Here is a 54,066-nt window from a genome sequence, read left to right on the forward strand (position 1 = left end):
ATGTCTGGTCCCCCCGCTGCTCCGTTTAGTTTTGGCTGTTTTTTGAGTTGGTTTGTCAGTGCTTCTATTGGTGATAGGTAGAGTTTTCTCTTTATCAATATGGGTCCCAGAGTTTAATTGTCTCTGATCGTGGCTTTATTGTCTATCGCCTGTTGAATAGTTTCGGTGAGGCGTGTAAGATAGTTTTGTTCCATAACTACTTGATCTTTCAACCATAGAAGTCAACAGTTAGCCAGTTATCCTAAATGTTAGGCAGAGGGTTATATTTTTAACCCTCTACTGCAATATAAAACATAGGGTAATACCCAAGGTAATACTTCCACACTCCCCTGGGGGGCTGTAGAATTGGACCTGCAGAGAATAAGGGTGACAATAACAAAGATAACCAGCGGCACACCGAGAATCAAACTAATCAAACAAGCAAGAATAGACTACTACATAATAGACGATCAGCCGCAAGGACCAACAAAGCTAATAGAACACAACCACCCTATACAGCCAGTAAACCCCCCAGGGGAAACAAAAGACAAACACCTCATAATAGGACTGGACAGTAGTAGCTCAATAATCCGTACACCATTCTTCAACTTAATAACAATAACAGCCTCAGCCAGCAGCACACTAATACCGGAAGTATACGACCACCCAGAAATATACACATACCAAATCAAGCCAAGAATCAGGCAACCATACATCATAGTAGGCACAGACACAGAGCTTCCCGAGGAAGGAGAAGGCGTAACGACGAGGAACCCGCTAGGATCACCATACGGGTTCAAATACACACCGGAAAGAATAGCAGACGAGTACAGGTCGTGGATAGAGAACTGGATGCTCTCAGACCCAATCCACCAAGCAACCCGGAAACTAGAAAAACAAAACTACAAGCCGATAATCCTCCTAGACGGCCCCTTATACCAGACACCCCAACTCATAGCAAAAATGCACCTAACAGGTGAAGCGTCAAGCATATGGAGGAGAATAGTAGAAGATAGAATAAACCTAATCCAGGCATACGAAGATATAGGCATACCGGTCATAGGAGTCGTGAAAAGACTAGAGCAAAGCACAATCCTATCACACTCACAACACTACTCTAAACTAGTCAAAGGCCACTGCGGTGTAGACCTCTCCTACTATAGTCCTCCAGGAGACCAAGCACTAATACATCTACTCTTAAACCTTGGAAAATGCAGATACCATATCGGGGAAATGATGCGTACATCCATACTAGAATATACTCCAGGGGGATACGGTTTACCTAAGCTGTTCACATACATAGTAATCCCCCCGTCAATATGGAGCAAACGTGTAAGCAGCTACCGTAGCTACCGTATAGAGTTCACACGAAAAACAATGAGCATACTGAACGGGATGAATCTAACACCGTGTCAAGTCATATACCTCGAGACAGTAAGGCACGCACTACCAATACCCTTCTCAATAAAACTCAGCGACAGAAGAGCAGGAATGCTGGCACAAGCCCTACGGAGCAAGTTCAGGCGAATGCTCTCAGGGATGAATGTACCCTTCACCTATGATGAACTAACCTACCAGAGGTGACCCGTATGGTTGAGAAAGAACAATACATAGATACGGGACAAGGAAAAGACTTGATAGACCTGCAGAGAGTCCTTGAAGAGAAAACTAGGCGGGCAGTAGATGCCGCTTTAAAGTACGGGGCAATAGTAGGCTATGTATCTCGGTACAGTCCTGTAGAGGTGGACATGAGCAATGCTACAGTAGCATTCGACATAGACCCCTCAATATACTTCTCCCGGCTAAACGATCCCTCAAACCCCCTCTACCGGATGGGCAGTATACTAGCTGTAATAGACCCCAAAACGCAACACCTAGTATCAGTCCGCATCAAAGAAATCCGTAGACTAGACGAGCTAGCCAGCCTTGGAGTAGAAGAACCTCTCTCAACCCCACTAAACCCCGACACGTCCACACTCATGACGAGGACAAAGATAATTGGAGAAATACTCTTGGAATATGATCCCAAAACGGAAGCAGCCTTCCCATCTAACCTCAGCATAGAACCGCAGAGCCCAGTAATAGATCCGCAGCCAGATGTACTAGTCAAACTACTAGGACTACCCAGCCTCGGGGAAGGCGTCATAATAGGATCACTATCATTCAATTCAATACTAGTCAAAAATGGTAGCATACCGGTAGTCCTACCATACAAAGTAATGCTTCAACACACCCTAATACTAGGAACGACAGGGAGTGGGAAAACTACACTAGTCAAGAACATGATAGCGAACACTGTCAGCAACCAGACGGGCATAATCGTAGTCGTATTCGACCTAAACCAAGACTACATACAACTACTACTCCCACCCATAAAACATCCGGAACAAGGATCGGAGAGCCGAGTATACCATGGAGTCTACAAGGACACACGTGAGCCAGATAACATAATAATCATAGCACCAATCTCAAGGGAGATAGTTGGCAGAAACTTATACCCTGATGGGGATAATTTATTCCGCGGAATATTCAGGGAGTACTTTGAAGACAGCTATACACCACTCCTCACACTCCTAGGCCAAGAACATGTTCAAGGCAGGATAGAAGAGGGAAAGCACAGCCTCACCTATACATTCAAACTCAACGGGGGTACCAAAAGAATAATATTCATACCATACAGCCTATACACGCATAGAATCCCCGGAGACACCCTAGTAAACCTGATGCCAGGCCTCACAGGCCAAGCGAGAAACATACTTAGAAGGCTGAAGAGGAAGGTAGAATCAGAACTACCAATAGGATCACCTCCCCCATTCCTCGACCTATACGTAGAATCCATAAGAGTATACCTGGAGGACACGCGTAAGAAAGACAACCCCTGCGCGTCAAGAAGCCAGGAAACCTGGTTCACGAAAAGAGTCCTAGAAAACATAGCCGCAAGACTATCAGGCGACTACATACGCTTAGAAGAGAACATGGACCTCCTACTAAGTAACTACTATCACATACCAATAATAATCTGCCACGCACTACAGGAAATAACACCCCACCGCAGCTCCCTAGAAAACCTACTAAGAGAACTGGGCACACTACTAGACACAGGCATAGTAGACGTAATCACAGGAGTCCACAAGGAAAAACTAGCATTCCAAATGGAACCAGACTGGATGCAACTCCTAGAGACATCAATAGCGCTAAACTCGCCAATAATAGTGGACCTAGCATGGAGCTACCGGGCAAGCAGCCTAGGAGAAAACACACACCGTGTCACGGCAATAAGGCTATTATCAACACTCCTCACCTGGAAACACGGGATGTGGAAGGAAAGAAAGCCAACACCGGAGATACACGTATACATAGACGAAGCACACCAATTCTTCCCCAATGAAACTAAAGACGAAAACACCCGTCAACTGTCAAGCATACTCAGCAGAATAGCCAGACTTGGAAGAGCGAGAGGAATAGGGCTAGTATTCGCAACCCACACACCAAGCGACCTAAACGACATAATTATACAGCTAACAAACACTAAAATAATACTGAGAATGGATCCAGCACACCTGGAAAGACTGGACATACCCTCAGACACGAGGAGACACCTAGCACTCGCACCCCCAAGACACTACGCAGTAAAAAGCTACTACATACCAAACGGCCTCATAACAGGAGTAACAACCACACCAATAACATTACACTACGACACATCAGCATAGCTCAGTTGGTAGGGTATAGTATTATTGCCTTGATAAAAGCTAAGGCTCTTGGCAAGCCTTGGGATCACGTTAAATTGATTGGCTATGCCAGTGCTGAAGGTATATTATATGTTGTAATAAAAAGTTAATAGATCCAGTGTTTTTTCTCTGCATATCATATGAGTTTTTCATAGATTGTTTTCTTATGTTGAGATAATTCATATATCACTTCCTATAATATATAATTAGACTTAGAGAGGATGGTGTTTTGACTGGTAGGGTTTTGAAGCCTCTTAGGCCTGGGGAGCTTGATAAGGTTCCTCGTGGTAATTGGGTTGCTTTGGTTGATGGGCGGATGGTTGCTTGCGCTAGATCTCTCGAGGAGCTTATGGATATTATGGAGAAGAAAGGGTATAGTTATGATGAATATATTGCTGTTAAGCTTCATCGTCACGACTTAATGGCTGCTTAACTATCTATAGCGGTTTAGACTGTTCTGTGTGGATTAGTGCTTAGTGTTATGGTGTTTATTTTATGTTCCTACGTTTTATTACTGTTTTCAACTCCTCTCCGGTGGGGTAAGATTCTGGTTTATATATTATTACGCTTTATGGTATGGTAGGTGTAATTATCGCCTTCTAAGTTTTTATGGCTGTAAAATTGAGGTGGGTTTCAGTTTTATTTTATTGGTACCTTCACTGTTAGATTAAGAGGGTTGATTATTACCTTCATTATTGTTCCCTTTGGGAAGTGGTGGATTCTTACTTGTTCGCTTAAGTGTATCGGGAAGGCTGCTTCTATGTAGAGTTGGCCCCAGAAGTAGGTGGCGTTAGCGGGTTTTGTTATTATGGTGGTGTTTGGGAAGATTAGTTGGATGGTTGCTTTGTAGTTGTAGTATGGTAGTTTATATATTACGATTGATATTGCTGTGGATATTGTTGAAACGCTTCCGTCTATTTCGATGGTAATGTTATTTGCTTCGATTGCTTTGTGGAAGGGGTAGATTATTGTTGAAATGCTGTTGTTTGCTGTTTGTATGGTGAAGTTCTGGGGTGTACTATAGTTTTCTATTGGGATTGTCATGCTGAGTTTTGGAGGTAGGGTTTGCCTCATTTTATAGTAAGTGGTTAAACCCTTGTTCCACCAGTAGTTCGAGTGTGATATTATGTTTTTGGCTATTGTGTAGTTGAAATATTTACGGTAAATTATACTGGTGTCCGAGGGCTTTGACTCGTATATGAGGGGTATGCTCCTTATCGTCTTGTTGAGTGCGGTTATGCTGCTTGGAGGCTGGAAGTCTTCGCTACTCATTTTCTTGTCGAGTATTTCTCGGAAGATTTTTACCCAGAACTCAGGGGACTGTATATCTGGTTTTCTGTAGTGATCTGGTTTATTTGTAAAGAGAGCTTCCACATATTCGCTTGGGTTACTTGTCCATGCTATATAGTTCCCGTTGCTCCATATTATAGTGAAATTGTTTAATGCAATAGTCATTCTCTGCTTTATTAATGGTTTAAAGAGTGGTAGCCATGGTGCCTGCAGGATTCTCGGTAGGCTTGTGAGGCTTTGAGGTATTCCCATGTAGAAATATAGCATCCATCCGTTAAGAGGGTCTGAGTAGGGGTCAGTGTACTGTAGCGGTGGCTCGATATCTGTTTCGGTCGTGTTATCCCAGTCTATTCCAGCTGCTTGAAGGTCTATTACATCGTCTATTACTACTGCCGAGTCATTTACTCCGTCCTGGTCTACGTCAACCTTAGCGTTTACTAGGTTTAGATGGTTGTTTGATTTTATTTTTGAGGATGGGAATATGAGCAGGGATATTGAGTGGTCGAGATCATTTATCACCATGTATGCCGAATATGATGCTAGGGCGTTGGTAGCGAATAGGCTTGATGCTCTTGAGAAGTGGTTGCATACGCCTTCTCCAGCATAGTTTATTGTGAATGGTGTGTATTGGGGGGCGGATGCTGGGCCACCGTATGTGGTGTTTGCTCTCACTATTTCATTTGGGAGGAACTGTGGGTGTACAGTGTTCAGCACCGTGTTGTCTACCCTGTAATTCCTGCTATAGTATTCCTGCGGCGTTATAGTTTCAGGTATAATGAAGTGGTATGCGAGTGCGAATATGGGCTCCATAAGATCCCAGTATACCTCTTCTATATGGTAGAAATAGTTGCTAGTAGTGTAATTAGTGTTCTTGAAATAGGCAGGCATCTCTAGGAACACGTAAATATTGTGTATCTGTAAACGGTCTCCTTTAGTTTCAATGCTAGTATTATAGGAGGTGAAAGCCATTCTCCACATTACCCATTTTGAGGTTGGCCTGTAGTTTAACGCCAAATCCCTTGCTATCTCATTTGCTCCTTCGAGCTGGCTATACCAGTATGTAAGAATCATTGCTATAGTGTTTTCCCAGGCTGTTGAGTTTACTATAGTGCCGTGTAGAACTATGTTGATATGATCTCCATACCGGTATGCAGTTACAATAACTCCGATGCCGTATGGGAGTCTTATCACCCCGAGTCTAACTGTTTGGTTCAGAGTTGGAGGCTCAGGGCTTTTTTTATACGTTGGGTTATGCCAGTACCCTGAGGTATAATAGAGGCATTGTTGTATGTGGTATGGCTTGGTTGCTAGTGCCGTTCCAGGAGTAAGCATCACCCACCTTATCCATTTTATATATGACTTGATTGAAGGGTCGGATGAGTTGAAGTCTTTCATCTTGGCCCATAGATTATTTGTCATCTGGTCTCCATCCAAACTGTTTATCCTACCGTTTAGAGGGGAAAGGATTATTGCTGGGCTTCTAGCGATGGGAGTGGATGTTGGAATGTGGTGATATTCACTGCTGATATTAAGAAATGCCCCTATTATATATAGTGAGCTGATAAGTACTATCCCAATAATAATTAGAGCATATATCGCGGTAAACCTGTTATTCACCTCACCCGCCACCTTGAAGTAGAAAACATTACACTTTGACTGCAGCAGTGAAACCCTCTCCAGTTAGTTCCTCCATGAATGCATTCTCTTAGTTTCTTCTGGCCGAAACCTATTATTTTTTCATAGTCCATGGGTTAGTAAAGCGTTTAGAACTATCTTTGGAAGCAATCCTATAGTGATGATAACTGTTCTAGTTTACTCTGTTGCAGAATGAAACATAGAATCCTGGTAGACGTTTTTACAATATATGTTCTCATTGTTTTATTTCTTTAAAATTATACGCTATATATGTATCGGATTGAAATGGTGTTCGAACTGGATGGGCCTTGTAGGGTTGAGGGATGGATTAAGAATAAAGGGTTAAACTGGAGGCTCCACAAGCTTAATTCTAGGGTTAAAACTGTTGCAGAAGCCGCGTATGCTCTTAGTGTAGATGAGGGAAGTATAGTTAAAACCGTTGTAATAAAATGCGGCGACTTGTTCTATGCATGCATCTTACGAGGAGATACTAGGCTTGATCTTAATAAAATCTCTATTATACTCCATTGCAAGCCTCGACTCGCCAAGCCAAGGGAAGTCGAGGAAGTCACGGGCTATAGTATTGGGGGCGTTCCACCTGCACCTTTGCCATCAAGTGTGGGAATATTAGTTGACATTAGAGCTGCAGAATTAAAGCAGGCTTATGGAGGCGGGGGTGATGATTACACGCTTCTTGAATTTAGGCCGAAAGAACTTCTGGACGAAACTAATGCTGTAATAGTAGATATGGCGGCAAATTATGTTGAATGAATGGTTTTACATGGCTTTTTTCTAAAGTTTTGCCTCCGGATCACTAGGATTGTACTCGCTCTCCCCCGGATAGTCAGGTGTTCTCCATCCTCGCGGGCATCCTTTGCCGTGTCTTATAGGTTTCTCTAGTTTTGATAGTAGGACTACTCTGCTTGGCTTTGATTGACTGCGGATCGGGTATCCCGTTAGCTCTGAGAATTTCCCAGCTATTTCTCTGACTTCCTTGTGACTTAGCATGTTCTCTCTCCCTAGCCTATACCTGCTGGCTCCTACGTACATATATGATTTGAGTTCTACATAAGTCGGTTCCCCGCGATTGACCAGTTTCGCTAGTGCTTGCAGCTGTTTTTCACTAGTATTCCATCCCTTCACTAATGTTATCCTATAGACAATGGGGTTTGTCATCGTCTGGAATAGATCTATAGTCTCTAATGTAAGTTCCCATGCTCGTGGTACCAGGGGCTTGTTGAAATATTGATAGCTATCCTTATCCCATGCTTCTAGGCTCAAATACGTTTGGCTTGGTTCCTCGTCTAGCTTGGATAAAATATCCGGCCTTACGCCTCTAGTGACTAGGAAGCTAGTCATCCCCCGTTTATGTATTTCCTTTAGAAAGTCATTGAAGTACGGGTATAATGTTGGTTCCCCAGTCAAGCTTATTGCCACGTGTTTAGGATTCATCGCTTCATTTACCCTTTCAGGGTCTGCTCTTGGATGACCTTTGTAACCGCTAATTATTCTTTTGTACTCGTGGATCATTCCCTCAACTATCTCCTTCGGCGGGTCCGCATAGGGCATTTTGGTTTCATCCCATTCAAACCCCATGTCTTGTGGTCGGAGCCTCCAGCAGTGTAGGCATGCGTTCCAGCACCAGAATGCTGTTGGACTCATTTGTATGCAACGGTGGCTTTCTATGCCATAGAACTTGCATTTATAACAGAATCTACCCTCTACTAATGCAGCGTGGTTCCAGTAACATTTCTTAACAACACTGTGCCTGCCTACGAAATGGTATTTCTGCTTCTCCATCCTCTGCCTTAACAGTTTGTAGCGCTCCTCGTCGAACACCTTTGTGCACCTGTTATTCACAGTATTAATAATTGGGAGCCTATAAATCAACCTTTAACTAGTAATTTTGTTTGGGGAGTAGCTTTTGTCTTCATCAATGCGAGCCACAGTGAAGTGTAGGAAGGACGCTGTCGGACTGGTGAAGAAACTCTATCGCGCAAGGAAAGCTGTAATTGTGAATGCTAGGCCACCAGGGGGTAATGTTGATTTATCGCCTAGCTGGAGAACTTTAACCATTTATATAAGCCCGGTCTTTGCAGGGGGGGATATTACTGATCAGTTAATCCTAAGCCTAATATTAGCGTATAGGAAGAGGAGGCTTGCTCGGGGTGTTGCAGAGGCTCTTGCGATACTGTCTCTAGCGTTTATAGGTAGCCTATCTAAAACTATTGCAGGCCCATGGTACAGTCTATTATACCTGGTAGCCGTGATAGCGTCTGCATTCGTCGCGGCATATATCATTGCACTCTCCAGGAGAATGACAGGTAAACCTACGCTTCAGCTTTCATTGGCATCTATCTTACTGTCGGATCCACTGTGCAAGGCTACTGTGGAGTCTGTTAAACAGTTGCTTTATTGGGGGATAATTGAGAAGGATAAGGATGTGAAATCAGATCAGGTTGTTGAAGGTAGATTAAGATGGCCTAGGAGAATTGTTTCGTATAATCACTACAGGGATATAGTAAAGAAGTATCCCGCACTAATCTCAATAGTTGGGGTGAGTAGTGAACGGTGCAACTTGTATCCTAGTGGTAATATTGAAAAATAACCGGGTTGCTATATGTAACCATAGTAAAATTTGTTGGATGATGTAGCAATGAATGATAAAGCCATCAGTCGACGTGGACTGACTAGTCTAATTGTACTACTTATAGTATTCGTCTTTTTACTAGGATTAGAGGTTGGAGGGTATTTCAACGAAATAAACCAGGAGGTCAATACTGGCATTCCACATTCGAGTTCTGTTACTGTTCAGTTGCTTACAAACAGTGTGGATATAATTGTCATTCTGTATGTTCTACTGGTTCCCATATACTTTCTCTATAAGACGCGGAGGCTTCCAGCAGATTACGTGTTGGCTATAATTTCCATCATTACGGCGATGATTATTGTTGCCCTCCTAAAGATTCTCGTCGGAGAACCTAGGCCTGGGGCATCAGTTATACATTACTCTATTAGTACGGTTATATGGAATCTTGATTATCTGTCATTCCCATCTGGGCATACTGCAAGGGCAACCGTGATAGCATGGTATTTGGGTAAGAGGAGAAGTCTTGCTCTGAAGGTATTGTTGAGTGTTTGGGTTATAGGGATAGCTGCTAGCAGGCTTGTTGTAAACGCTCACTGGTTCGGTGATGTTATCACATCGCTAGATCTAGGGCTTTTAGTGTGCTTCATTGTTGATAAAACTAGTTGGAAATGGATATATCTCTATAATAAATTAATGAAACCTCTTCCTGTTCTCCGAGTAGACGAACAGGCTTAGCTTTTCGATTCAATCCATATAGCCGTATATTGTCTCGATTTGCGCAAGAACCATTCAGAGATTAATACTATGGTTTTAGCATATGATTAGTGAGCATGGTAATTTATTTTAAAAAGGATCGAAGGCTGACTTAACGAGCTTTTTTAATCATAAAGGAAAAAGATCATGTTTTGAGGAATTTGCTAACGTAGGGGCTTTCTCCCGGTGTTCTCCTCCTGAAGTGTCCTGACGGTTTTCCTGTTAGTAGTTCCTCGAACCATGCTTCATGTTCTATTTCTTCGTGGAGTATTGCTAGTGCTAGATCATATGTTCTCGGGTCTTTTCCATGTGTGTAGCTTGTTATTTCGGTGTATATCTGTACAGCGCATCTCTCTGCGTCTAGGAGCACTTTTAGAATGTTTTCTATTGTAGGGTTCTCAGGTAATTTGGCATCCATGCATCCCGCTATTGACGCGAATTCTTTTATGTCGTTCGGTAGCTGTCCTCCGAGTTCGTATATCCTGGGTACTAGTGCTTCAAAGTGGTTTCTATCTTCGATTCTCGCGTCCTCGACTATTTCTTTGATAGTTTCTCCTTCAAGTCCGGCTGCATGGTTTCTTAGGATTGTGTAATAATAGTATGTTGCGAATTCCGCTGCGGCGGCTCTTACCAGCATGTCTAGGAGTTTATTGATGTCGATCCCCGCTTTCTCTATTAATTCAATGTTTTTTCTAGGCATATATAACACCTTAAAATGATTTCTAATTAGAAATTGTTTCTGGTTATACTATATAAATATATGCCTCCCAATCTAACAGACAGACCAGGATCATTAAAAATGGAAAACCTGGATAAGATAATGAAGGAACTGAAGAAAACCGGCATGAAACAGACACCACAGCGCATAGAAGTAGTTAGGGCTCTTCTAAAGCTGAAAGAAAAGCATCCCACGCTTAATCAAGTATACAATGAGGCAAAAAAGAAAGTTCCCACACTCAGCTTTTCCACGCTATATACGATTGTTAAGAAACTAGAGGAACTAGGCGTCATAAAGCTCTTCGACCTGCTAGGAGAAACAAGAATAGAGGTAAACAATAAACCCCACATTAACATAATAGACCTTAGTAATGGAGAAATAGATGACTATAATGACGATTCTCTGGTGAAGGAAATAGTTGAAGAGACAGGATTAGACCGCAGTGACTTCGTATTAATCAATATTCTCGTCTACAAGGAGAAGACTAGTAAGTAACTATTGTACACTTAGAATATACATTTGTTCCTATGACCGCAGCTAGGATCGTATAACTCGTTTATAACTATCCTGGTTGGCTTGGGGTATTGGTATAATTTCCCAGTACTATATAGCCATGGTATTGGCTTGCCGTGAATAAAGTTGTCAACTAGCATGCTCGCAACTCCGGGAGCTCTCATAATGCCATAGCCATCTAATCCGCCTGCAATAAAAATCCTTCTTTGTCCGATAATTGGTCCTGCGTATGGTATTCCGTCCATAGCTACCTCGCAGGGACTGCTCCATACTGAGGCTAGTTCTCCACGCTCCATGTGTGGAAACCTTATCGTCAACGCTTCTATTACTCCCAGTGTTATATTCTGGTTGGGGTTCAATCCCTCCTCTGGTTGGTTGAGGGGTCTGCATCCGTCACCAGTTATTATACTGTTTTTAGATTCAGGAACGATGTATATTTCATCTGTGTAATCGTAGATAGATGTGTCAGGGTCTGGAGGGGTTGTCTTGACTTTGTGTGCTTGACAACTGTATAGGAAGACTTTGCCTTCGAGCCCGGCGAGCCGAACTCCCCACGGCCCTGAAGCTATAATTGCATAGTCGTATTTTTCTACTCCATTGTTTTCGGATTCTACCTCTACTAGGTGACTGTTTTCCTTAATGCTCAGGACGGGATTATATTCCAGCAGTCTTACTCCTATCTCCTGGTATTCTTCTCTTAGTGCTTGTGTCAAGATGCCAGTGTCAAGTATATAGTCTCTCCATGTTTCAAGACCTATTAATGTCTCAGGATCATGTATTCCAGGTAGTCTTTCTTCTAGATTCCCCCCTTCGTAAAGCTTGTAAGGTATACCCCACTTCTCTAGCTTGCCAGTTATCACTTGTATACATTGTTTACTATCTTTGTCGAATAAGCTTACTCCGTTAACCTTTCTATAGAGTCCGTAGCCTTTTTCTCTGAGTCTTCTATAGTATGATAGGCTTCCGCTTGTGAGTGTGTAGTCGTGATCCAAGTATAGTTGGAATGTAACTATTCCAGCAGCTTTGCTGGAGGCTTCCTGGAATAACTGCCCCCTCTCGTAGAGGGTTACATCTAAATTATTCATTGATAGTTGGTGGGCTAGTGATGATCCTAGAATTCCACCTCCTATGACGGCGATTTTAACCAAGCACTGTACACCTCTGATAGTTGGGTTAGTGAGGTATTGTTAGCAGTGAGAGGAATACTATTAGTGTGCCGAGTTGTATAGTGTGGTTCACTATCTTACCCCACTTGTAGCGTTCTAGGAAGTCGGAAACTAGTCTGCCTCCATCAGTAATGTATAGCGGGGCCATGTTTATGAATGCGAGGCTGAGGTTGATCCATGCCATAGAGTATGCGAGTAGGCTGGCGCTACTGCAAAATACCCCGCTCATGACGCTGATACCTATGAGGGATCTATTCTCCTTGATTTTTTTCCAGACTGTAATATTTAGAGGCTGCCCGCTTCTTTTTATAGTTAACGTGAAGTTAACGTCAGGGGGAATTTTAGGGTAGACATTTGTGAATCCGCCTTTCTCAACGGGAGTGCCGTTGACAGCTACTATCATATCCCCCGGTTTCAACCCCGCCTTTACAGCCGGCATGTTAGGTTCTACTCCCACAATGCATACTCCTGTAGGTGGAGCTGCTATGGTGTAGAGGAATAATAGGGCTACAAGTGCTATTGCGAGATTAGCAGCTGTACCCGCATTATATACGAAGGCTCTTGCTTTTAGGGAGGCTTTACGGAGTTCCTCCTCGTCAGGCTCTACGAATGCTGCTGGTATAAATGTTAGTAGAAGTATTCCGGCGTTCTTCACTTTTATACCGTTTACTCTTGCAGCGAAAGCATGGCTGAGCTCGTGGAATAAGGCGCCTACACCTATAGCTAGTGCTATATAATACAGTAAAGGCCCCTTGATGGTTACTCCTGGTATAACAGGTACGAAGCCTGCTACTGCGCCACCGGCCTCGGATGGGTGAATATACTTGGTGTAGAGTCCCTGTCCGAACAGGAAGTAAATTCCTGCTATGCTGATGGCTGCACTTACATGTGTAAATACCATATAGGCCTTGCTCAGTATGGTTCCACGGTACTTCTCCCAAGACTTGAAGCCGTATGGTATTCTCAGCATAAAGAACAATGGATAAATTATTAGTTTCTTCTCTTCATCAGGCTTGTCTCTAGTGATATACCAGTATATTATTCCTATTGCTGTCCATCCAGCGGTAATCGCTATGAGTGCACCGATGATATTCAATACCGTTGCCCCACTTCATTTAACAAGGGATAGCCTGCATTATAAATTAGGAGCCTTGACTCCACACTACTCGGGGAGAAGGGAATGTTGAGTGATAGTGGTGGCCTTGAAAGGTATAGAGGGGTAAAGGGGTTATATCTTCTTGTCATTGGATTGGAAGAGGGAGATTACCGGGTAGGGAGGCTTTACGAGGGAAAGCTACCTGATGGATTCTATGTTTATATAGGAAGCGCTTGGGGTTCTGGAGGTCTTGGAGCACGTCTATCCCGGCATTTGGTTAGAAGTAAGAAGGTTCACTGGCATATTGACTGGATAACAAGTGATCCGCGAAGCAGGGTATCCAGTGTTTACATTTTACCAGGAGTTAAGGGGGAATCAGATCTGTATAATATTGTCTCAAGCATAGGTGGATGTATTATACCAGGATTTGGTAGCAGTGATGATCCTGGTTCCCGCTGTCATTTGCTTTACTTGAAAACCGACCTCGACGTCTTGGAGGGTATCTTGAGCGAGTTTTACCCGAATTATATTAAAATTCTTCTATAGAAATAAAAGCACCCTAAACCTAAAATGGTACCTGGGTGTAGGATTATTTTGAGCGAGCACAAGAAAGTAACCGCACGTAAAATCAGTAAAATGAAAGGTAAAGATAAAATAGTCATGGTAACCGCTTATGATTATCCTAGTGCCAAGGCTGCTGACGAAGCAGGCGTAGACAGTATCCTCGTAGGTGATAGCCTTGCAATGGTTGTTCACGGTATGAAGAACACTCACAATGTCCCAATAGAACTCATGGAGTATCATGTGAAAGCTGTTGCTCGGGCCGAGCCGTCTGCTCATGTTGTTGGGGATATGCCGTTTATGAGCTATGAAACAGGTACGCGTGATGCGGTTATCAATGCTGGCAGACTAGTAGCTGCAGGTGCTGACAGTGTCAAACTCGAGGGTGGAGGCGAGTATAGTGATGTTGTTAGAGCAATAGTTAGGTCAGGTATACCTGTTATGGGCCATATAGGTCTCACACCGCAGAAATACCTGGCACTAGGTGGGTATAGGAAAATGGGTAGGAAGCCTGGTGAGGCAAACGAGATACTCATGGACGCTAAAGCACTTGTCGATGCAGGTGTTTTCAGTATTGTTATAGAGTATACTAGTGCTGAGGTTGCTAGGAAAGTTACTCAGACTGTTCCTGTACCAACGATATGCATAGGATCGGGGCCCTACTGCGATGGGCAAGTCCTAGTATTCCATGACCTCCTGGGTTTCTCACCCTATGAGCCGCCTCCATTCGCAAAGAATTACGCGAATTTATATGATATTGTGAGAAAAGGTATTATCCAGTATGCAAAGGATGTAAGAGAATTAAAGTTCCCGGGTCCTGAACACTATTTCGACTAGAATTGAGAGTGTATAAATTGGATCCAAGGCTAAGACTACTAGGCCTCTTCATATTTTTCCTATTAATCCCACCTATTGGCTACGGAATCGTGTCCTCCAAGACAGCGGCTTTAGACTCCGTCAGCTTTAGCCAAATTTACTGGAAGAATGGTCATTACTATTTTAATCTTACCTTAAAAATTGACAATCCTTCCCTACTACCATTAGACCTCGGAGTTAATGTTATGCATTTGACTGTCAACAACGTGTCAATAGATATTACTAACCTTACTTTATCAAAGAACGCTATTCCTAGTAGGAATAAGACCCTTGTAACCCTCCTGATAAACGGTGTCCCGATGGGGCAGGCTTCTGAGAATGGTTACACTCCGGTTAAAGTTGGTGCTGATGTTTGCATAGAACTTTCAACGGAACCGAGCTTTCTCGGGTTCCCAAAAGGGATTTACTGCAGTCATGCTGAGAGCAGTAGTGTAATTGAAATAGGGAGTTAGAATTTAAAAGCCCCGTCAACACTCCTACACTAAGGATGAGTGAACAGGTGGACATGTATTGATGAAGAAAGAGGAAAGGATAAGTTATCCGAGAGTAATTGACGAGATAACCATAGGCCCTCCCTATCTAACCAAGTACGAGAAAGCGAGGATTATTGCAGCCAGATTATTCCAGTTATTCCTAAACGCGCCCCCCCTTATTAACCCTGAGAAGATAGGCTCACGTAACATGTATGAAATAGCTAAAGAAGAAGTGGAGAGAGGAATACTACCGGTGGCTATATACAGGAAAGCACCGGAAGAAGCCCAGTCTATATCGTTGAGACTCTTACTGGAGACTGGTGAAAAATTAATTGGAAGAAAAACCATATAACGAAACAATCCTCCTCGAGGAGAGAAAGGAGGATTTTCCCTGTAGGAACATAGTTGAGAGCAAGCTCAGCCGGGACTACCATGTAGAAAGGCAGGGTGCTTTACAGTATACTATTCAGTTCCCTTATACTATTGAACTAGGAGAGCCTGGCTGGAGAGAGTTTTACCAGCAAATGATTAGATCCGGTTGTAAACCACTTGTCAGAAAGTGGAAAGGTTATACGCTTCTTATAATAGTTAGGGAAGAAGAGAAAAAGAAGAGGGTCAATACTCTAGCAGGGCTGATGTTAGCGCTAATTACTCTAGTAACGTTGTACATTAGCGGTGATTATCTAGAACAGAGCATGCTCGCATATGGTTATACTGGAAGTATTTCCGCTTCGTTGATACCGTCACTCTATGTCATAGGGTTACTCGGTCCTCTGTTGATACACGAGACAGGGCACTGGAGCATGATGAGAGTATACAAGACTCCGAGTAGTATGCCTTATCTCCTACCGGCTCCACCACTCCAATGGGGGTTCCTCGGAACATTTGGCGCCGTGATTAATATGAGGTGGCTTCCGCCTACAGTAGACGCTTTAGCTGTAGTTGGTGTTATGGGGCCTCTCGCAGGGTTTATAGCTGCGATACCTGTGACTATTTACGGGTTGAAAATGAGTTTAGTTGTTCCTGCATCAATGGCACCTTCAGGCGGATACTTAATGGCTTACCCGATTATATTCCTACTTCTCAGTGATAAATTCCTACCGACACCGACTGGGAGTGAAGTAGTCTTGCTCCACCCGTTGGCTTTTGCAGGGTACATTGTTTTCCTCGTGACTTTCCTCAATCTTATACCGATAGCCCAGCTCGATGGAGGACATATAGTTAGAGCATCTCTGGGTGATAGAGGACATAGAATAGTTAGTAATGCTTTTCTAGTACTTCTACTAGGCTTTAGCTTAATTGAACCATTTCTATTGTTATTTGCATTGATAGCTTTCACAATACACATGCTATCAAGGGGAAGGCATCCTGGCCCCGCCATGCCTGTTGAGAGGCTCAGCGTAAAGGGGCAGCTGGCTGTTATTACATTCTTTATACTCTTATTCCTCACATTCCCATTACCGACTACATGAATATCTCCTAATAGTTCTGTTTATAAAACTAGTTTGAGAATTTGTTTTTGTTAAAAACTACAAATAGAAAATAGTTAGAGGATTATGGGGATCCTACTTCTCCGCTGTTGGCAGGTGTTCCTGGTAGCCCTCCAGTAGGTAAGGCTGGGAACTGATCCTTCATCTGCTGCTGTGCTACTAGCTGCGCTTCCTCTAGTATCTTCCTCGCTTCCTCGTTTACAGCCTCATCCATAGGCATCTCTATGAATCCAGCGGAACTCATTGCTAGAGCGTTATGTAATTCTTCTACTGTCTGCATTATATCAATATATGCGTCGGGCATTACGTTCGCCATCTGGGAGGCTATCATCTTTATAGCGCCTAGGGCTGGTCCTAGATCTTTGTATGCCTCACCTATAATTAGGACAGTCTCTAGCCTGGTCTTCGCTCTCTCTAGAGCGAATCTTATTGTGAGCACGCCCTTAGCGACTTTCCTTATCTCAGCCACCTCGCTAGCATACATTTTCGCTTTAACCATATCGCCATGTTTATATGAATCCACGACTTTCTCGAATAATTGTTGATCCCTTGCCCTTAGCTTGCTTGTTATATAATCCATCCTGGAGATATGTGTCCCTAGCTTATAGATAGCGTTGCTTATTTGATATCTGAGGCCGGGGCTAGGATTAACTATTTCCTTGAAAGTGTCCTTAATAGCGTTCCTGACAGTCTTCTTCGGCCCTGTCCAGTTTTTACCGAAGTCACCTAGGCTGGACATTTGATTTTTCACCGTTGGACTATTGAATCAGTAATTTATTTAAAGGGACTCCCGGTCTTACCATCTGACCCCTTTTATACACTGGTAATACTAAGGATAACACCGAGACGATGCCTCGTAGATTAAGGGGTGTATTATATATGGGTATAAAGGTAGAAGAAATCTCCGGCTACCTGGGACTTGAAATACATGATCCTTATGGGAGGATTTTTGGGGCACTTGTGACATTCTACAGTAATGTTCACGGAGAAGTCGAGGGGTTCGAGGTCAAGGTTTCCGATGATAAAATAGTCCATATAGAGCCGGAGAAGATACGTGTTGAGGATGGTAAACTTGTTGTTCTCCCTGAATGGAAGTTCCGCGCCGTCACAGTGTTAGATGCTCTTGATAGAGCTCTAAAGAGGAAGAAGGCTATAGAGAAAACCCTCAGCCAAACAGACCTTCCTGGAAGCGTTATAGAGACTTACCTAAAGAAGCTGAATGAGGATATTAAGAATTTAAAGAGTGAGGCTGTCAAAGCCAAGACTGAGATAAAGGTAAGAATGAACAGGATAGAAGACGAAGTCTTACATGTGGATAAAGCCCTCGTTAACCTTCAGATAACTTATCTAAGCGGTGAAGTCAGTGACACTGCCTTCAGGAAGAGCAGTGAACAGTTGAAGAGGATAAAGGGTTGGCTTCTAGAGGAGATGAGTGATGCCAGATCTACTATAGAGAAAATAGAGAAGATAGAATCTAGTCCGGTTCTCCTGGCTGAAATCCCTAAACCTAAAGAGAAACAAGGTTCTACAAATGTTCCTGTGAAGGCTCCGAATGAAGATGTTGTCGTAATGCTTAGCGGTGAGTAAACGAACCGAACCTCCCTTCTATTAGTTTTTGATATATTAAATAATTTGTCATGCTTTAGTTTTTGAGTGTATTAATTGCAATGAAAAACAGTAATCCGTGTATAGTTTATTTGTTTATAGGAGGTTATTTCTCGGGTACGTACACAGGGCTCCTTTTATTTGGTGTATATAGTGCCACTACACCCTTTTCCTCCATGATTCTCAGCAGTTTCTTTGCACTTGAGAGCGTTAAATTGTATTTCTGTGCTACCTTGAATGGAGTCCAATAACTTTCTTTGGGGAATTCTTTTTCAGCCCTTTTTATTAGCTCCTCAGGGACTGCTACATTATACATTGCTTGTTCCGTCATACTCCTAGCTTTCTGCGGTTGACTTGACTGTTTCTTTTTCTTTGCCATGAACTACACCTCTAACTATATTGAAACCAATATTGCACGGACAATATAAATTATTGTTAATGAACTACTGTCATTATATGTATGTAGCGTATATAATATAATGCGTTAATAAACAACAACTAGCTATAGAAGGTGAGCCAGGGAATTGCCGGATAATTGTGCAGTAGAGGTAATGGGGTTAACCAAGGAATACGGTGATTTAGTTGCCGTAGACAAGGTGAGCTTTTGCATACCTGAAGGTATAGTATTTAGCCTCCTAGGCCCCAACGGTGCAGGCAAAACAACCACAATCCATATGCTATCAACACTTCTACAGCCGACAGGCGGGGATGCATATATTCACGGTTTCAGTATAATACGAGATAAAGGGGAAGTCCGGAAGATAATTGGGCTTGTACCTCAGGACCTCACAGCCGACGATGAGTTAACTGGATGGGAGAATGTTTACATACAAGCCAAACTTTATGGCCTTCAGAGCGGTAAAGCAGAGGAGAAAACCGAAGAAGCCCTCAGGTTCATGGAGCTATGGGATCATAGGAAAAGGAGAGTCTCGACTTATAGTGGAGGTATGAGGAGGAGAATAGAGATAGCTATGAGCCTTGTAAACGAGCCTAAGGTAATGTTCCTAGATGAGCCGACGTTAGGCTTGGACGTTCATTCGAGGAGGCATCTCTGGGGTCTAATTGAAAGGTTGAAGGAGCAGGGTACTACTATCCTATTAACAACCCACTACATGGATGAAGCAGAACATCTAGCAGATCGAGTCGCAATTATAGATCATGGTAAGATAATTGCTGAGGATACGCCAGATGGACTTAAGGCCAGGATAAAAGGTGACAGGATATATCTAAGGTTCAAAGGTGAAGAAGAGACGCAGGCCTTGTTAAAGGAGTTAGCTGTAAAAGGATTCGATTCGTCACTACATAATGGATCAATAATAGTTAAAGTAGAGAAGAGCGAGGCAGTTCTGCCTAAGCTTATCACACTCCTCCAAGGAAAAGAGCTTCTTGAAATCCGTGTAGTAAAACCTAACCTCGAGGAGGTTTTCATAGAGTTAACTGGACGAGGGTTAAGGGGAGAGGAAGAAGCGTTTGATTCCTTCAAGTATAGAGTTATGAGGAGGAGGATGAAGAAATGAGCGGTTTAATTGTACTCTTCAAACGAGAGCTCAAGAAGTGGTTTGGCAGGCGTGCAGTCCTGTTCATGAGTCTTGTGACACCATTAATATGGATTGCACTATTCGGTAAAAGCTTCAACTTGAACGCGCTAGTTAGTGTCAGTGCACAGGCACTCATTCCACCGCAGCTACAAGGGTTCATCGATCCAAAGACCATTGAAGGAATAGTTAAGAAGGCCATGGAGAACCAGTTGAAAAGCATATTTGGTACAACAGACTACTTCACATTCTTCGCTAGCGGAATGCTAGTAGCCTTCTCAATATTCCAAGGAGCGTTCGGTGGTGTAGGAGTTGTATTCGATAAGAGACTAGGGTATATGAGGAGAATACTGGTCACTCCGGTGAGGAGGTCATATATCTACCTCGCTAAACTCTTCGGGACACTAACTAGGATAAGCATTCTGAGCCTCATACTGCTGGCTGCAAGCATTCCACTGGGATTCAAGTTCAAGCCCAATCTCACTGTAGTGGATGTAATTGTACCTTGGATAGCGATAATGCTCCTGTCAATATCCATACTCTCAATATATATGGTGATAGCATTCTACACAGATAACCAGGAAGTAATCTTCGCTGCTTCAAATCTCATCAATCTCCCATTAATGTTCGCTTCGAACGCTATATTCCCATTAAAACAGATGCCTGAGTGGCTCCAGGTAATAGCTAAATACAATCCTGTTACGCATGCAGCATACATCGTGAGATACCACCTTATAGGAAGTAGCATACCGAACTACTGGGAAAGCATGATTTATCTAGTGATCAGTGCAGTGGTGCTTTTAGCTGTTAGCATGTATTATAGCACGCGGAAGATGGAGAAGGGTATATAATAACCTATAGATTTATAGCTAAGTCTATAATTTTCTGATCCAGGCTTCTAGTTAACTTACGGTGAGATAGCTATGAGTATACTTACCGAACAAACAAAAATTAAGGTAAGAGAATTCTGTATAGATGAATACAGGGATCACATAGTCTATAAAACACTAGCCAGACGGGAGAAGGACATCGATAGGCGGAAAATTCTGGAGAAACTTTCCGAGGAAGAATACAAGCACTATCTGTTCTGGAAAAAAGTGATAGGAGGAGAATGCAGGGCAAGAATCGGTACCTCCTATCTATGGATAGTCACACTGAGTAGAATCATCCTAGGACTAACGTTCACCCTCAAAATGCTCGAGAGAGGTGAAGAGAAAACTATAGCAGAATATAGGGGGTATCTCAGCAACCTAGGAGGTGAGGAGAGGCAGAAGCTCGAGGAGATAATTAAAGATGAGGAAACACATGAGTCAAGCCTGATGAGCCAGATTAACGAAGCGGTCGTAAGATATATGAGTTTCATAGTGCTAGGTCTGGCTGACGCTATTGTTGAAATAACAGGTGTACACGCAGGGTTCCTGGGAGTCACCAGTAGCACTACTGTAGCAGGTATAGCTGGTTTAGTAGTAGGGTTCTCCGCTGCAATAAGTATGGCTAGTGCTGCTTACCTACAGGCTAAACATGACTTCGAAAAGAACCCTATATCATCGGCCTTAGTAACTGGATTCTCTTATATAAGTGCAGTTGTGGTTCTAGCGTCACCATACTTCACCACACACAATATGCTTATAGCCTTCCTAGTAAGCGTATCATTCGCTATAACGCTGATAGCCACATTTACATTTTATGGAAGTGTAGTGTTTGACAAAAAGTTCTTAAGAGAATTCATAGAGTCAACAGGGCTTATGTTAGGTACGGCTTTCTCAGCATACTTCTTCGGAGAGATACTCGGTGTATACTTCGGTGTGAGAGGAGTATTCGGATAAGGATAAGAAATTAGGGGGAGTGACTCTCTTACCTATAGAGTTTAGCCATAAGGTAAATGGCAATTACCAGTAGAATAGCCACTGCGACACTGCCTATTATCATTCCATCTTTATCCTTGTAAGCTGCTGGATTTGGTGCGCTGGATGTACTTGACAAACTGGTATTACCTGTTGTTCGAGCGTTTGTAACGGTCTCTTCCGTTACTACTAGAGTAGAGCTTGTCGACTTCTCGCTTTCAATCACGTAGCTAGGATTGTTTTGATCGAGTAGTACTGCCTTATTTCCGGGTAAGGTAATATAGGCATACCAGCTTGTTGATGCTGTTTTCACGCTAACAGACGTCAAACTTTGCTCATATGTGAAGGATGTCGTCGAATTAGGGTTGGCCATCAGGACTATGTAACTGTTCTCGTTATTGATGAGGTTAAACCTAACTGGAACACTAATCGGTTTTCCTTCAATATTCACTAACGTATTACTGACAGTCCCAGTGATTACAGTCTTCCCGTTCTCTAATGTTACTTTGGTATGCTTCTCTATCCCAATATTGCTCTCATTGTTTACCAGTACTGTAGTGTATTTGAACGTTCCATTGGGGTATAATATTAGCAGGAGATAATGATTCTTCCCTGTAATGATCAAAGTGTTGTTTCCAGGTGGTGGCCCCCTATTCTCATAAAGAGGTGCACCGGCACCCCCAGTTATTATCCATGTAACATTATAACTACGTGTCACAGCGTATCCATGCCAGTGTCCTTGTAATACTAGTTTGACTAAACCTGGATGCTGTTGCAGAAAGCTTAGGAGGATGCTTGCTCTTGTAGCATCCATATTGTGTCCAACATTTGGTATAACAGGCCTGTGATAAACGAGTATTAGGCTCCTATCATCCAGGTTTTTAGTAGTATTATCTAGCTGGCTCTTCCAGTACGTTGCATCACCAGTTTCACCGTCTAGAACTGCAATTCTCCATCCTGGGAAAGTATCCATATTGTAGTGCTTCGGTGCTATAAGGGATGTCCAATATCCTATTGCCCCACCGTATTGAATATCATGGTTGCCGATACAAAGCCATATATTCCAGATGCTAGTGTTCGAGAGTAGGCTATATAATGCCTTGAACTGCCACGGTGTCCCTCTACCTATCTGGTCTCCAGTTCCTATCATTGCGAAGGGATCCATGACTTCTGTTTGATTGAGTATTTTTAGGAATACAGGTGTGAAGCCGTTTGATACCTCTACTTCAGGCCTGTTGTCTCCAAATATTACAATCGGGTACCAAGGTAAGTCTCCTGGAACATTACGGCTTGTCTCGTTTAACACAGTTTCTGTAGTTGCCGGGGTGTTTGATGATGTTATTGTATAGAACTGTATGCCCAGTAGTAGCAGTATCGCCAGCACTAATGCCGTCTTACCTTCCATTTAAACAGCACCTAACCAGATCCAATCATGGCTAGTTTATTAAAACTCTATCGAACCTAATAACTGGGCAATAATCTTTAAACCCGTAACTGTTTAGTGACACTAATGTTTTTATCATTCCATTACGTATTAAATCCTAACAAGTGGAGGACCCGCATAAACCATCCTAGACTACTAGTCAGAATAAGGGTCCTCCATAAAGGTCTAAGAGGTGTACGCAGGTTTGACGACTAGACCTAGAGTGGCGATAATAGGGATGGGCTACTCTGGCTTCCAGCCGGTAACTCCTCATGCGAGTTTTAGGGAGATGATGTTTGAAGCAGCTCTCAAAGCGTACAGCATGGCAGGTCTTGAGGATCCTCGAAGCCAGGTAGACGCATTCATATCATGCCAAGAAGACTATTGGGAGGGGATCTCCATAGCAGACGAGTTCTCTCCAGAGCCTATTGGCGGTGTTTTGAGACCCATTTTCACAGTATCTGGAGATGGTTTACAAGGTATAGCTCAGGCTGTCATGTTGTTGAAGACGGGATACTTTGATGTTATAACAGTCGAGTCTCACGCTAAGCCTAGTGACATAGTGGATCTGGGTAAGATCTACGAAATAACGCTGGATCCCGTGTATGTCCGGCCTACAGCGCCGAAAAAAGCTATCCCCCACTACATTGCAGCTCTAGACGCTGTAGCATACATGGAATCGAGGGAGGCAGGGGAGGAGGATTTTGCTGAGGTTGCCGCTAAGAATAGGAACAACGGTCTGTCAAACCCACTTGCTTCATACGCGTCTAACGTTACTGTGGAAGAGATACTAGAATCAGAGCATGTTGCTTACCCGCTTACAATGTACGATATCTCACAACCGGTAGACGCTGCACTAGTAACAGTATTGGCAACAGATATGGCAGTAGATCGTTTGGGGGCATGGGACAGAGCTGTCTGGATCGATGGGGTAGGATATAATACTGAAACCTATATCCCAGAAAGACATGTATACGGCACGATGCCTAGTATCAGGCGGTCAGCTTTAATAGCTTATAGTGAGGCTGGGATAACGAACCCCTTGTCACAACTTAACTTCGCAGAAGTCGATGACCGGTATAGTTTCATGGAGCTTCTCTCGTTAGAAGAAGCCTTACTAGGAGAGGATTCGTTGAAGCTGTTGAGAAGAGGTGATACCTATCCAGATGGGAAATTCCCGGTTAACGCTAGCGGTGGAAGCCTTGCCACTGGCGCACCATTCGAGGCTACAGGTCTAATGAGACTGTACTTCACCTACATGAGACTGCTCTCGATGCAGGAGGGTAAAAGCCTCGTCGTCTCCTGGAGAGGGCCTCCAACATATACAGCTGCAACAGCTGTATTATCATATTATGGGGGTGGTGAAGGGTGAAAACGAATATACATATAAAGGATAGAGTAGCTGTAGTTGGCGCTGGATTAACATTATTCCGGAGGAGAATGCTGGAGACGCCCCAGGAACTATCTGCAGCAGCAGCGAAAATGGCTCTAGACGAGGCTGGGCTTACACTCGATGATATCGACTGTATTGTGACTGGTACGGCTCCAGATGCCTTCGACGGTGTCCACTTCAATGGGGAATACATGGGGGATGGCAGTGGAGCTGTGAATAAGCCTATGGTAAGAGTCTATGTTGGTGGAGGAACCGGAGTAATGATACCTATAGCTGCATGGTGGCACATAGCAAGCGGGAAATGCAAGACTGTATTGGCTGTAGGAGAGGAGAAAATGAGTCCTGCACTACCACATCCTCAGTATGTATTCGCATATATATGGGATCCTATACTGGAGAGACCCTTGGAGCCTAATCTAATCTGGATATTCGCGATGGAGATGAGGAGGTATATGAGTAAATGCGGAGCTAAGAAAGAAGACATTGCACTCGTATCGGTGAAGAATAAACGAAACGCACTCGATCATCCGGCAGCACAGGTAGCTGAAAACATAACTGTTGAAGACGTTTTGAACAGTGAGACTCTCGTCTGGCCAGTCAATAGACTAGATATCAGCCCTGTTAGTGATGGAGCAGCTGCGATGGTATTAGCTTCAGAGCGTGAAGCAAGGAGAATAACTGATAATCCTGTATATGTCGAGGGCGTAGGGTGGACTCTGGATAATACACACTGGTATAATAGAGACTTATACTACCCGCGGTATGTTGAGTACGCCGCGAGAATGGCTTACAAGATGGCCGGCGTAGATAAACCTATAAAGGAAATAGACGTTGCTGAGCCTTATGATCCATTTGACTATAAAGAACTGCACCACCTGGAAGGTCTCCAGTTAGCACCTAGATGTGGTGCATGGAAGCTGGTGAAGGAGGGCTTCTATGATAGAGATGGTGATCTACCGTCTAGCCCCAGCGGTGGATTACTAGGTGTAGGTAACCCAATAGCCGCAGCTGGTGTTATGAAGACCATAGAGATCTACTGGCAGCTAGCAGGTAAGGCAGGTGGAAGACGAGTTAAGAAAGACGTCTACCGTGGAGTAGCTCAAGCTTGGGGTGATTTAATGCAGGTTGGAACTGTAATCGTTCTTGGGAGGTGACTCGTATTGGTTAAATTGGAAGGTACAAAATTATCGGAAAAGGACTTTAAGGCTCTCCCCGGCGTAATATACTATAAGCCGTTCACTAGGTACAAGTTTACTGCAGGGTACGCTGTTTCAGTATTCCTAGATGGACTGAAGCAAGGGAAGATTATTGGAAGCATATGCCGGAGATGTGGAAGAGTATACGTTCCACCGAGGAGTTATTGTGAGTATTGTCTAAAGCCAACTGACGAGTTTATCGAGCTCCCCGATAGGGGTGAGATATCTACCGCAGTAATCAGCTATATATCTGCTAAGAGAGGAAGATTAGAGAAGCCGGAATTCGTAGGTGTTATAAGGCTGGAGACTCCTGGTTATCGTGAGGGTAGCTACGAGTTCGCAGGACTATTCCATAAGATATGCGGTGTAACAGAGGAGGATGTCAAGTCCGGCAGAGCTATCGGTATGAAAGTTAAGGCAAGATGGAAGCCTCCGGAGAAGAGAACAGGGAGCATTCTAGATATAGAGTGCTTTGAGCCTATAGGAGGTGGAGAAGAGTGATCTGGAGAAGGGAGGCTAGACTAGACGTATATAAACATATCCCCGGGTCAATGGAAGTAGACACATTCAGATACACCCCTGGCAAAGGAGGGTTGAAGCTAGCGGAAGCATTGAAAAAAGGCTGTTTAGTCGGAGAGGACTGTGGGGGATACATACAAATACCTCCGAGAGGATTCTGCCGCGATCTAAGTAAACCAAGGGAATATGTTGAGTTACCTGAGGATACATTATGGTATGTCGACTCATTCACAATAGTCTACGAAGACGGTGAACCTAAAGTAATTATATTCGCCAGACCAGAAGGTGAAAGACTAACAGGCGGACTCATTCACAGGCTCAAACCAGGACTTCCAGTATACATAGGAATGCCAGTAAAACCGGTATTCAAACCAGAAGAAGAGAGGAAGGGAACAGTCGAGGACATAGTATATTTCGACGAATACGCATAACAACTTCCTTTTTCATAGTAAACCCTTTTCCTATAGAAAACTCGCTCTTTGCATTCAAGTATAAAAAGCCTCAATGACTCCTAGGCTACCTTAGGGTAGTAGTAGGGGTGTATTATGATTGTCCAGCGATCCTATAGGTGAGGTCTTCCAGAAGCTTATTGAGGAGATTTACTGGGTTGAGACTTTAGAGGAGGCTGAGCATATTCTAGCTGAGAAGTTGAGGTTGCTTGATGAGGACCTTAGGGAGGTTTTACTAGAGAAGCGCCGTGTATATTGTAGTGATATCCAGAGCATTAGCGAGCCTATTCAATTGCAGTTTGTGGCGGAGCAGGAGAACGATGATCAAATGAAGGTTTTACTTAATATTAGGAGCCTCATTAGCACTGGATATCTTTTACAGTGTACTCCTTCTTGGCAGTCAATGGATCCTGAGACCAAAGCTAGATTCTTAGCCCCGCTTTACAGAGCTAGTTATGCTTTCGAGTTATTCGTCAAGACAGGCGATAAGAAGTATTTGTCTGATGCTGAGAAGATGTTGAACGTATTGTTTGATAGGTGCAAAGAGTACGGATTATTAAAAGAGTTGAATTCACATATAGAAGGCGTGTTGAACGACTACTACGAAGAAATGGAGGAATAACCATTGGATAATCCGAGAATCCTCCTCCTGGGCTTCGGAAATGTGGGTAGAACATTTGCAAGAATACTTATAGAAAACCCGTTGGCACAGAACTATGTTTTCCTAGGTGCATGCGATTCCAAAGGGTGCTCGTACAATCCGAGAGGGTTCAAAAGGGAAGAGATACAGGAACTCCTGGGGGTTCCTCGTGGAAGGATAGGTGAGACTGTTTACGGTACAAGAGAAAGCCCTCTATCGTTGATAGAAGAGTCTCCACCTGATATCGTGGTAGATGCAAGACCCAGTAATTATGATAAGCCGCACATAGATATCTACAGGCTTTTGGAAAGCGTTAGATACCACATAGCCACGGCAAATAAGGCTCCACTAGCACGAAACCCTAGTCTAATAGTAGATAATCCCCTCCGTAGCCTTATCCACTATAGAGCTACTTTTATGGCTGGAACGCCATTATTTGATCTAATCACTTATGGGTTAAAGGGAAGAAATATAACACTTATCCGCGGAGTGTTCAATACCACCACAACATATATGCTCACACTTGCATCGCAAGGATACGGTTTTGATGAAGCACTCCAGGAGGCTATTAGTGAGGGTATAGCTGAGTCTGATCCTAGTCTGGATGTAGATTGCATAGACCCTGCTGCTAAGGCCTCCATAATAGCGGCAACCTTAGGATACAAAGTCTCTCTCGGCTTTGTTGAAAGGAAGAGCCTAAGGGATTCATGGGGAGAGGATGGATTCCTAAGGTGTGTTTCAATTGTTGAAGTAAATAAAGGGGTTAAAGCTATTCCAATGAATATTAATCTTGATGACCCTTTAAGGCTTGCTGTAGGTAAGAGGAATGTGGCAGTTATTGAGGTTAAAGATGGTAACTCGGTTATACTTTCTGGGAGTGGCGGTGGCCCCTATCAGACAGCTATGACATTATTCTCAGACTTGGAGAAGGCGAGAAATAAGCTATGGTAGTTGGAGAAGATAGTTTGCCAGCGGTTTATGGTACTGTTGTAATCTTAGACTTGGATAGGTTCAAAGAGTATACTATTCAACAAGGATTCAACGCGTATAAACCTAATATTGTCACTGGTACATTATCGCATCTAGTTTTAGATGTTGCCTCTAAGCGTACTGGAAGTATACTATATGGGTTAGATTGGGATCGTGGCACTGAAGAAGCAATAATTGTTTTCCCAGGAATGGAATCCTTACAGGTTAAAGAAGACTTATTGAGCATAGCTAAAGAGATATGCGAACTAGGAGCATCAATTACAATTGTAGCCTTGCATGAAGCTATAATCACCCCAGGTAGGGTTAGCCAAAGGAAGCTTAGGAGAATTTTCAAAAGAGAATTTAGTATTCTAGAGAGGCTAAAGCATAGAGGTGGAGGGCTCGTTTATATTGACGGGGAAATATTCCATATTTGCAAACGGCCTTGCTTAGGTATTGAGTAAATAAAAAACAAATGTAAACATGATTTTCCTACTGCTCTATGATTTATCTAGCCAGGTTCTTTCTTACTGGAAGCTCCATGCCATTTATAGTGCTACTTATCATCTGAGGGCTCACTAGCAGTAGTAGGGAAAGCGTCCAGCTAGCTATTTTCCTTGTCACCAGTTATTTTCGCCGCGATAGCCGGCTTTTACTCGTAGAGTTTAAAAATTTTTCTATTCAATGAAATTGTTATACAATGCGGATCCTGTGGAGGGCATATTATTATGGCTGATCTAGGTCGTTTCTCCAATAATGAGCATTGCTTTACTGTTAGGTAATACCTCCACGCCAGCTGCAGCTAACCCTCTAGGTTTAATGTTTTTATCCCCAGCCTTGCTTAGTAATGTATTCTTTATAATCCTGTTAGATGTAAAAACTGTATCTTAGGTGTATATTTCTTGCCTGAAACACCTCCTATTCGCAAAGAAAAAGTAATCGACTCTCTAAAGGTAATGCTCTCAAAGGATATCGATCCGCATAGCGGTAGATTATGGTCATATGTCTACGAGACAGGAGTAAGTGAATTGAGAGAATTGGCTGAAGAAGCGTACATTCTTAGTCTCTGGAGGAATATGCTTGACCCTACTGTTTTCCCCAGCGTCCTCGAGTTAGAGAAAAGTGTTACCAGCTTCGTAGCCCGCATCTTCGAAGCGCCAGATACTACGACAGGCAACTTCACTAGTGGTGGAACTGAAAGTAACTTTATGGCAGTTCTAGCCGCAAGGGAATGGTACTACAAGAAAACTGGTAAATCAAGTACTCCGAAGTTAGTTGCCCCTGCAACTGTTCATCCGAGTGTCATCAAAGCTGCATGGCTCCTTGGTGTGAAGCCTGTTCTAATACCAGTTGACGAGGCTTATAGAGTTAAGGTTGATGAGCTTATAAGTAAAGTAGACGATGATACCGCTCTAGTTGTAGCGTCTGCCCCCAATTATCCGTTCGGTACATTTGATCCTGTTAGAGAAATCGCGGAATCTCTTGATAAGAAGGATGTATGGTTTCACGTAGACAGTTGCCTAGGCTTCTCTATACCGTTTGCTAGAATGGAGGGACACGATATACCTCTTTTAGGCTTGAATATTGACCGGGTTGACTCTATGAGCGTGGATCTACACAAGATGGGTTACGCCCCCAGAGGATCATCAACCATCCTCTACAGGGACAAGGAGAGGAGGAAGAACGCCTTCTTTGTCTACAGTAGATGGCCTGGTTACCCTATGGTAAACCAGATATTCCTATCGTCAAGAACATCGGGTCCATTAGCAGCATCATGGAGTTTGATAAACACATTAGGAGTAGATGGCTACAGGATGCTAGCTAGGAACGCTTTCGCTGCCCGTGAGAAACTAATAAGTACCATGGCTAAACAAGGGTTCCAGGTAGAAGGCAATCCTCCTTACCTCGTTCTAGCTTTCAGTCATCCGGAGCTAGATCTAGTTGACTTCTCGAGGAAAGCTGGGGAAAAGCATTGGCACATACAAGTCCAGCCGGGAAGTAAGAAGCTAGGGTATCCTATGACGGTGCACTTCACAGTTACACCTATACACTTCCACGTAGTTAACAAATTCGCCAGCGATCTAGAAGGGATCGTTAGTAATACAAGGAAACTCTCAGAGTTAGGTCAGGATTCCATGTTAGAGGCATTGAAGACTGTGTCACCAAGCGATGTAAGTAGTGCTGCACCACTCATTATGGAGTTACTTGGAGGTAGCGGAGGCGGTTTAGAAGGCGCAGACTTGAGCTTCATTGGCAGGTATATCTATGAGCTAGATCCGGACGTTGTGGAGGCATTGTTCAGGGAAGTATCAAACGCATTGCTGTAAACCAGGAAAGGTGCAAATATTTTGACGGGGAAAATAGGCCGTGCAATCGCATTAGCAGGGTTCCCCATCCTAGTTTTTGCCTCCCAGGTAGTATGGGTGTCTTACTCTCCCGTCACCACGAAGGTAGCCGCTGACCTCGGTGTGAGTAAAGACGCAGTTGGCTTATTAGTAATGCTATTCCCTATCTTATACATATTAATGGCTTATCCGGCCGGGAGATTACTCGATACATGGTTCCGGGGTGCATTAATCACCGCATCAATTCTATTTATTGGCACAGGTATAGCTAGAATCGTAGCTCCAGAGAATTACCTTTCTATTCTCATAGGTCAAATACTAGCAGCAATAGCCCAGCCCTTCGTTGTAAACGGGATAACCCCATATGCTTCAGCCTATTTCGAGGAGAAAAGGCGTCCACTAGCCGTCTCAATGGGAAGTGCTGCAATGTATGCAGGAATGATTGTAGCCATGGCTATAGGGGCATTCGTCTACAGCGAATGGGGTGTCTGGGGATTATCAATATACTCTGCAATTACTGTACTAGTCAGTGGATTATGGACTCTTTGGATGGTTTTAAAGGCAAACATCATAGGCAATGTTGAAGTTGAGCATTTACCGACACTAGAGAGTATTAGGACCATTGTGAAGAGAAGAGAGGTGTGGATGTTCGCTGGAATCATAGGTATAGGACTTGCTATACTCGACATATTGATGACTTGGATTGAGCCTGTTTTATCACCGGTTGGCCTGGAGAAAATAGCTGGAACGGCAACAGCCTTAATGCTTGTCTCAGGCGTTATAGGTGCTTCAACCCTCCCATCTATAGCAGCTAAGTACAATATCAGGAAGACGCTCATAATAATAGCAGCATTCACAGGAGTATTTGCATACGGCGTGTTGACAGCCTACATATCTGGTATCCTTGTATATGCCATGTTAGCGTTAAACGGTTTCATGCTAATGGCCGGTCTACCAGTGATATTTGAGTGGGTTGAGAAGACAACGCCATTTACCCAACAAGGTGAGACTATTGGTGTCATAATGATTACAGGCCATATTATCGCTGTTATAGCCCTTGCAGCATCAACACCTCTCACAGGGTTTTACAGGGAATTCTTCGGCCTACTAGCCTCACTGGGTGTTATCGCAACACTATTAGCAATCGTTCTACCAAGTGACAAAGGGTTGAAAAGGATAAACGCTAATGAAAAAGAAAGTTTAATGTAAATCTAATCATATTCTAGCTTTTTTCTCCCAATCTACTTCGTCGAGGCTACCCCTCAGGCTTACTATTTCACTCAACAACCTCTTTTCCGGGACGTTGAGCTTGCCATTAACCACCCAGGAATAGTATAAATCAGCTACATCCTCAAATACTGTATCGCCTGTTTGTCTAGCCGCGTCTAGCAGCAACAATGTGGCTACGGACTCAGCCATCTTTGTTAAAGTCTCCTTGGATAACCATTCTGCCTGGGTTGGATCACCACTAAGCCTACCTACCAGATTCGCAAGCCTAGTATATGCCTCTTCAGCTAACTTCTGGTTCTGCTGGTTCCTTGTTAACTCCTCCATATCATCTAGGAGAGGCTGGTGAGCTTTCTTCTTCCACATGGCTTCCAGCATATCTAATGCTTGTATATTGCTTGTTCCTTCCCATATCGGTGTTATGAGTGCCTCTCTGTGCCATCTTTCCACCGGGAACTCGTGGAGGAAGCCTATTCCACCAAATATCTCCATAGCTCTCCTTGAGACGAATGCTGCTACATCTGCTGTATAATTCTTTGCTATGTGGGTCATAAGCCGCGCGTAGTGATACTTCTCTGAGTATGGAGGCTCGTTATGCCAGGCTTCATCGAATAGAGATATAGCTTTCATCGATACTGCCAATCCCGCCTCAATTAGTAACTCCATTTCCAGGAGATCTCTAGCTAGGAGGGGGTGGTCTTTAATTAGTTTCCCAAATGCAGATCTCGTTGATGCGAAACCATAGGCTTCCAAGTAAGCCTTCCTAGCTATACCATTAGCAGCATGCGAGTTTGCTAGACGGCTGACCATCAGGTCTTCCATAGTATAGTATATTCCCTTCTGAACATCCCCTACGATGTATGCCTCAGTGTCGATAAACTCTACTTCTCCTGTTGGTACGGCTACCGTACCACTCTTCCACTTCAGCCTTCTAATCCTATAGTTTAGTCTTCCGTCGCTACTCAACCTTGGAACTAAGTATAATCCCAGCCCTTTGGCGCCAATCCTACCTCCTTCAGGTCTTCCTGTAGTTAATGCCATGCTTGCTACTCCAGCCCCGCTTGAGAAGTACTTGTATCCATTAAGCTTCCATACACCATTATCTTTCTTGGCTATAGTTGTATTTGCACCTAAATCGCTTCCCCCCTGAACTTCTGTGAACCATGTAGCTCCCCACATGGGGGGTTCCTGTATTCCCGAGAGCGGCTTATAGTATTCCCGTATCTTCTCGTCACCGTATTTGTAGAGGGCATATGCCGTTTGAATTGTTATTGTTAGTATACATGAGATTCCAGGATCACCTATTAGGTATAGGCCTGTGTAATGATGGTGCCATGACCTTCCTTCGAATGGATGTGTATTCACCTTGTACTTCAGGACTAGATCTAAGAGAACTCTCTTCTCCATTGGGTCAAGCAGTGCTACATCAGGGTTACCGCCTAGTGTGTCCCAATTGATTAGCAGTGGAGGGCTTAGTAGATCTACACGATAGGCTGTTTCATATACCTCTCTACCTGTATACTTCCCTAGTCCGCTGTAGTTCGGGTCTTCTTTGATGTTATACTTTAATAGGTTTCTGTAAGGCTTATCCAAGGTATAATGATCTAAACCATAGGCAGGACTGACTGGTTCTAATCCGGCTAGTGGCATAATTTAGACACCGTATTACTGATTAATATTATCTATGGCATTATAAAGTCAATAGACTCGAATTCTGAGTGAATGATGTAAATCACAAATTATACTCCACGTATAGTTGAATGATGACCTGCAATTCTCATCATCCATTATTGCATTACAGTATGCCATGACTAAAATTTGAATCACAAGCCATTACACGTAATCTAGGATTCATAATTTAATAGTTCTTTTAAGCTTTTTACCAGAAAATCGTTTTCTTCCGGAAGACCTATTGAAACCCTATAGTAACCTGGTATCCACTCACTCGATAAATCCTTTATCGCTATTCCCTTTATCCTCAGCTTCTCCGAAAGCCCAAGTATATCACTTCTTATTAATATGAAATTTGTTGCTGACGGGTAAGCTTCCACTCCAAGTTCCTTCAATTCACTAATCAGCCTTTCTCTTTCACTAATTATTCTTTCAACGTTTTCTCTTACATATTCCCTGTTCTTTAAAGCTGCTATTGCTGCATAGACTGAGGGTCTTGGAAGAATTGTTGCAAAGTCTGAGAGTCCCTCTTTAAACATATCTCCTGCAAGTAGAAAACCGATCCTTAATCCAGCTAGGGAGAACCCCTTGTCAAGTGTTCTAGTTATTGCAAGGTTAGAATAGTTGCTAATAAGGCCTGAGAATGTTTTCCTGGAGAACTCATAGTATGCTTCATCTATTACTAGCATGGTGTTCTTGTTATCTAGTAACTTGATAACTAAGTCATGATTTAGGAATTCCATTCCTGTAGGGTTATTTGGATTATCTATTATTACGAGTGACGGTTCCTTAATCTCCTTCATCAATATCTCCGCGTTTAACTTGAAATCTGGTGGAGTAACTTGGAACTTCAATATTTTCCTTGAATGCCTTCTAGCGCACTCTAAAGCTGGGAAAAATGAGGGGTTGAGCATTATCACTTTCCTGTTGACGGAGAACGTGTGTATGATCTCCCTTAGAATAATATCTGAACCTGGGGAAACTATTATTCTATCCCTAGGTATATTCGTGTATTCGCCGATAAGAAGCTTCAATTCCTCTAAATACTTAACTTCACAGTACCTCGTGACTTCACTTAACCCTCTCCTAGCCTCCTCAACTACTATCCTAGGAGGAGGATGCGGATTCTCGTTAAAGTCAAGCCTGATCAAACTCTTACCTCCATAACTACCTCTTCTCTGTATCCCGTCACTACTTTTATTGGCCCAGCTAACATTCTATCCACACCTTCGTCTCCTGTATCAACCCTTAAGCACTTCAGCTTCAGAACCTTCCCTTTAGTTCCCACAACTATTATATTCTCTTTTCCAACTCTTCTCAAAACTTCAGGAGTAAACTGCTTACTCGCTCTTCCAAATATGAATCCATTCCCACCAATGGGGGTTACGATAATCTTTGCCTTCCCATAAGTATGTATCAATTTTAAAAGACCTTTCTCATTCAAATCCTTACCAACTAGCCTTCCATTGTATACTGCATCTATCCCTAGAAGAGTTTTACTGACACCAATCCTATCAGCTATTGCTTTAAGCGTGGTTCCCGGACCCAAAAAGTACACATACCCTTCCTCAATATTCTCAACTATATACTCGGCTATTTCCTTCTTTTGAGCTTCTTCAGATTTACTTATGTTTGACGCTTCCTTACCAGCCTGAAGAAGCAGTTCAATCCCAGGTACCTTCAGGTAGGAATATAGCCTTGCAGCCAACCTATTCTTCCTGAATGCTTCTTCATCTATATCCATAACTTCCCTTTCAATTAGCGGAGTTTCCTTGTTAAAGGAATCTATAATGTTAGCAGCTGCATTGGGAGATAGCACAAATACCGAGCTAAACATCTTAACACCTGAAGGAATCGCCAATACTGGAACCTTTAAATCTACAGCGTCAGCTATATCCCTCGCAGTACCATCCCCTCCAACGAAAACTAGGAGATCAATTCCATTAGCTACGATTTCCCGAGCAATCCTTTTCGTATCCTCAGCACTCGTCTCCTCCCCGACGCTTCCCACAACCTCATACCTAAAATCGGTATCCCTAACGTAATTTTCACCCATACGCTTAGGAGCTACGAGGAAGAAAATATCCCTTCTCTTTATAAGTGAAAGCAGATACCTAATCCTCCCCGGGGAAACGGGTTTTGCTCCAAGCTCTAACGCTCTTCTATATGCTTCCCCATCAGTACCTTTAAGACCGACAGACCCTCCCATCCCAGCTATTGGGTTTACAATAAGCCCTACCCTCATCAATAGCAACTACCACGTGTAATGAATGAAACACAAATTATATTCTTAACCAATAGACTAGTTTTCATCTTCAAAGCAATCAATTCGGACGGAATGCTTTAACAATGAAGAAAGCCCTTGTATTCGAATTCTTCATTGTGAAACATAAAATGTTGCCAATATACTATTCTACTGCACAGGGGAAAGTTATTTGAAGGTTCTAGTTATCTCAGATATACATGGAAACAGTATCGCATTGAAAGAGGTTATAAAACGAAACGAATTTGATGAGCTATGGGTTCTAGGGGATCTCGTAGACTATGGGCCAGATCCTGGCGGAGTAATAGACCTTATAAAAGAATTGAAGCCGAAATTCATAGTCAGAGGAAACCATGACCACGCTGCTGCATTTAACGTTGACTGTGGATGCGGTCCAGCTACCCATGAATTGAGTACCGTCACCAGGGAAAAGATAACACTACAGTCATTATCAAAGAACGAACTCAAGTGGTTGAGTGAGATACCTTTAACGTTAGAGACGGAATTAGACGGGTCAAATTATTATATCGTACATGGGTCACCGAGTAATCCATTGTACGGGTACTTATACTATTATACAGGTAAAACATTGCTTGAGGATTCTCTACAAGGACTCGGTTTCCGAGATAATGGGGAAAACACCCTTGTGCACGGCCATACCCACTATCAGGGATCCATGCATTACAAAAACATGTTACTCATTAATCCTGGGAGCGTTGGCCAACCTAGGGATGGCGATAGTAGAGCCGCATACCTAGTTATTGAGAAGGGTAGCCAGGGGGATAGATTTATTTTAGGTAGAATTAAATATGACATTGAAAATGTGGTTAAGCAAGTTAAAACCTTCGATCTTCCTGAATGGGCTGTAAAACAGTTAACGTATATCCTGAGAAATGGAAAAGTAGCCTAGATTATTCCAGGATAAACTTATCATCTATATCTACCATAAATTATCAATTGTAGATCTGTAACACTGATATTGACTACAGGGTGAATTAAATTGATTATAAAACCTCTCGCATTTGACTCATTCGGCGTTCGAAGCCAATCCACCCTCGTTAAACTAGGCCAGCATAACATCCTGATCGATCCTGGAGTCGCTTTAGGTCCAAAACGATACGGTTTACCTCCAACAGAAGAGGAGTTCCATGCCCTAGAGCTAGCTAGGAATGAGATCATCTCGCAATGCGATATAGCCGACATAGTATTAGTTACACACTACCATTATGATCATCATCCCTTCCCAGAAGACGACGAGATGTACGAGACTTGTTTTACAGGAAAAACTGTAATAGCGAAGAACATCAAGGAGAACATAAACTATTCCGGTAAACGGCGTGGAAAACTATTCGAATCTAAGGTAAAAGACATAGCTGATAAACTTGAATGGGGAGACGGTAAAAACTTCGATTTCAATGGATTGCAGGTAAAAGTCTCGCCAGCTGTATGGCATGGTGAGGTGAAAAGTAAAGTGGGTACAGTGGTAATGATACTCATAGAAGACAGGGAGAACAATGAGAAATTCCTATTTGGTAGCGATGCACAGAACCTTGCTGATCCAGCTGCATTAGAATGGGCTGTGAGGGCTAACCCTGATATAGCGGTAATAGATGGCTACCCCACTATATTTTTGGGATGGAGAATGAGTCAGAAATCCTTCGAGAAGAGCTTAGGCACGCTCGGAGACTTTGTCATGAACACTAAGGCCAAAACAATTATATTAGACCATCACATCGTGAGAGACATCAACTTCAAGGAAAAGATAAAGCCAATATATGATCTAGCCGGCAAGAAGAGTAAGCTAATCCTTACAGCAGCAGAATACTATGAACTAGAGAACTTCTTCCTGGAAGCATGGCGGAAAGAAATACATCAAGGTAAAAGAAAAGTAGATGTAGACAAATACTACATGAAGCTACACAATATCATCAATAGGTAGTTGAAAATTAAGGAGAAGGAAGAATTGATTCTGGTTTGAATATATAAAAAGGTAGAGGAGCGGGTTAACTAGATTATAATTTACTTATCATTTCCATAAACCTCTGATGGTGCTGTTTCTCGTTTTCTTCGAGCTGTCTAGCAAGTTCTCTAATTACAGGATGATCTGCCTCCTCTGCTAGCTTAGCGTACGTCTCAACCATATCTCTCTCGATTTCTAGGTGTCTTTCAGCAAATCGTTTCACAAGTGCTTTTGTCTGAGGAGATACCCCCTCTGGCTTTATACCCTCCCTTTCCTCTAGGGAGGCTATTGTCTGATCCATTTTCTCCAGTTCCTTTACTGCGTTGAGGAGGCCCTCCATTAGGTGTTTGTGTATAATCGTTTCAACAGCTATTGTTTTGAGAGAATCTTGGAGCTCTTTGTACGAGTATCCTAATGCCTGGAGTCTTGAGAGACCGAATGTATAGTCATAAGCTGCTTGTGTTTCAATACCATGAGCTTTCTCCACTATTTCACGGAGGTTCTTCATTGTTTATCACCTAATGTGATAATTTATCATTAATAGTATTTTAGTTTTGAGTTATATATATGAAATTAATTTTATAAAACATTAACCTTGGAAGACGAACTTTCTTACTATGTTTACTGAACCCGCCTTTAACTGGGACGCTGAATCTTTCACTTCCAGTTAACCCCCTCTTACAATAATGAATAGACCCTTATTAACGGGTCCTCGAATTGGGGCTTATAGGAATCTATATACTTGACAAGCTTATAGGTTCAATCCCTAACTACTGGATCCTAGAATTCTATGGTGACAGAAGAATAGTCAGTAGCCTACTGCATTATGTTACAGCATATAGGAGTAAGTTCGGCAGAGTTCTAGTTTTATTGAATAAGGATTTCGGGGGCCTAGACCCCTACACTGTTATGAGGCTTACCCGTATTCTAAACGGGGATTCCCTAAAGATAGATGTAGGCAGAGGGTTCCGTTTCTCTGATACTATCAAGTTGCTCCGAGAGGCATGGGATTCAAAGGGTTATGATAGCGTAGTAATTGGTTATCCGTACTTTCATATGCCCCGCGGCTTCAAGGGTTACTCCAGTGCAACAGAGGTCACCGGCTTGGCCAGAGAGCTTTCACTGAAAAATATTAGGGTTTTCATGTTCAACAATGTATCCCATATGGGTGTGTGGATGCCTGAGGGTGGTAATTATCACCATCATAGTGTCCATGTCATAATTAGAGTTGATAGGATTAGAGGAGGGAAGATTGGGGCTCGCATTATCAAGCACCCGTCTAAACCTGTTGGCGGAGCAGTATCCTTTAGGTCGGAAGAAGTTTTCTATGGAAAAGGCGTTTATCAACCCTTATCGGCTTGGTTCTAGATAGATTATAGTCCTTTAATGTTTGCTAGTTTTTTCTTTATGACCGGTATTGTTTTGCTATAGTCTATTAGAGTCCTATAGTCTTCTAGTTTTATCTTCGGCTTGACATCATTCTCTACAGACCTTGCCACTAGTACATAATAATTCGTTGGTGACTGCAATCCTGTTTTTGTTGCCTTTGCTTGGGTTCTCTAAGGATAGTTTCAGCTTCACCAGGTGGTCATGCCTCTCCACTTAGCTTCTATGAACGTAGTCGTAATTCCTGGTTCACGTATTATTATGTCTATTTCGTATTGCTTGTACCACCATGATCCTACTTGGAATGGTAGTGTCTTTATGTATCCTATCGCATGGAGATCCCGGTATTATTGTTTGTACTATTTGTTCGAAGACCTGTGAGGTATGTATATCCTGTTTTTTTACTGCTTCTTCCACAGCTTTTCCCCGATAACCCGTTTCTACTAGGTTTCTGAGTGTCGTAATGTATTTGTAGTAGTAAAGAAAGTAAGGCTGAAATATACTTCGAAACTATTCTATGGTCTATGCCTCTTGCACTCGATATTTCAGACATTCCCGTTCTACCGGTTGCAACTGCCTTTAAGATGGAAGCATAGCTTCTAGGTTCCCTCATTTCCTGCCTCAACAGGTTTTCTGCCTCTTCTAGTAGTATGGATCCCCCGGGATTAGTACTACTTGTATTACATCTATTGAATTCTTGACGTTAATTGTATGAAGGAGATAGGCCGGTGTACCGCCAACAATACTATATGACTTTGTGGCTTCTATTGAATCCATTTTAGGCCAGAAACCGCCGGGCTTCTAGAAGCCTCATTGGATATAAGTGTATTTGACTGGTCCTTCTACCGTGGAGTGGTGCTTTATATCTAAGAAGCTCCTTCTCGAAGAATGATGCAGATGGCCCGGATAATACTAGGACTATATTCGTTTTATCTAAAACTGTATCAATGGATCTTGGTTCTTTCCATTCCTTGTTTAGTATGGATAGCTCTGTCTCTCTATCTACGAATTTCCCCCTAAATGCCAAGTCAACCTCCTTTTCATATTATAGTACGTATAACGTAATATGGAAAAGATGAGAACACTTACATCCAACCGTCCCCCTTATCATAATAATCAAATAAATGGGATAGACTGTTGGGCCGTACAACACCTTCGCTCAGGGTAACTGTGAAAAGACAGTTATCCAGGATTGAATCCATTCTAAACCTCCTACCTGAATGCGAGGCGGAGAGAGCCAGAAGACTGTTCGATGATATTGATGAAACAATCTCACTATACACGCACTCTAATGGTCCTATTGACCCGATTGAACTCATACTAGTCCATCTTATACGTAGAATTGCCATTGGTGAATGTAGACATGCATTTCTGGGTGATAGACGCGGAGCCCTGGGAGACAGGGGCATTACTCTATATTCTATGGGAAAATGGGAGGCTGGAAAAGAGGAAAGTAGACCTGGAGTATAAGGGGTACATATTACCTAACAATAATGTTGACCCGGATCTACTAGCAGAGGATCTGGAGTACTCTGGGCTAGTAGGGAAAGCCAGGGTTGAAGACTGGAGGCTACCTCCCCACTACAGGCAAGAGACGGGGATAGTTATCTTCACTGTAGAGAGCCTCAAGGACTACAGGAGAGTAGCCACTATAACGAGGCAGAGAAATGCTGGTAGAATAGTTAATGACTATCCTGACCCATTAGTAGAGGCGTTATGGTCATCTAGGTACCATCCTTTCCACAGGTTATTCGTGGAAAACGGTAGACCCTTGATGATGGATGATCCTAGTAAACTGGATTATGAATCACCGCCGCTTAGAATAGCCTTCCTAGAATACGATTCAGACAATGGTAAGTACAGTGTAAAGTTACCGGGTACGATGATTCAGTTAGCACATAGCGAATCATTGGCAGATTTGCTTGAGGAGTATCAGGTGCATATAATTGCCTCACCTTTAGATGTTAGGCTTAGGGTACAGGAGGCTGATCCCCGTATAGACTCTATTAATGCTCTATGGGTTGAGACTGATAGTATGCTCACCGGATTCGACAGGTTGATAGAGTGGGCTAGGCTTAGTAGGATACCGTTGAGAGAGGCGGCTCGCTCCAGTATAGGTAAGATACTAACCACCATAGAAGCGTTTGAGGCACGTAGGAGAAAGTATCTTGCAGTAAGGGGTTATGGTAGGCTTGAGCCTTTCCGTAGTCTTATAGGGTTGGCTGAATACGATAGAGGCGGGTCCATATATTCTCCGCAGCCCGGGGTTTATTGGGGTGTTGTCCAGATAGACTTCAACAGTTTATACCCTAGTATAATATCCCGTTACAATATATCAGGCGAAACAGTGGACGACCCGGATTGCAGGGATACTATTGAACCGCCTGGCTCTGATCACAAGGTTTGCAGGGAGAGAAGGGGGATTGTTCCCAGTGTTATGGATGTCCTCATACCTAGGAAAGACCAGTATAAGGAATTAACCGAGAATGCCATTGATCCTGGTCTGAGAAGTGTTCTAGAGGAGAGGAGGAGTGCAGTTAAATGGATACTCGTAGCGAGCTTCGGGTACCTCGGGTATAGGAACAGCCTCTTCGGCTCCATAATGGCTCACGAGTCCGTGACTAGCGCTAGCAGGAGTATAATGATGAGGTCAAGGGAGATAGTGGAGAAAATGGGTTACAAGGTTATACATGTCCTAGTTGATAGCCTCTTCATCCTTACAGGAAGAGATACCAGTACCGGGAAATGCTTGGAGTTCGCTGAGACTGTTTCCAGAGAGACTGGGTTCCGGTCTCGATGCGAGTCTGTTTACAAGTGGCTCGTTATACCTAGGACTGAGAGCGGGAGCGGTGCAGCGAACAAGTATTTCGGGTTATTAAGCGATGGAGAATTTAAAATCAAAGGATTGCTTGCCATTAGGAGAGATACACCTGTTCTAGTACGCGAGTTCCAGAAAGACCTGCTTGGATTGCTGAGGAATACATGTGATCCTAAGGTATTAGAGGAGCTATGCGGAGAGATGAGGTCTGTTTACAATGCTTACAAGAATAGAGTGAGAGAGAGGCGTTTATCTGCTAGGGACCTGGTCATTAGGAGGAGGATAGGGAATCATGAGTGGAGTTTCAACAAGAAGATAATCTCATCTTCCAAGGAGGGTGCAAGCCAAGCTGCTGAATATATTCTCGTCAGGAGGGGAGTTCCGGTAAATCCTAGAGACTTTAATGGTGGCTTAGACACTAGGTTTTACTTAAGACTGCTCGAGAGAGGGTTTAATGAGGTTGCAAGCGAGTTATGTGGTGGTTAAAGGAGAGTTGATAATGCCTCCACTAGGCCTCCTAATTCCTCCCTAAACCTTAAGGGGTCCCCTCCTAGACCTATTCTAAGGTATCCAGGAAGCTTGAAGCACTCACCGGGATTCACTAGTATACCATGTTGATAGTATAATTGCGCTGAAAGTTCTAGTGAGTCTTTTTCTTTGACCTTGAGTAGCTGGAAAGCGCCTGCTTCGGGCCAGTATGGAGTGATCATCTCTTCCAGCTGTTCTATTGTGGTTTTTAGGGTTTTTACATTCTCTTCTACTATCCGTTTTGCACGGGTTCTCAGAGCTTCTACAGCTTCATTACTGGATAATAGCTTACTTGTTATATAGTCGCTGATGATTGATGGTGCTATGCTGGTGTAGTCTTTTACACTCCATGCTCTTTCTGCGTGGCTTTTGTCCGTGATAATCCAGCCTATCCTAAGGCCGGGTAGTCCATAGACTTTTGATAAGCCATGGACTATTGAAACAGTTTCTGTGTTTCCTAGTTCTATGGCGCTTGGCCTATGATCATTTTGCTCAGAGCCCCAGTAGACCTCGTCGAAAAATAATCTGACATTGTTTCTTTCGGCAGTTTCAATCAGCTCCTCAAGTTCATGCGTCCTCATATATTTTCCTGTAGGGTTATTAGGGTCTGTCACAAACACTAGTTTAGGCTTCTCATCTTCAATCAAATGTATAGCCCTATCAAGGGGGAACCTCCAATCCGGAGGTTCACGCCATAATTCAATAATCTTTGCGTCTATCCATGTAAGGAGACCTGCTACCTGCATATACATAGGAACATCTAGGATAACCTTATCACCGCTTGCAACTGCAGACATGATACTAGCAAGGTTGGCTTCTGCACTCCCATTAGCCACAACTACATTATCAATCTTCAAATCCGTCTTATAGAGCGATAAGATGCTTTCCCTGAGTTCAGGACTACCCCGCGTCCAACCGTAGCCTAAGGGTAACTGTCTTAGATCTCCCATTTCTATGCCTAACTCTTCAAGTTGCCTTATGGAGAGAGGCTCTAACCCGCTCTCACTAAGTAATATGCGGGCTGCCGTTTCATGCGTACTCTGCCATCTCTCCAGACAAAACCTCGGGAACCCGTTGATGATATTCCCGAGAAGAAGGCGCTTCAACCTAAAAAATTCCTCTCCCATAGATGGTAACCTCGGTTAAATAATCGATTTACACGTTTATAGCCATGATCATTCTTCACGGAGTTTCGTTATCAGAGGGTTCCTAAAGCTAAAGCCGATAAAAACGCGTGCATCATGGAAAAGCTTGCGTATCCACGGGTTAATCAAGTACAAGACAGCTAGATAGAGGATAAGACCTATCGTTAGGTGTACTACTAATATAGGGAATTGACTCCAGAAGTGAGTTACTACTATCTTGTAAGCACCTACAATGATAAAGTAAAGAGACACTACTATAGACCCTATTGAAACAGCCGCTGCTTCTCTAACTGGGAACTCGTATGCTACCTCAGCAGTTGTTCTTTTTGCATAGTAGGCTAGCAAAGGTACAGTCGAAACTAATAGTGCTATTACTACTGCTTCTGCAGCCATTAGGGGGTTGGAGCGGTAATAGAAGAGTAAAGGTATGAATATCATATAGGCTAGAATGTTTACTATTAGACGAGAGAACGGAGCCTTGAACAAATAGGACGATAGGAGTGTCTTATAATCCGGCATGCCATACATGTCAACTGCCTCAATACCACGGAGAACTGCATTATATATGAGTGAAAGCCCATTTAGAACAGCGTATATGGAGACTGTTGAAATCACAATATATGCTTCAATATAAACAGGATTATAGAGCGTTGCAATAGCCTTAGATAAAACGAGGAATACGGGAAGCATATAACCTATAAAAAACATGAACAGCCTCAGTGTTTCCTCAAGATCCTGTCCTTTCTTCTCCCTAAGCGTTCTAGCATACAGTGCAGAAGTCCCGGCTCCCGAAGCCTGTAAGAGTGGTGCTTCAGCAGAGAATCCAACGTTCAAATAAGCCACAGGAACTTCGCTACCAGTAACCCATGAAACAACCGCCCTTAAACCTGATTTTAAGAAAGAGTTCAGCAACGTAGTAGTAGGGAGATACCAAGCTTTCAACCAATCAATAGCCAGGTGTAATGAAAACCGTTTGCTGAAAACTTCCATTGCATATAGCCTAGACCATGTATATGAAAGAGCGACAAACAAGGCAAGAGCAACTGATATTATAACACCGCCCAACCTCAAATCTAGATAAACCACGAAGAAATAGACCAGAATTATTCTAAGGGTCTCATAGATGAAGTTACGGTAAGCCCTGAGCTCCGGTTTTAATACAGCTGCCATTGTTAGTAGAAAAGAATCCAGAGTTTGGAAAAACATTAATGGTAATCCAAGTAACATATAACTGAAGCCCCAGCCTAGGATTTTCTCCTCTATGACTGAAACGAGTAAATAGATTATTCCTCCCGGAATCCAGTAGAGTATAGTTAGGATAAGACCGGTTAAACCCGCCTCTTTCCAACCTCTAGCTGTGAATCTAGGAGCCCATGTCGACCATAATACTACTGGGGTAGAGAGCATTAGGGATGCTGATAGAATAATCCCCCATAAACCGTACTCTGATACATGAAGTTTTCTAGCCACTATAACAGTGAAACCTATAGCTACAAGCATTCGGTATATCATTGAAGAGTAGTTTATAATAGTTGAATATCTCAGCCTAATACGGTGCTCCAAACGCCCCATACACCGAGAAGAATTATACCGCTATATTGGAATATTAAACAACTCCGAAACCACACATAATGCAAAGACATATTCTAAACACTAGCAGGTTAGTAGACTAGGAATAGTAGGTATAATACCTGGAGTGAAGTAGAAATCGAAGGATATGGAAAAGAAAGTAGGTATAATAACTAGGCTCCTAAGAGCCGCTCTGGAGAAACTGCATCACTACACTAACAAACCTATCAAGCTCTTGAAGTATCAAACCATGACCCGAATTCTCGAATATAACTAGCCTAGAGTTAGGTATTTTCTTCGCCAGGAGCCTACCATTATCTGGAGGAATTATGATATCCTTTCCTCCTGAGATAACCAGTGTAGATGCCCTGATCTTATCCAGTTTATCATAGGCATTGAACTCTAAGATAGCCTCTAGCTGCCTATTATAGGCATGGGCAGGCATGGGGTATTGCAGTGCCCTCTTAATATATGACTTCAATTCCTCCCGGTGTTCCTCTACGTATTCCTTTGTCAGAAGAGTCTCTATCAACATCTCAGCAAGAACCTCAACCTGTACACTAGACCTGTCCAAGAGTAGTTGCTTCATAGCTTCCGGCGTTGGAGGAACAGCCTCCGGTCCACCTGTAGAGGTTACACATAAAACAAGTTTCCCGACAACCTCAGGGTAACGGATGGCAAGTGACTGTGCGATCATCCCACCCATAGAAACACCCAGGATATGTGCTTTCCTTATTCCTAAGTAATCCATAAGCCCCAACACGTCATCTGCCATAAGGTCGATTGTGTACTTACTGTCAGGCTTATCGCTCCTTCCAGCCCCGCGGTTGTCTAATACAACGACACTATAATCTTTCGAGAACTCCTTGATTATCCTCAGCGGCCACCAATTAGAGTCAGCCCCCAAACCCATGATCATTACTAGAGGAAAACCCTCACCGTGAACTTCATAATATAATTTTATCCCATTTACTGTAGCGTACGGCAATGAGAATCCACCGACTTGAAATATAGCTAATAATGCTAAAATAATTAGACAATCGATCGCCTATATAATATCACTAACCTAGAAATAATAAATCCATAAAATAATTAATAATACCTGTGACTTCTCGGTTACACGAAGGAGATTTTGTATGAAACAAAAACAATAGTCCAAGTATATGCAGTAGGAGAAAAATAGTAAACTCCCTGAAACCGCAGAGGGCTTTATTTCGACGTAGGATATTAATAAAAGGCAGAAACATTCTGATATGAGACATATATCGGAAAAGAAGCATGAAATAATAACCATAATTATAATTGTAATTTTAGTTGTCAGTATGCTTCAGTACATCTTCAGCAGTTCACTTATCTTTCCAAGCACTGACAAGGAAACATATAATCAAGGAGAAAAGGCAGTAGTCACCCTCTGGAATCTAGGGCTCAGAAATATCTAAACAGGAGTAGGCAATTACTATGTGGAGATTTACAATAATGGTCATTGGGAAGCCTGTGAAAACCTGACATCAAAATACCGTCCAGAAGTACTGCTACAACTATATTTAGGAGGTACAATTATAAGGGGATGATAAACCTTGACGATGCACAGCCGAGGAAATACCGTGTTGTAAAGGAGGTTTCATTAGATAGCAATTTTAATAACAAGATAACGCACACAGCGTATTTTACTATAAAACCAGAGCATCTATAACGACTAGTCATATGGTATTGATACCGGATCAGCACATCACATTCCTATTTATTTTACTGTAACCTCTCTTTCATTTCTTCATAGGTTATTTCAACCCACCCCCAGACTGTAAAGTAATACCTGTCAACTCTCTTCTGGATTAGTATTTATGTATCAGTCCTATTGGATAGAGTATCCATAATTATTATGCTTTCCAAAGTAACCTTGAATATCCAGGAGTAAGGTATTTTAAGAATATATGCCCGTCGTATACAAATCAAGTGAACGTGTATACACCAATTAACTAGTGAGAGGTGGTGACAGTTGGAAACTAGCCATAAGATCTACCTGGTTATAGCTGCTGGACTAATGCTAGCGCTACTAATAATTCCCCTATCTAATACTACCCCTCTAGCAGAAGCCAGAACTACCGTGACCAAGACAACAGGGATATTGAACAACAGTATTCCAATCTATTATATAGGATATGATTACAGAATAATCCACTCCTTCAAACACATTACCGTTAACCCCGGTCAAGCCTCAAGTAATAATCAGCACATAACAATCATAGACCTACGATACGTTGAACCAGATACTGCACAAGAACTAATGGGATCATCCTTCAATAACAAAGATCCATTCGTCCTAATAGGAGCATCGGGAGATATAATGAGATTAATCACCCACTCCGAATCAAGCATCCCCTCACCATCAACTAACCTAATGTACGCTCAACACAATAAATTAACAGAAACATCATTGAAAGTCGTTATATACGGTTATATCCCACTTTCCCAGGGAAAGAGCATTTCAATATCAATAATCAACACCAATAATAATGTCAGTGCATTCATACAATCAGTACAGGAGGTATACTCTGAAATAGTCGCCAGTCTCAATGCAATGAATAATCCTAACCTGCCAAGTGGAATAACACCTGGTATCACTCATAACAGGGCAACTAAGACCCCTTCTTACTGTGAACTAATCCTTAAACTAAACGAAAAGCTTTAATCAAACGAATAATTGTATATAACTGCATTTTAATTAAAACTTATACCACCTTAAAATACCTGCTCACTAAGATTACGAAGATGACAGGAGAATAGAATAGTTAAAGTTCGTCTTAGTATTAATTGTTTAATAATATCTCTGTTTTTGACGTCATAGTTATCTTTTTAGTAGTTGATTGGGTGATGTGGTTCGTTTCGGACTTGATGTGGTGTACGTAGTCAATCTTTACTATTACACTAGCTTTTATGTTGCTCTGCCTAGGTACCTCTCTTGATAGGGTAATCAGCTCCTCTAGCTCCGCTAGCTCTAACTTATAGCCTAAACAGCTTCAAATAATCATGCATAGATTTGGGGGAGCCTAGGTTCAAACTTTCCCGTTTATAATTTTTCCTTTAAAACCTGATCCATATAGTAAAATATAAAACAGAGTTTAAAATATGATGCATAAGGTCAGGGTTCTATCACTGTTATTTTATTCAGATTGGAGCCTGCCGGTTTACTCGCAGTATAGACTTGCACACTTCTAGCATTGTGCACATTCTGTGAGACATCTCCTGCCACAATGAGGAAGAATTCCCCGTTGGAATGCTCCATGGGCACACCAGAGTACATCTTCAGGGTGTACTCGCGGCCGTTGATTATTACTTTCACAATACCCTTAGTCATCCACACTACCTTACCCTTCACCGGGTAGGCTAAACTGGCACTGGTTCTATTAGCGTTCACCATGGGCATAAACCGCAAGGTGGCTACTAATACCAGTATCACTAGCAATGATACTGCCATTAAGCCGTATTTACTCTTGGACTTCAACATGGTTCACCTTGGAGTTACTTATCCATATCTATTAAAATAGGTTTAGACCCCTTATTTTTTTCTCACAACTGAGGGTGACCTTTCACAGGAAGACTAAATACATAGACAGCGGAACACAAAGTATAGTAAAGCAGGCCAGATTAAGGGTCTGTAGAGTTCGAAGGGGAGGGATGCCGAGGTATAAAAACACACTGAAAAACGAGTATAAATGGGACAGGAACCCTTCTGAAATATTAACTTAAAACAGATATGACTTTGTGATCAGGGATCTCGTTACAGTGATCGGTAGTATATGAGTACTCTTCGAGCATACATAAAATTATTTAGTCATCATCGGCTGGTTTGTTTTAGAGTGTTCTTCCTAGGTAACAATTATTTGCTTTCAGTGCGTGTTAATAATTGGGGAATTGTTTTGTCCCGAGTGATAAGAGCTAAATACACTGGGGGAGTTTTGAAGCCCTTGGACGAGCTTAACTTAAACGAAGGAGAGATAGTGTCTATTATCATAGAGAAGAAGCTCCCCACCGGCATAGCAGACTTGGTAAATGAGATGAGGAAAAACACGCCTAAAACAGAGAATCCTGTAAAAGTTCTCGGGGAACTGAGGAGATGATTGTAGTCGACGCCAGCGTGTTTATAGACTCCTTATTCAGCAGTAACGCTGAAAGGTATCAGAAATCCATAGACTTCCTCAAGGCAGTTGAAGGACTACCAATATATGCACCCAGAATACTCAGAGTAGAACTGGTAGCAGTGGCCCGTAGACTCGGCTACAAAGGCGAACGGAAAGAATTACTGGAAATTACGGAGAAATTGAACTTGGTTGGAGAAAATGAAATAATCAACCTTGCAGAATACGTGGCAGACCAAATACACCCCAGGGCAGTCGACACGTATTATATAGCTACTGCAATACTCACGGGAAGCATACTCGTATCAAACGATAGACTAATGGCTGAAAACTCCGGGAAAGCCGGAATAGAAGCATACTACCTGCTCGAAGAACACGAGGCAGCCAAAGACAAACTAGGAGAACTAAAACAAAACATGCAAGATTAACGGGTTTAAACCCCCTATGCGAGTAATGTTATTATTATACAACCCCCAATAACACACTGTACAGTGAGCCTGCTTGCCTCCCAGCCAGGTGGACACAGCAATATACAACTCAATTATACATGCGATGAGCCGCAGAGGCCTCCTAGCCTGGATCCGAGGCGCCCTCAGGGACGATGAAGACCCGGGTGTATCTAGGGAAGCCGCAGGGATCCTCGGGAAACAAGGCCTACTAGAGGTGGCCCGCAGGTACCTCCAGGGGAGGATAGACCTATACCTCAACCAGCCCCTCCCCGGGGGCGGGAGGCTCATCGACGCTCTAGGCGGTAGCGTCGAGTTAGCCGAGAACGGAGTACTCCTCTACCAAGGCGAGCCTGGGTGTTAGCAGGAGCTTCTATTATCAATTATTGAATATGAAGAGACCAGTTCCCAGCAGGGTTGTTGCCAGACTATTGGAGGTTCTCCCCGATGACGCTGTCTTGAAGGCTGAGCCGGTGTTCTTCTCTAACTATGTTAAATACTCTAAGCTAGATCTTCCCGTGGATAAGCTGGTTCAACTGCTGGTTGATTATATTCGTAAGCATCCTGCCAGTGCCAAGATCCTCGTGTCTTCCCTGCAGAAGGAGGCTGAGAGGCTTGGTTTAACCACAGGAGTAATCACAACATTTAATGGTGCGCTTTACGATTATATCAACTCAAAAATATCAGGATTCTATATAACCAACCATGTTGATCATGGTGATAGCGGGGGAATAGTATATACACAGGGCAGTAACGGTTATTATGGTTTAGGGATAGTTGTAGCTATCGTTTCCACGGACAATGAAAATGCAACTCTAGTAGTACCCATATTCAGGATCACAGATGACATAGGAGTCAAGATTTACACGGGGTGACTTCCATGGAGAACAACTTAGTGTTGAGGAGTTTATCCGGGCTGATTTTACTGTCAGCTATAGTACTTGCTATAGTTGCTTACCCGTCGGCCGCTATCGGGGGACAGGTGCCGCATTATAGTGAGTATTGGCTTGGTGGTCTTAGGGTTGTCCTGGTGGATCCCCGGACTCCGGATTTGGTTATACGGTATAAGGGGCTGAACTATGTGGACTTCAATACATCCAACGACTACGCCACACTTGGACCCCGGGTTATCCCGGGCTTGAACATGGCTGGTAACACGACTCCGATCAACTCCACGGTTCTCTCCAAGGCCATCGGCCCTGTCGCTGGATACTTGGAAAACCGGAATGTGACCGGGGAACCTGTAGGCGTGGATTACCCCGTGGTGATCCACCGGGACTACAGTACAGTTGAAGTGGTTGTGAACCCGGACAAGGATCCCCTAGAGGCGTCAATGCCTATAGCCAAGGCCCTCAAGCCTCTGCTACTGGAGCACGGCTATACCACGCTTATAGTAGTGAGAGAATTATCAGGTACCCCCTTCACCAGACTGTCCAAGGCGGCAGAAGTGTTAAACCATGTATTCGAGGAGTTGGTTGACGGTAATTATACAGGTAACCCTCCAGTCTACCTGCAGCGGTTAGCGGAGAATATCAGGGAGAACCCTGACAGGATGTACTTGTTGGTTGGGACAGGAGTATATGGGAGTGTAGTCATAGACTTCTGGGGCCCGAAGCCGAATAAGACGCAGGTCTATAACATGGTTAAGTGGATAAGGGACAAGGCAGGCCCCGAGTACAGCGACGTCCCAGTCTACATAGTATTCCACAGCGGGCAACCCCCTAAGCTCGCCCTAATGACATTCACTGTAACCCACAGAACAATAACCACTAGGCCACCACCCAGCATAAGCTACTCCACCACAGGTATCATACTCACTATAGGACTCGCCATAGTATTGATGGCGGTTATACTCAAACGAAAATACTAGAATCCATCTAAAACTCATAAATCTTTTTTCTACTAACTCCCCGGTTAAGATATTTCCTAATCCTAGGACAGTATTATATGGGAAGCCTTGTCGACGAAGACAGAGCCAGCCGTGATGCTGAAGGAAATAGGTTCCCCTGTAAGATCTGGAGGAGGCGCCAGAGGCATTTGACAAGCTGAGCACACTGGAGAGGAGCATTGTTGGGGTGATGGAGGTTACCGCAAAAGCTCCCAAGACTGTCAGGACGTGAAGTAATTAGAATATTAACCAGGAAATTCGGATTCAAGGTAAGGAAGCGGCGGGGAAGCCATGTCGTACTAACCAAGTACAGCAGGAAAGAGAAAGTAGTGACAGTAACCCCGCTCCACCCTGAATTCAAACTGGGAACAATTCCAGGAGTACTCATTGAGTACTATGGGAAATATAGTCCACATAGAGATATTTTGATACATTGCTTCCCTCAGCGTTTTATGACATAAAAAGTTAAGGTTTAGACATTATATTAAATTTCTATGGTGTGTTGAGGAGTGGAGCACAGGTTTAAGTGGATAACTGTGGATCCCAATGTGTCCCACGGCAAACCAGTATTCAAAGGAACCCGGATACTCGTCTCCGACATACTGGAGATGCTTTCTGCCGGGATGAGCATTGAGGATGTACTCAAGGAATACCCCCAACTTTCAAGGGAGATGATATACGAGGCCATTGGGCTTGCTGCTGAGCTGTTGAGGAGGGAAAGGAGTGTCATACCGATTCCTGCTTGACGAGAACGTTCCCCGCAGTGTATTCAAGTACTTGGAATCCAACGGGTATGACGTTGAATACGTTCCAAGCGATGCCGACGACAGGATCGTGGTAGGAATCGCGAGAAGGAAGGACTTAATACTAGTCACAAGAGACAGTGATTTCGCAGACGAGATACGCTACCCTCCCGGGTCTCATCCTGGAATAATAGTACTTAGAATCCACCCAGCCAAACCTGAAACAATGATAGAACGCTTGGCATATACACTGGATAATATTCGCGATTTCCATGGGAAAACAACGATAATTTATAACGATAGAATTGAATCAATAAAATAACATTAAACACAGAATTACAGACCTATTGGTAATAAGAGAGAACTAAATTCCTCACTTAACTCGGTGTTTACTAAACATAAAGAATACTTGGCTGTATGATGCCAAAACATATCCAATGGTGCGACCGCCGGGATTTTGGGATCCGGGACCATTGGCTTGGGAGGCTAAGGATTTATAAACTATGTTCCCAAGGAGAAACGAATAACTGTTCAGCAGTAAATATTACCGAGAATGCTGATGCGGATGACCTAGAAGCTCTCTGCAGGGAAAGGCTAATTGACCCGGTATACCCAATATATAGATGGTGGCTAGAAGATGTCCAAGGTAATCAGGGTTAGATATGAGAAGGGAATACTCAAGCCACTGGAGCCGATAGAGTTCCGGGAGGGGGAGGAGATCGTTTTGGAGGTGAAGAATCCGCCCAGTGGAAGGGGGATATGGAGGTTCTTCGGTATAATAAAGGCAAAGGATTCTGAGCCCGTAAAGGAGGAGGACTATTATGAGCACCTCTCGGAAAGAGGTCGTATTCCTAGACAGTAGCGTGATACTCCACTATCTTACTGGGGATCCTCGAGCTAGAGATATCATAGAAGATACATCAAGATTAGCAGTAAACTCTATAGTTTTCAGTGAGGTATCATTCAACCTCCTAAAACTACTATACAGCGAGAAATACGGGGAATACAAATTTTACAACATGAAATCCAGGACCACAATGCTCGACAAGGACATACTACAAGGTTACACTATACTCCAATCATTCCTGAACGAGCTCCACAAGGAAGATAGGCTCGTATACCTCCCCATAACCCTGGAGGTAATGAGAGAAGCCAGCGAAACAGCAGTCAAATACGGACTACTCCCTAATGACGCACTGATAGCAGCAACTTGCAAGCACTATGGCATAAGCACAATCGCAACCCTAGACGAGGACTTCGAGCGAATACCTTGGCTGCAGATCGTTCCACAACACTCAAAATCCACCAAAAGAAACGCATAACACAATCCCCAGCTGCGCACTCATAACTATCCGATTTTGAGAGAAGCTTCGCCTCTGTTTTCCAGTCACGGAGGCAGACGCATCATAATACATTAGGTGTTACTAATAGCGGAATGGCACCTGTAATGGTGCGGCCGCCGGGATTTGAACCCGGGACCCCCGGCTTGGGAGGCCG

The 54,066-nt window shown here is 43.1% G+C and carries 59 protein-coding genes; 40 read left to right on the plus strand and 19 right to left on the minus strand.

Features of this window, described 5'->3' with window-relative positions; genetic code table 11:
- Positions 1–345: 345 nt before the first annotated feature.
- The 3 genes from F7B60_01695 (at position 346) to F7B60_01705 (ending at position 4,143) form a co-directional block, all read left to right on the plus strand.
- On the plus strand, positions 346–1,563 hold the full coding sequence (locus tag F7B60_01695) for a DNA double-strand break repair nuclease NurA (GenBank protein MCE4614232.1): 1,218 nt from the start codon (positions 346–348) through the stop codon (positions 1,561–1,563).
- 5 nt (positions 1,564–1,568) lie between these two features.
- Entirely contained in the window at positions 1,569–3,692 is a 2,124-nt protein-coding gene (locus tag F7B60_01700) for an ATP-binding protein (protein MCE4614233.1), read from the plus strand.
- Between the two features lie 247 nt (positions 3,693–3,939).
- A complete protein-coding gene (locus F7B60_01705; protein ID MCE4614234.1) occupies positions 3,940–4,143 on the plus strand; it encodes a DUF5678 domain-containing protein in 204 nt (67 codons plus the stop codon).
- 206 nt (positions 4,144–4,349) lie between these two features.
- Here the strand turns inward: F7B60_01705 and F7B60_01710 are convergent, their stop codons facing one another.
- Positions 4,350–6,617 (minus strand): hypothetical protein, encoded by a 2,268-nt coding sequence (locus tag F7B60_01710; protein MCE4614235.1) that lies wholly within the window; start codon positions 6,615–6,617, stop codon positions 4,350–4,352.
- 306 nt (positions 6,618–6,923) lie between these two features.
- Between F7B60_01710 and F7B60_01715 the strand changes: the two genes are divergently transcribed.
- Positions 6,924–7,406, plus strand: coding sequence for a hypothetical protein (locus F7B60_01715; protein MCE4614236.1), 483 nt, complete (start codon positions 6,924–6,926; stop codon positions 7,404–7,406).
- Between the two features lie 21 nt (positions 7,407–7,427).
- Here F7B60_01715 and twy1 read toward each other — a convergent pair whose 3' ends face one another.
- Positions 7,428–8,474, minus strand: coding sequence for a 4-demethylwyosine synthase TYW1 (gene twy1 / locus F7B60_01720; GenBank protein MCE4614237.1), 1,047 nt, complete (start codon positions 8,472–8,474; stop codon positions 7,428–7,430).
- Positions 8,475–8,559: 85 nt separating this feature from the next.
- On the opposite strand from twy1, the gene F7B60_01725 reads away from it, so the two are divergent.
- Both F7B60_01725 and F7B60_01730 read left to right on the plus strand, forming a co-directional pair.
- Positions 8,560–9,243 (plus strand): hypothetical protein, encoded by a 684-nt coding sequence (locus tag F7B60_01725; protein MCE4614238.1) that lies wholly within the window; start codon positions 8,560–8,562, stop codon positions 9,241–9,243.
- Positions 9,244–9,291: 48 nt separating this feature from the next.
- On the plus strand, positions 9,292–9,960 hold the full coding sequence (locus F7B60_01730) for a phosphatase PAP2 family protein (protein ID MCE4614239.1): 669 nt from the start codon (positions 9,292–9,294) through the stop codon (positions 9,958–9,960).
- A gap of 163 nt (positions 9,961–10,123) precedes the next feature.
- On the opposite strand, the gene F7B60_01735 is transcribed toward F7B60_01730, so the two are convergent.
- Positions 10,124–10,678, minus strand: coding sequence for a hypothetical protein (locus F7B60_01735; protein MCE4614240.1), 555 nt, complete (start codon positions 10,676–10,678; stop codon positions 10,124–10,126).
- Positions 10,679–10,777: 99 nt separating this feature from the next.
- On the opposite strand from F7B60_01735, the gene F7B60_01740 reads away from it, so the two are divergent.
- Positions 10,778–11,191 carry a transcriptional repressor gene (locus F7B60_01740; GenBank protein ID MCE4614241.1) on the plus strand — a complete coding sequence of 138 codons (414 nt, stop codon included), beginning with the start codon at positions 10,778–10,780 and terminating at the stop codon, positions 11,189–11,191.
- A gap of 11 nt (positions 11,192–11,202) precedes the next feature.
- Here the strand turns inward: F7B60_01740 and F7B60_01745 are convergent, their stop codons facing one another.
- Positions 11,203–12,357 carry an FAD-binding oxidoreductase gene (locus F7B60_01745; protein ID MCE4614242.1) on the minus strand — a complete coding sequence of 385 codons (1,155 nt, stop codon included), beginning with the start codon at positions 12,355–12,357 and terminating at the stop codon, positions 11,203–11,205.
- A 25-nt stretch (positions 12,358–12,382) separates the two neighbouring features.
- A complete protein-coding gene (locus tag F7B60_01750) occupies positions 12,383–13,471 on the minus strand; it encodes a site-2 protease family protein (protein ID MCE4614243.1) in 1,089 nt (362 codons plus the stop codon).
- A gap of 87 nt (positions 13,472–13,558) precedes the next feature.
- On the opposite strand from F7B60_01750, the gene F7B60_01755 reads away from it, so the two are divergent.
- From F7B60_01755 to F7B60_01775, 5 genes are all read left to right on the plus strand, one after another.
- Positions 13,559–14,017 carry a GIY-YIG nuclease family protein gene (locus F7B60_01755; GenBank protein MCE4614244.1) on the plus strand — a complete coding sequence of 153 codons (459 nt, stop codon included), beginning with the start codon at positions 13,559–13,561 and terminating at the stop codon, positions 14,015–14,017.
- A gap of 24 nt (positions 14,018–14,041) precedes the next feature.
- A complete protein-coding gene (panB, locus tag F7B60_01760; GenBank protein MCE4614245.1) occupies positions 14,042–14,869 on the plus strand; it encodes a 3-methyl-2-oxobutanoate hydroxymethyltransferase in 828 nt (275 codons plus the stop codon).
- Between the two features lie 17 nt (positions 14,870–14,886).
- Positions 14,887–15,360: a hypothetical protein gene (locus F7B60_01765; GenBank protein MCE4614246.1), complete on the plus strand. Its 474-nt coding sequence runs from the start codon at positions 14,887–14,889 to the stop codon at positions 15,358–15,360.
- Between the two features lie 61 nt (positions 15,361–15,421).
- A complete protein-coding gene (locus F7B60_01770; GenBank protein MCE4614247.1) occupies positions 15,422–15,733 on the plus strand; it encodes a DNA-directed RNA polymerase subunit K in 312 nt (103 codons plus the stop codon).
- Positions 15,714–16,853, plus strand: coding sequence for a site-2 protease family protein (locus F7B60_01775; protein MCE4614248.1), 1,140 nt, complete (start codon positions 15,714–15,716; stop codon positions 16,851–16,853). The genes F7B60_01770 and F7B60_01775 overlap by 20 nt, the downstream gene beginning before the upstream one ends.
- Positions 16,854–16,935: 82 nt before the next feature.
- Here the strand turns inward: F7B60_01775 and F7B60_01780 are convergent, their stop codons facing one another.
- Positions 16,936–17,610 (minus strand): Snf7 family protein, encoded by a 675-nt coding sequence (locus F7B60_01780; protein ID MCE4614249.1) that lies wholly within the window; start codon positions 17,608–17,610, stop codon positions 16,936–16,938.
- 140 nt (positions 17,611–17,750) lie between these two features.
- Between F7B60_01780 and F7B60_01785 the strand changes: the two genes are divergently transcribed.
- Positions 17,751–18,458 (plus strand): CdvA-like protein, encoded by a 708-nt coding sequence (locus F7B60_01785; GenBank protein ID MCE4614250.1) that lies wholly within the window; start codon positions 17,751–17,753, stop codon positions 18,456–18,458.
- 124 nt (positions 18,459–18,582) lie between these two features.
- On the opposite strand, the gene F7B60_01790 is transcribed toward F7B60_01785, so the two are convergent.
- Complete coding sequence (locus F7B60_01790) at positions 18,583–18,855, minus strand: 30S ribosomal protein S25e (GenBank protein ID MCE4614251.1); 273 nt, start codon at positions 18,853–18,855, stop codon at positions 18,583–18,585.
- A gap of 145 nt (positions 18,856–19,000) precedes the next feature.
- Between F7B60_01790 and F7B60_01795 the strand changes: the two genes are divergently transcribed.
- The 3 genes from F7B60_01795 to F7B60_01805 all read left to right on the plus strand — a co-directional run bounded on the left by F7B60_01795 (position 19,001) and on the right by F7B60_01805 (position 21,837).
- Positions 19,001–19,993, plus strand: coding sequence for an ATP-binding cassette domain-containing protein (locus F7B60_01795; protein ID MCE4614252.1), 993 nt, complete (start codon positions 19,001–19,003; stop codon positions 19,991–19,993).
- Positions 19,990–20,862 (plus strand): ABC transporter permease, encoded by an 873-nt coding sequence (locus F7B60_01800; protein MCE4614253.1) that lies wholly within the window; start codon positions 19,990–19,992, stop codon positions 20,860–20,862. Before F7B60_01795 ends, F7B60_01800 begins: the two co-directional genes overlap by 4 nt.
- Before the next feature lie 72 nt (positions 20,863–20,934).
- Positions 20,935–21,837, plus strand: a complete 903-nt coding sequence (locus tag F7B60_01805; GenBank protein MCE4614254.1) for a VIT1/CCC1 family protein — start codon at positions 20,935–20,937, stop codon at positions 21,835–21,837.
- A gap of 28 nt (positions 21,838–21,865) precedes the next feature.
- Here F7B60_01805 and F7B60_01810 read toward each other — a convergent pair whose 3' ends face one another.
- Entirely contained in the window at positions 21,866–23,260 is a 1,395-nt protein-coding gene (locus tag F7B60_01810; protein MCE4614255.1) for a metallophosphoesterase, read from the minus strand.
- Between the two features lie 223 nt (positions 23,261–23,483).
- On the opposite strand from F7B60_01810, the gene F7B60_01815 reads away from it, so the two are divergent.
- The 9 genes from F7B60_01815 to F7B60_01855 all read left to right on the plus strand — a co-directional run bounded on the left by F7B60_01815 (position 23,484) and on the right by F7B60_01855 (position 31,998).
- Positions 23,484–24,650 carry a thiolase domain-containing protein gene (locus F7B60_01815; GenBank protein ID MCE4614256.1) on the plus strand — a complete coding sequence of 389 codons (1,167 nt, stop codon included), beginning with the start codon at positions 23,484–23,486 and terminating at the stop codon, positions 24,648–24,650.
- Positions 24,647–25,825, plus strand: coding sequence for a thiolase domain-containing protein (locus F7B60_01820; GenBank protein ID MCE4614257.1), 1,179 nt, complete (start codon positions 24,647–24,649; stop codon positions 25,823–25,825). Before F7B60_01815 ends, F7B60_01820 begins: the two co-directional genes overlap by 4 nt.
- Positions 25,826–25,831: 6 nt before the next feature.
- On the plus strand, positions 25,832–26,368 hold the full coding sequence (locus F7B60_01825) for a Zn-ribbon domain-containing OB-fold protein (GenBank protein MCE4614258.1): 537 nt from the start codon (positions 25,832–25,834) through the stop codon (positions 26,366–26,368).
- Positions 26,365–26,817 carry a nucleic acid-binding protein gene (locus F7B60_01830; protein MCE4614259.1) on the plus strand — a complete coding sequence of 151 codons (453 nt, stop codon included), beginning with the start codon at positions 26,365–26,367 and terminating at the stop codon, positions 26,815–26,817. Before F7B60_01825 ends, F7B60_01830 begins: the two co-directional genes overlap by 4 nt.
- Before the next feature lie 118 nt (positions 26,818–26,935).
- Entirely contained in the window at positions 26,936–27,457 is a 522-nt protein-coding gene (locus F7B60_01835; GenBank protein ID MCE4614260.1) for a hypothetical protein, read from the plus strand.
- A gap of 3 nt (positions 27,458–27,460) precedes the next feature.
- Positions 27,461–28,426: a hypothetical protein gene (locus F7B60_01840; protein MCE4614261.1), complete on the plus strand. Its 966-nt coding sequence runs from the start codon at positions 27,461–27,463 to the stop codon at positions 28,424–28,426.
- Positions 28,420–28,908, plus strand: coding sequence for a hypothetical protein (locus F7B60_01845; protein ID MCE4614262.1), 489 nt, complete (start codon positions 28,420–28,422; stop codon positions 28,906–28,908). The genes F7B60_01840 and F7B60_01845 overlap by 7 nt, the downstream gene beginning before the upstream one ends.
- A 438-nt stretch (positions 28,909–29,346) precedes the next feature.
- Positions 29,347–30,771, plus strand: coding sequence for an aspartate aminotransferase family protein (locus F7B60_01850; protein MCE4614263.1), 1,425 nt, complete (start codon positions 29,347–29,349; stop codon positions 30,769–30,771).
- A 21-nt stretch (positions 30,772–30,792) separates the two neighbouring features.
- Positions 30,793–31,998, plus strand: a complete 1,206-nt coding sequence (locus F7B60_01855) for an MFS transporter (GenBank protein MCE4614264.1) — start codon at positions 30,793–30,795, stop codon at positions 31,996–31,998.
- Positions 31,999–32,004: 6 nt separating this feature from the next.
- Here the strand turns inward: F7B60_01855 and F7B60_01860 are convergent, their stop codons facing one another.
- The 3 genes from F7B60_01860 to F7B60_01870 all read right to left on the minus strand — a co-directional run bounded on the left by F7B60_01860 (position 32,005) and on the right by F7B60_01870 (position 35,932).
- Entirely contained in the window at positions 32,005–33,666 is a 1,662-nt protein-coding gene (locus F7B60_01860) for an acyl-CoA dehydrogenase family protein (GenBank protein MCE4614265.1), read from the minus strand.
- A gap of 194 nt (positions 33,667–33,860) precedes the next feature.
- A complete protein-coding gene (locus F7B60_01865) occupies positions 33,861–34,838 on the minus strand; it encodes a histidinol-phosphate aminotransferase family protein (protein ID MCE4614266.1) in 978 nt (325 codons plus the stop codon).
- A complete protein-coding gene (locus F7B60_01870) occupies positions 34,835–35,932 on the minus strand; it encodes an ATP-NAD kinase family protein (protein ID MCE4614267.1) in 1,098 nt (365 codons plus the stop codon). Before F7B60_01870 ends, F7B60_01865 begins: the two co-directional genes overlap by 4 nt.
- 190 nt (positions 35,933–36,122) lie before the next feature.
- Between F7B60_01870 and F7B60_01875 the strand changes: the two genes are divergently transcribed.
- Both F7B60_01875 and F7B60_01880 read left to right on the plus strand, forming a co-directional pair.
- On the plus strand, positions 36,123–36,860 hold the full coding sequence (locus tag F7B60_01875) for a metallophosphatase family protein (protein ID MCE4614268.1): 738 nt from the start codon (positions 36,123–36,125) through the stop codon (positions 36,858–36,860).
- A gap of 90 nt (positions 36,861–36,950) precedes the next feature.
- A complete protein-coding gene (locus tag F7B60_01880) occupies positions 36,951–37,889 on the plus strand; it encodes an MBL fold metallo-hydrolase (GenBank protein ID MCE4614269.1) in 939 nt (312 codons plus the stop codon).
- Positions 37,890–37,962: 73 nt separating this feature from the next.
- On the opposite strand, the gene F7B60_01885 is transcribed toward F7B60_01880, so the two are convergent.
- The gene (locus F7B60_01885; protein ID MCE4614270.1) at positions 37,963–38,418 is read right to left on the minus strand and encodes a hypothetical protein; all 456 of its coding nucleotides are present in this window, start codon (positions 38,416–38,418) and stop codon (positions 37,963–37,965) included.
- Between the two features lie 209 nt (positions 38,419–38,627).
- Here F7B60_01885 and F7B60_01890 point away from each other — a divergent pair, with 209 nt between their 5' ends.
- Positions 38,628–39,278 carry a hypothetical protein gene (locus tag F7B60_01890; GenBank protein MCE4614271.1) on the plus strand — a complete coding sequence of 217 codons (651 nt, stop codon included), beginning with the start codon at positions 38,628–38,630 and terminating at the stop codon, positions 39,276–39,278.
- 5 nt (positions 39,279–39,283) lie between these two features.
- Here the strand turns inward: F7B60_01890 and F7B60_01895 are convergent, their stop codons facing one another.
- From F7B60_01895 to F7B60_01905, 3 genes are all read right to left on the minus strand, one after another.
- A complete protein-coding gene (locus F7B60_01895; protein ID MCE4614272.1) occupies positions 39,284–39,439 on the minus strand; it encodes a hypothetical protein in 156 nt (51 codons plus the stop codon).
- Positions 39,440–39,621: 182 nt separating this feature from the next.
- On the minus strand, positions 39,622–39,921 hold the full coding sequence (locus F7B60_01900) for a hypothetical protein (protein ID MCE4614273.1): 300 nt from the start codon (positions 39,919–39,921) through the stop codon (positions 39,622–39,624).
- 153 nt (positions 39,922–40,074) lie between these two features.
- Entirely contained in the window at positions 40,075–40,323 is a 249-nt protein-coding gene (locus F7B60_01905; protein MCE4614274.1) for a hypothetical protein, read from the minus strand.
- A gap of 110 nt (positions 40,324–40,433) precedes the next feature.
- Between F7B60_01905 and F7B60_01910 the strand changes: the two genes are divergently transcribed.
- Together F7B60_01910 and F7B60_01915 are read left to right on the plus strand one after the other, a co-directional pair.
- Positions 40,434–40,766 (plus strand): hypothetical protein, encoded by a 333-nt coding sequence (locus F7B60_01910; GenBank protein MCE4614275.1) that lies wholly within the window; start codon positions 40,434–40,436, stop codon positions 40,764–40,766.
- Positions 40,660–42,600, plus strand: coding sequence for a hypothetical protein (locus tag F7B60_01915; protein MCE4614276.1), 1,941 nt, complete (start codon positions 40,660–40,662; stop codon positions 42,598–42,600). Before F7B60_01910 ends, F7B60_01915 begins: the two co-directional genes overlap by 107 nt.
- On the opposite strand, the gene F7B60_01920 is transcribed toward F7B60_01915, so the two are convergent.
- The 3 genes from F7B60_01920 to F7B60_01930 all read right to left on the minus strand — a co-directional run bounded on the left by F7B60_01920 (position 42,597) and on the right by F7B60_01930 (position 46,344).
- Positions 42,597–43,769 carry an aminotransferase class I/II-fold pyridoxal phosphate-dependent enzyme gene (locus F7B60_01920; GenBank protein MCE4614277.1) on the minus strand — a complete coding sequence of 391 codons (1,173 nt, stop codon included), beginning with the start codon at positions 43,767–43,769 and terminating at the stop codon, positions 42,597–42,599. The genes F7B60_01915 and F7B60_01920 overlap by 4 nt on opposite strands.
- 48 nt (positions 43,770–43,817) lie before the next feature.
- The gene (locus tag F7B60_01925; GenBank protein MCE4614278.1) at positions 43,818–45,350 is read right to left on the minus strand and encodes a hypothetical protein; all 1,533 of its coding nucleotides are present in this window, start codon (positions 45,348–45,350) and stop codon (positions 43,818–43,820) included.
- Between the two features lie 187 nt (positions 45,351–45,537).
- A complete protein-coding gene (locus tag F7B60_01930) occupies positions 45,538–46,344 on the minus strand; it encodes an alpha/beta hydrolase (protein MCE4614279.1) in 807 nt (268 codons plus the stop codon).
- A gap of 1,008 nt (positions 46,345–47,352) precedes the next feature.
- Between F7B60_01930 and F7B60_01935 the strand changes: the two genes are divergently transcribed.
- Positions 47,353–48,045 (plus strand): hypothetical protein, encoded by a 693-nt coding sequence (locus F7B60_01935; GenBank protein MCE4614280.1) that lies wholly within the window; start codon positions 47,353–47,355, stop codon positions 48,043–48,045.
- Between the two features lie 450 nt (positions 48,046–48,495).
- Here the strand turns inward: F7B60_01935 and F7B60_01940 are convergent, their stop codons facing one another.
- On the minus strand, positions 48,496–48,858 hold the full coding sequence (locus F7B60_01940; GenBank protein MCE4614281.1) for a hypothetical protein: 363 nt from the start codon (positions 48,856–48,858) through the stop codon (positions 48,496–48,498).
- 424 nt (positions 48,859–49,282) lie between these two features.
- Here F7B60_01940 and F7B60_01945 point away from each other — a divergent pair, with 424 nt between their 5' ends.
- From F7B60_01945 to F7B60_01985, 9 genes are all read left to right on the plus strand, one after another.
- A complete protein-coding gene (locus tag F7B60_01945; protein MCE4614282.1) occupies positions 49,283–49,474 on the plus strand; it encodes an antitoxin family protein in 192 nt (63 codons plus the stop codon).
- Complete coding sequence (locus tag F7B60_01950; protein ID MCE4614283.1) at positions 49,471–49,920, plus strand: type II toxin-antitoxin system VapC family toxin; 450 nt, start codon at positions 49,471–49,473, stop codon at positions 49,918–49,920. Before F7B60_01945 ends, F7B60_01950 begins: the two co-directional genes overlap by 4 nt.
- 73 nt (positions 49,921–49,993) lie before the next feature.
- The gene (locus F7B60_01955; GenBank protein ID MCE4614284.1) at positions 49,994–50,302 is read left to right on the plus strand and encodes a hypothetical protein; all 309 of its coding nucleotides are present in this window, start codon (positions 49,994–49,996) and stop codon (positions 50,300–50,302) included.
- Positions 50,303–50,330: 28 nt separating this feature from the next.
- Complete coding sequence (locus F7B60_01960) at positions 50,331–50,813, plus strand: S1 family peptidase (protein ID MCE4614285.1); 483 nt, start codon at positions 50,331–50,333, stop codon at positions 50,811–50,813.
- Positions 50,814–50,818: 5 nt separating this feature from the next.
- Positions 50,819–51,808: a hypothetical protein gene (locus tag F7B60_01965; GenBank protein MCE4614286.1), complete on the plus strand. Its 990-nt coding sequence runs from the start codon at positions 50,819–50,821 to the stop codon at positions 51,806–51,808.
- Positions 51,809–52,335: 527 nt separating this feature from the next.
- Positions 52,336–52,572: a DUF433 domain-containing protein gene (locus F7B60_01970; GenBank protein ID MCE4614287.1), complete on the plus strand. Its 237-nt coding sequence runs from the start codon at positions 52,336–52,338 to the stop codon at positions 52,570–52,572.
- Positions 52,550–52,891, plus strand: coding sequence for a DUF5615 family PIN-like protein (locus F7B60_01975; protein ID MCE4614288.1), 342 nt, complete (start codon positions 52,550–52,552; stop codon positions 52,889–52,891). The genes F7B60_01970 and F7B60_01975 overlap by 23 nt, the downstream gene beginning before the upstream one ends.
- A 315-nt stretch (positions 52,892–53,206) precedes the next feature.
- Positions 53,207–53,431 carry an antitoxin family protein gene (locus F7B60_01980; GenBank protein ID MCE4614289.1) on the plus strand — a complete coding sequence of 75 codons (225 nt, stop codon included), beginning with the start codon at positions 53,207–53,209 and terminating at the stop codon, positions 53,429–53,431.
- Positions 53,391–53,891 carry a PIN domain-containing protein gene (locus F7B60_01985; GenBank protein MCE4614290.1) on the plus strand — a complete coding sequence of 167 codons (501 nt, stop codon included), beginning with the start codon at positions 53,391–53,393 and terminating at the stop codon, positions 53,889–53,891. The genes F7B60_01980 and F7B60_01985 overlap by 41 nt, the downstream gene beginning before the upstream one ends.
- The last annotated feature ends 175 nt before the right edge of the window (positions 53,892–54,066 follow it).

This window comes from Candidatus Tiamatella incendiivivens, from assembly GCA_015522635.1.
Classification (GTDB): domain Archaea; phylum Thermoproteota; class Thermoprotei_A; order Sulfolobales; family Acidilobaceae; genus Tiamatella; species Tiamatella incendiivivens.

Excerpts from the sequence above, each read along its gene's own strand:
- F7B60_01770 (MCE4614247.1), top strand. The coding sequence starts at position 15,422 with ATGAAGAAAGAGGAAAGGATAAGTTATCCGAGAGTAATTGACGAGATA.
- F7B60_01980 (MCE4614289.1), top strand. The coding sequence starts at position 53,207 with ATGTCCAAGGTAATCAGGGTTAGATATGAGAAGGGAATACTCAAGCCA.
- F7B60_01965 (MCE4614286.1), top strand. The coding sequence starts at position 50,819 with ATGGAGAACAACTTAGTGTTGAGGAGTTTATCCGGGCTGATTTTACTG.
- F7B60_01985 (MCE4614290.1), top strand. The coding sequence starts at position 53,391 with ATGAGCACCTCTCGGAAAGAGGTCGTATTCCTAGACAGTAGCGTGATA.
- F7B60_01730 (MCE4614239.1), top strand. The coding sequence starts at position 9,292 with ATGAATGATAAAGCCATCAGTCGACGTGGACTGACTAGTCTAATTGTA.
- F7B60_01845 (MCE4614262.1), top strand. The coding sequence starts at position 28,420 with ATGGTAGTTGGAGAAGATAGTTTGCCAGCGGTTTATGGTACTGTTGTA.
- F7B60_01800 (MCE4614253.1), top strand. The coding sequence starts at position 19,990 with ATGAGCGGTTTAATTGTACTCTTCAAACGAGAGCTCAAGAAGTGGTTT.
- panB (MCE4614245.1), top strand. The coding sequence starts at position 14,042 with ATGGTACCTGGGTGTAGGATTATTTTGAGCGAGCACAAGAAAGTAACC.
- F7B60_01810 (MCE4614255.1), bottom strand. The coding sequence starts at position 23,260 with ATGGAAGGTAAGACGGCATTAGTGCTGGCGATACTGCTACTACTGGGC.
- F7B60_01960 (MCE4614285.1), top strand. The coding sequence starts at position 50,331 with ATGAAGAGACCAGTTCCCAGCAGGGTTGTTGCCAGACTATTGGAGGTT.
- F7B60_01920 (MCE4614277.1), bottom strand. The coding sequence starts at position 43,769 with ATGGGAGAGGAATTTTTTAGGTTGAAGCGCCTTCTTCTCGGGAATATC.
- F7B60_01740 (MCE4614241.1), top strand. The coding sequence starts at position 10,778 with ATGGAAAACCTGGATAAGATAATGAAGGAACTGAAGAAAACCGGCATG.
- F7B60_01870 (MCE4614267.1), bottom strand. The coding sequence starts at position 35,932 with ATGAGGGTAGGGCTTATTGTAAACCCAATAGCTGGGATGGGAGGGTCT.
- F7B60_01785 (MCE4614250.1), top strand. The coding sequence starts at position 17,751 with ATGGGTATAAAGGTAGAAGAAATCTCCGGCTACCTGGGACTTGAAATA.
- F7B60_01805 (MCE4614254.1), top strand. The coding sequence starts at position 20,935 with ATGAGTATACTTACCGAACAAACAAAAATTAAGGTAAGAGAATTCTGT.
- F7B60_01780 (MCE4614249.1), bottom strand. The coding sequence starts at position 17,610 with ATGTCCAGCCTAGGTGACTTCGGTAAAAACTGGACAGGGCCGAAGAAG.
- F7B60_01790 (MCE4614251.1), bottom strand. The coding sequence starts at position 18,855 with ATGGCAAAGAAAAAGAAACAGTCAAGTCAACCGCAGAAAGCTAGGAGT.
- F7B60_01885 (MCE4614270.1), bottom strand. The coding sequence starts at position 38,418 with ATGAAGAACCTCCGTGAAATAGTGGAGAAAGCTCATGGTATTGAAACA.
- F7B60_01915 (MCE4614276.1), top strand. The coding sequence starts at position 40,660 with ATGCATTTCTGGGTGATAGACGCGGAGCCCTGGGAGACAGGGGCATTA.
- F7B60_01950 (MCE4614283.1), top strand. The coding sequence starts at position 49,471 with ATGATTGTAGTCGACGCCAGCGTGTTTATAGACTCCTTATTCAGCAGT.
- F7B60_01860 (MCE4614265.1), bottom strand. The coding sequence starts at position 33,666 with ATGCCACTAGCCGGATTAGAACCAGTCAGTCCTGCCTATGGTTTAGAT.
- F7B60_01700 (MCE4614233.1), top strand. The coding sequence starts at position 1,569 with ATGGTTGAGAAAGAACAATACATAGATACGGGACAAGGAAAAGACTTG.
- F7B60_01735 (MCE4614240.1), bottom strand. The coding sequence starts at position 10,678 with ATGCCTAGAAAAAACATTGAATTAATAGAGAAAGCGGGGATCGACATC.